Annotated in this window: 49 protein-coding genes, 1 tRNA gene and 1 riboswitch (2 of these 51 cut by a window edge); of the genes, 37 read left to right on the forward strand and 13 right to left on the reverse strand. The window is 47.8% G+C overall.

Going from position 1 to position 57,671, the window contains the following annotated elements:
- A protein-coding gene (locus HC352_RS03920; RefSeq protein WP_168917674.1) for an adenine phosphoribosyltransferase crosses the window boundary here: on the forward strand, window positions 1-465 show its 3' portion. 84 nt of this gene lie to the left of the window's left edge; the window shows 465 of its 549 coding nt (coding positions 85-549); its start codon lies beyond the left edge, outside the window; it ends in the stop codon at window positions 463-465.
- 126 nt (window positions 466-591) lie between these two features.
- Window positions 592-2,910 carry a RelA/SpoT family protein gene (locus HC352_RS03925; protein WP_168918600.1) on the forward strand — a complete coding sequence of 773 codons (2,319 nt, stop codon included), beginning with the start codon at window positions 592-594 and terminating at the stop codon, window positions 2,908-2,910.
- Here HC352_RS03925 and HC352_RS03930 read toward each other — a convergent pair.
- Together HC352_RS03930 and HC352_RS03935 are read right to left on the reverse strand one after the other, a co-directional pair.
- Window positions 2,885-3,412, reverse strand: coding sequence for a hypothetical protein (locus tag HC352_RS03930; protein WP_211080713.1), 528 nt, complete (start codon window positions 3,410-3,412; stop codon window positions 2,885-2,887). The genes HC352_RS03925 and HC352_RS03930 overlap by 26 nt on opposite strands.
- A 130-nt stretch (window positions 3,413-3,542) precedes the next feature.
- Window positions 3,543-4,871: a DUF349 domain-containing protein gene (locus HC352_RS03935; RefSeq protein WP_168917676.1), complete on the reverse strand. Its 1,329-nt coding sequence runs from the start codon at window positions 4,869-4,871 to the stop codon at window positions 3,543-3,545.
- Between the two features lie 101 nt (window positions 4,872-4,972).
- On the opposite strand from HC352_RS03935, the gene HC352_RS03940 reads away from it, so the two are divergent.
- The 4 genes from HC352_RS03940 to HC352_RS03955 all read left to right on the forward strand — a co-directional run bounded on the left by HC352_RS03940 (window position 4,973) and on the right by HC352_RS03955 (window position 10,412).
- Complete coding sequence (locus tag HC352_RS03940) at window positions 4,973-5,698, forward strand: MBL fold metallo-hydrolase (RefSeq protein ID WP_168917677.1); 726 nt, start codon at window positions 4,973-4,975, stop codon at window positions 5,696-5,698.
- A 66-nt stretch (window positions 5,699-5,764) separates the two neighbouring features.
- A complete protein-coding gene (gene hisS / locus HC352_RS03945; protein ID WP_168917678.1) occupies window positions 5,765-7,096 on the forward strand; it encodes a histidine--tRNA ligase in 1,332 nt (443 codons plus the stop codon).
- Entirely contained in the window at window positions 7,096-8,805 is a 1,710-nt protein-coding gene (locus HC352_RS03950; protein WP_168917679.1) for a GTPase domain-containing protein, read from the forward strand. Before hisS ends, HC352_RS03950 begins: the two co-directional genes overlap by 1 nt.
- Window positions 8,802-10,412: a dynamin family protein gene (locus tag HC352_RS03955; protein WP_168917680.1), complete on the forward strand. Its 1,611-nt coding sequence runs from the start codon at window positions 8,802-8,804 to the stop codon at window positions 10,410-10,412. The genes HC352_RS03950 and HC352_RS03955 overlap by 4 nt, the downstream gene beginning before the upstream one ends.
- 68 nt (window positions 10,413-10,480) lie before the next feature.
- Here the strand turns inward: HC352_RS03955 and HC352_RS03960 are convergent, their stop codons facing one another.
- Window positions 10,481-12,376 (reverse strand): DEAD/DEAH box helicase, encoded by a 1,896-nt coding sequence (locus tag HC352_RS03960; protein ID WP_168917681.1) that lies wholly within the window; start codon window positions 12,374-12,376, stop codon window positions 10,481-10,483.
- A gap of 151 nt (window positions 12,377-12,527) precedes the next feature.
- Window positions 12,528-13,901, reverse strand: a complete 1,374-nt coding sequence (locus HC352_RS03965) for an MFS transporter (protein WP_211080714.1) — start codon at window positions 13,899-13,901, stop codon at window positions 12,528-12,530.
- A gap of 230 nt (window positions 13,902-14,131) precedes the next feature.
- Here HC352_RS03965 and aspS point away from each other — a divergent pair, with 230 nt between their 5' ends.
- The 3 genes from aspS (at window position 14,132) to HC352_RS03980 (ending at window position 18,230) form a co-directional block, all read left to right on the forward strand.
- Window positions 14,132-15,955, forward strand: a complete 1,824-nt coding sequence (gene aspS, locus HC352_RS03970; RefSeq protein WP_168917683.1) for an aspartate--tRNA ligase — start codon at window positions 14,132-14,134, stop codon at window positions 15,953-15,955.
- 80 nt (window positions 15,956-16,035) lie between these two features.
- Window positions 16,036-17,460 carry a L,D-transpeptidase gene (locus HC352_RS03975; RefSeq protein ID WP_168917684.1) on the forward strand — a complete coding sequence of 475 codons (1,425 nt, stop codon included), beginning with the start codon at window positions 16,036-16,038 and terminating at the stop codon, window positions 17,458-17,460.
- Between the two features lie 29 nt (window positions 17,461-17,489).
- Window positions 17,490-18,230 (forward strand): GNAT family N-acetyltransferase, encoded by a 741-nt coding sequence (locus HC352_RS03980; protein WP_168917685.1) that lies wholly within the window; start codon window positions 17,490-17,492, stop codon window positions 18,228-18,230.
- Here the strand turns inward: HC352_RS03980 and HC352_RS03985 are convergent.
- Entirely contained in the window at window positions 18,227-20,656 is a 2,430-nt protein-coding gene (locus HC352_RS03985; RefSeq protein ID WP_168917686.1) for an MMPL family transporter, read from the reverse strand. The two genes, HC352_RS03980 and HC352_RS03985, sit on opposite strands and share 4 nt — an antisense overlap.
- 94 nt (window positions 20,657-20,750) lie before the next feature.
- On the opposite strand from HC352_RS03985, the gene HC352_RS03990 reads away from it, so the two are divergent.
- The 23 genes from HC352_RS03990 (at window position 20,751) to HC352_RS04100 (ending at window position 44,127) form a co-directional block, all read left to right on the forward strand.
- Window positions 20,751-22,079: a replication-associated recombination protein A gene (locus HC352_RS03990; RefSeq protein ID WP_211080715.1), complete on the forward strand. Its 1,329-nt coding sequence runs from the start codon at window positions 20,751-20,753 to the stop codon at window positions 22,077-22,079.
- 111 nt (window positions 22,080-22,190) lie between these two features.
- Window positions 22,191-22,811 (forward strand): 30S ribosomal protein S4, encoded by a 621-nt coding sequence (rpsD, locus tag HC352_RS03995; RefSeq protein WP_168917687.1) that lies wholly within the window; start codon window positions 22,191-22,193, stop codon window positions 22,809-22,811.
- 161 nt (window positions 22,812-22,972) lie between these two features.
- Window positions 22,973-25,642, forward strand: a complete 2,670-nt coding sequence (alaS, locus tag HC352_RS04000; RefSeq protein WP_168917688.1) for an alanine--tRNA ligase — start codon at window positions 22,973-22,975, stop codon at window positions 25,640-25,642.
- A 13-nt stretch (window positions 25,643-25,655) separates the two neighbouring features.
- The gene (gene ruvX / locus HC352_RS04005) at window positions 25,656-26,117 is read left to right on the forward strand and encodes a Holliday junction resolvase RuvX (RefSeq protein WP_168917689.1); all 462 of its coding nucleotides are present in this window, start codon (window positions 25,656-25,658) and stop codon (window positions 26,115-26,117) included.
- Window positions 26,118-27,239, forward strand: coding sequence for an endolytic transglycosylase MltG (mltG, locus tag HC352_RS04010; RefSeq protein WP_168917690.1), 1,122 nt, complete (start codon window positions 26,118-26,120; stop codon window positions 27,237-27,239).
- Complete coding sequence (locus HC352_RS04015) at window positions 27,239-27,961, forward strand: hypothetical protein (RefSeq protein WP_168917691.1); 723 nt, start codon at window positions 27,239-27,241, stop codon at window positions 27,959-27,961. Before mltG ends, HC352_RS04015 begins: the two co-directional genes overlap by 1 nt.
- A gap of 40 nt (window positions 27,962-28,001) precedes the next feature.
- Complete coding sequence (locus HC352_RS04020) at window positions 28,002-28,544, forward strand: A24 family peptidase (protein ID WP_168917692.1); 543 nt, start codon at window positions 28,002-28,004, stop codon at window positions 28,542-28,544.
- Complete coding sequence (aroC, locus tag HC352_RS04025) at window positions 28,541-29,737, forward strand: chorismate synthase (protein WP_168917693.1); 1,197 nt, start codon at window positions 28,541-28,543, stop codon at window positions 29,735-29,737. Before HC352_RS04020 ends, aroC begins: the two co-directional genes overlap by 4 nt.
- Window positions 29,734-31,281 (forward strand): 3-dehydroquinate synthase, encoded by a 1,548-nt coding sequence (gene aroB, locus HC352_RS04030; RefSeq protein ID WP_168917694.1) that lies wholly within the window; start codon window positions 29,734-29,736, stop codon window positions 31,279-31,281. The genes aroC and aroB overlap by 4 nt, the downstream gene beginning before the upstream one ends.
- Window positions 31,281-31,832, forward strand: coding sequence for an AAA family ATPase (locus tag HC352_RS04035; RefSeq protein ID WP_168917695.1), 552 nt, complete (start codon window positions 31,281-31,283; stop codon window positions 31,830-31,832). The genes aroB and HC352_RS04035 overlap by 1 nt, the downstream gene beginning before the upstream one ends.
- Window positions 31,833-31,897: 65 nt before the next feature.
- Window positions 31,898-32,455: an elongation factor P gene (gene efp / locus HC352_RS04040; RefSeq protein ID WP_168917696.1), complete on the forward strand. Its 558-nt coding sequence runs from the start codon at window positions 31,898-31,900 to the stop codon at window positions 32,453-32,455.
- Window positions 32,455-32,922, forward strand: a complete 468-nt coding sequence (gene nusB / locus HC352_RS04045) for a transcription antitermination factor NusB (protein ID WP_168917697.1) — start codon at window positions 32,455-32,457, stop codon at window positions 32,920-32,922. Before efp ends, nusB begins: the two co-directional genes overlap by 1 nt.
- A 145-nt stretch (window positions 32,923-33,067) precedes the next feature.
- Window positions 33,068-33,379 carry an integration host factor, actinobacterial type gene (gene mihF, locus HC352_RS04050; RefSeq protein ID WP_168917698.1) on the forward strand — a complete coding sequence of 104 codons (312 nt, stop codon included), beginning with the start codon at window positions 33,068-33,070 and terminating at the stop codon, window positions 33,377-33,379.
- A 60-nt stretch (window positions 33,380-33,439) separates the two neighbouring features.
- On the forward strand, window positions 33,440-34,012 hold the full coding sequence (gene gmk, locus HC352_RS04055; RefSeq protein ID WP_168917699.1) for a guanylate kinase: 573 nt from the start codon (window positions 33,440-33,442) through the stop codon (window positions 34,010-34,012).
- A gap of 44 nt (window positions 34,013-34,056) precedes the next feature.
- Entirely contained in the window at window positions 34,057-34,320 is a 264-nt protein-coding gene (rpoZ, locus tag HC352_RS04060; protein ID WP_168917700.1) for a DNA-directed RNA polymerase subunit omega, read from the forward strand.
- Window positions 34,320-35,597: a bifunctional phosphopantothenoylcysteine decarboxylase/phosphopantothenate--cysteine ligase CoaBC gene (coaBC, locus tag HC352_RS04065; RefSeq protein ID WP_168917701.1), complete on the forward strand. Its 1,278-nt coding sequence runs from the start codon at window positions 34,320-34,322 to the stop codon at window positions 35,595-35,597. The genes rpoZ and coaBC overlap by 1 nt, the downstream gene beginning before the upstream one ends.
- Window positions 35,598-35,660: 63 nt before the next feature.
- Entirely contained in the window at window positions 35,661-36,857 is a 1,197-nt protein-coding gene (metK, locus tag HC352_RS04070; RefSeq protein ID WP_168917702.1) for a methionine adenosyltransferase, read from the forward strand.
- 88 nt (window positions 36,858-36,945) lie between these two features.
- Complete coding sequence (locus tag HC352_RS04075; protein WP_168917703.1) at window positions 36,946-39,024, forward strand: primosomal protein N' family DNA-binding protein; 2,079 nt, start codon at window positions 36,946-36,948, stop codon at window positions 39,022-39,024.
- Between the two features lie 40 nt (window positions 39,025-39,064).
- On the forward strand, window positions 39,065-39,991 hold the full coding sequence (gene fmt, locus HC352_RS04080) for a methionyl-tRNA formyltransferase (protein ID WP_168917704.1): 927 nt from the start codon (window positions 39,065-39,067) through the stop codon (window positions 39,989-39,991).
- Entirely contained in the window at window positions 39,988-41,442 is a 1,455-nt protein-coding gene (locus HC352_RS04085) for a transcription antitermination factor NusB (protein ID WP_168917705.1), read from the forward strand. The genes fmt and HC352_RS04085 overlap by 4 nt, the downstream gene beginning before the upstream one ends.
- A gap of 22 nt (window positions 41,443-41,464) precedes the next feature.
- A complete protein-coding gene (gene rpe, locus HC352_RS04090; RefSeq protein ID WP_168917706.1) occupies window positions 41,465-42,133 on the forward strand; it encodes a ribulose-phosphate 3-epimerase in 669 nt (222 codons plus the stop codon).
- Between the two features lie 38 nt (window positions 42,134-42,171).
- A riboswitch (FMN riboswitch) is annotated at window positions 42,172-42,290 on the forward strand.
- A 57-nt stretch (window positions 42,291-42,347) separates the two neighbouring features.
- Window positions 42,348-43,100, forward strand: a complete 753-nt coding sequence (locus tag HC352_RS04095; protein WP_168917707.1) for an ABC transporter permease — start codon at window positions 42,348-42,350, stop codon at window positions 43,098-43,100.
- A gap of 10 nt (window positions 43,101-43,110) precedes the next feature.
- Window positions 43,111-44,127 (forward strand): ABC transporter substrate-binding protein, encoded by a 1,017-nt coding sequence (locus HC352_RS04100; protein WP_168917708.1) that lies wholly within the window; start codon window positions 43,111-43,113, stop codon window positions 44,125-44,127.
- A 5-nt stretch (window positions 44,128-44,132) separates the two neighbouring features.
- Here the strand turns inward: HC352_RS04100 and HC352_RS04105 are convergent, their stop codons facing one another.
- Window positions 44,133-45,242, reverse strand: coding sequence for a DUF3866 family protein (locus HC352_RS04105; RefSeq protein WP_168917709.1), 1,110 nt, complete (start codon window positions 45,240-45,242; stop codon window positions 44,133-44,135).
- A gap of 37 nt (window positions 45,243-45,279) precedes the next feature.
- Between HC352_RS04105 and HC352_RS04110 the strand changes: the two genes are divergently transcribed.
- The 4 genes from HC352_RS04110 (at window position 45,280) to lnt (ending at window position 51,441) form a co-directional block, all read left to right on the forward strand.
- Window positions 45,280-46,179: a helix-turn-helix transcriptional regulator gene (locus HC352_RS04110; RefSeq protein ID WP_168917710.1), complete on the forward strand. Its 900-nt coding sequence runs from the start codon at window positions 45,280-45,282 to the stop codon at window positions 46,177-46,179.
- Window positions 46,166-47,071: a helix-turn-helix transcriptional regulator gene (locus HC352_RS04115; RefSeq protein ID WP_168917711.1), complete on the forward strand. Its 906-nt coding sequence runs from the start codon at window positions 46,166-46,168 to the stop codon at window positions 47,069-47,071. The genes HC352_RS04110 and HC352_RS04115 overlap by 14 nt, the downstream gene beginning before the upstream one ends.
- Before the next feature lie 11 nt (window positions 47,072-47,082).
- Window positions 47,083-49,686 carry a DEAD/DEAH box helicase gene (locus HC352_RS04120; protein ID WP_247645229.1) on the forward strand — a complete coding sequence of 868 codons (2,604 nt, stop codon included), beginning with the start codon at window positions 47,083-47,085 and terminating at the stop codon, window positions 49,684-49,686.
- A gap of 225 nt (window positions 49,687-49,911) precedes the next feature.
- Window positions 49,912-51,441 carry an apolipoprotein N-acyltransferase gene (lnt, locus tag HC352_RS04125; RefSeq protein ID WP_168917712.1) on the forward strand — a complete coding sequence of 510 codons (1,530 nt, stop codon included), beginning with the start codon at window positions 49,912-49,914 and terminating at the stop codon, window positions 51,439-51,441.
- Window positions 51,442-51,469: 28 nt separating this feature from the next.
- On the opposite strand, the gene HC352_RS04130 is transcribed toward lnt, so the two are convergent.
- The 5 genes from HC352_RS04130 to pepN form a co-directional block, all read right to left on the reverse strand.
- A complete protein-coding gene (locus HC352_RS04130; protein ID WP_168918603.1) occupies window positions 51,470-51,823 on the reverse strand; it encodes an RNA polymerase-binding protein RbpA in 354 nt (117 codons plus the stop codon).
- Window positions 51,824-52,056: 233 nt separating this feature from the next.
- Window positions 52,057-52,572 (reverse strand): MerR family transcriptional regulator, encoded by a 516-nt coding sequence (locus HC352_RS04135; RefSeq protein WP_168918604.1) that lies wholly within the window; start codon window positions 52,570-52,572, stop codon window positions 52,057-52,059.
- Window positions 52,573-52,746: 174 nt separating this feature from the next.
- On the reverse strand, window positions 52,747-53,502 hold the full coding sequence (ftsR, locus tag HC352_RS04140) for a transcriptional regulator FtsR (RefSeq protein ID WP_168917713.1): 756 nt from the start codon (window positions 53,500-53,502) through the stop codon (window positions 52,747-52,749).
- Window positions 53,499-53,951, reverse strand: a complete 453-nt coding sequence (locus tag HC352_RS04145; RefSeq protein ID WP_168917714.1) for an FHA domain-containing protein — start codon at window positions 53,949-53,951, stop codon at window positions 53,499-53,501. Before HC352_RS04145 ends, ftsR begins: the two co-directional genes overlap by 4 nt.
- Window positions 53,952-54,028: 77 nt before the next feature.
- Window positions 54,029-56,560, reverse strand: a complete 2,532-nt coding sequence (gene pepN / locus HC352_RS04150) for an aminopeptidase N (protein WP_168917715.1) — start codon at window positions 56,558-56,560, stop codon at window positions 54,029-54,031.
- A 128-nt stretch (window positions 56,561-56,688) separates the two neighbouring features.
- Here pepN and HC352_RS04155 point away from each other — a divergent pair.
- Window positions 56,689-56,762 (forward strand) — tRNA-Pro (locus HC352_RS04155).
- A 90-nt stretch (window positions 56,763-56,852) separates the two neighbouring features.
- Here HC352_RS04155 and HC352_RS04160 read toward each other — a convergent pair.
- The gene (locus HC352_RS04160; RefSeq protein WP_168917716.1) at window positions 56,853-57,452 is read right to left on the reverse strand and encodes a hypothetical protein; all 600 of its coding nucleotides are present in this window, start codon (window positions 57,450-57,452) and stop codon (window positions 56,853-56,855) included.
- 145 nt (window positions 57,453-57,597) lie between these two features.
- Window positions 57,598-57,671, reverse strand: the end of a protein-coding gene (gene der, locus HC352_RS04165) for a ribosome biogenesis GTPase Der (RefSeq protein WP_168917717.1). It continues 1,441 nt past the right edge of the window; 74 of the gene's 1,515 nt are visible here — the last part of the coding sequence; its start codon lies beyond the right edge, outside the window; its stop codon occupies window positions 57,598-57,600.

The raw sequence follows: 57,671 nt of genomic DNA on the forward strand, positions 1-57,671 counted from the left end.
GGAGTATTATTCCGGGATATCACACCGTTAATTGCAGATCCGGAAGGTTTTGCTGCACTCATTAATATGCTTGCGGAAAAGTACCGTGGCAAAGTTGATGCTGTAGCGGGACTCGAATCGCGTGGTTTCATCCTCGCCGCACCTTTGGCTGTGGCATTAGGCGTGGGTATGCTGACAGTTCGCAAAGCTGGCCGTTTGCCTGGTCCAGTTGTTGGAATTGACTATGATCTGGAATATGGCTCCGCACGAATGGAGCTTCAACCATTTACAGTTGAAGACGGTCAGCGAGTCTTAGTTCTTGATGATGTGTTAGCTACTGGTGGTACCGCTGGAGCTGCCTGTGATTTAATTCGACAAGCAGGTGGCAACCCGATTGGTCTCTGTGTACTTATCGAGCTGACTGAATTTAATGGCCGAAACTATTTAGGCGAAGGTGTTGCAGTAGATTCAGTCTTGCAATACTGAATCTTGCGAGACTTAATATCACGATGATGACAAGGAGGAGAAAAGCTGTTAGCTTTTCTCCTCCTTGTCATTTTTACTATGAAATGCGCTAAAATAGGGTATCGCTGAGGCTGAGGAGGTATGAATATGACATCTCATTCGAATGTGCCACGAGTGCGCTCTCGTTTATCGTGGCTAGGCAAGAAGGTTTCTGTTCCTACCATTCTTGAACCGATGATGAGTATAGAGTCGACTAAGTCGATGAACCTTGATCGTCTGATTCACGCATACGAAGTGGCGGAAAAACTTCACCGTGGAGTGGTACGAAAGTCCGGAGAGCCGTATATTACTCATCCAGTAGCAGTAGCGACGATTTTAGCTGAACTCGGCCTTGATGAAGATACGCTAGTTGCTGCCCTTTTGCATGATACTGTGGAGGACACGCCTTATACTCTTGAAGAGCTTAGTAGCGAATTTGGCTCTACTGTGGCTCTACTAGTCGATGGGGTTACCAAGCTCGACAAGGTAAACTATGGCGATGCCGCTGCAGCTGAGACTGTGCGTAAAATGATCATCGCGATGGCTAAAGATATCCGTGTTTTATTAATCAAACTCGGCGATCGGCTACATAATGCGCGAACATGGCGCTTTGTTTCTCAATCGTCAGCTCAGCGAAAGGCTCGTGAAACATTAGAGATTTTTGCTCCTCTTGCACATCGTCTTGGAATGAATTCGATTAAGTGGGAATTGGAAGATTTATCTTTTCGTATCCTTTACCCTGCTGTCTATTCCGAAATTGAACGAATGGTACGGGAGCGTGCCCCTCAGCGTGAACGTTTTATCGAAGAAGTTAAAGAAACCCTTCAGCGAGAATTAGCTAAAGCGAATGTTAAATGCACGATCTCTGGTCGCCCCAAGCACTATTATTCGATTTATCAAAAGATGATTTTGCGTGGTCGCGATTTTGAAGATATCTATGATCTTGTTGGTGTGCGTGTTCTCGTAGAAGAAGTTCAAGATTGTTACACCGCGCTCGGGGTAGCTAATTCTGCATATACACCAATTCAAGGTCGTATTAAAGATTACATTGCATCCCCTAAATTCAACCTTTACCAATCTATCCATACAACCGTTATGGGATCAGGCGGACGTACGGTAGAAATCCAAATTCGCACCTATGAGATGCATCGGCGTGCTGAATACGGCGTGGCTGCTCATTGGCGTTATAAAGAAAATCCAAATGCTAAAGAAAGCCAACAAGCTGCTAGCCGAGAAGACACTCAGCTAGAGTGGCTTCGTCAATTAGTTGATTGGCAACGAGACACTGCTGATCCTTCTGAGTTTCTTGATTCGTTGCGTTATGAAATGTCGCGTAACAAAGTGTATGTCTTTACCCCAGCAGGTGAAGTTAAAGAACTTCCAGCAGGCTCCACGCCAGTTGATTTTGCCTTTGCAGTACATACCGAAGTTGGTTATCGCACTGTAGGAGCGAAAGTTAATGATCGGCTAGTTACCCTGGATCATGAACTGCAATCAGGCGATACGGTTGAGATCATCACATCGAAATCAGAAGATGCTGCGCCGTCCCAAGGCTGGAGTGAATTTGTTGCCACAGCTCGTGCTCGATCAAAAATTAAGCAGTGGTACTCACGTTCGCGTAAAGAAGAAAACGCCGATATTGGTAAAGAAAAACTCGCACGCGCGATCCGTCGTCGAAACGAACCAGTTCAACGTTTGATGAGCCACGAAACCTTGAAGGCAATCGCGCAGGACTTGAATCGCTCTGATGTTAACGATCTTTACACGGCAATCGGTGAAGGTGTTATTTCTGCAGAGTCAGTTGTCCGGCGGCTTATTGCTTCACAAGGAGGTAACGCTGGGGCTGAAGAGACGATGGCAGAAGCTGTCACGCCTACGCGTATCCAGCATCGTTCAGATGGTAATAGTTCATCGGCTGTTACCGTTACCTCGATTGAAGATACTGATGTTCTTGTCAAATTAGCTAAGTGTTGTACTCCTGTTCCGCCAGATGAAATTGTTGGTTTTATTACTCGTGGTAAGGGGATTTCAGTTCATCGGGCAGATTGCCCGAATGTTGATTCGTTACGTCGAGAGCCTGATCGTTTTATCGATATTGCGTGGGATCGTGACGCTGATGCGGTTTACCTTGTCCAGGTACAAATTGAGGCACTTGATCGACGCGGGTTATTGGCAGATATTTCCCGTGCATTGGCTGAACACGACGTCAATATGATTTCTGGAACAATCAACACCTCTTCCCAGAGAGTAGCTAAATCAAGCTTCACTTTTGAGATGGCAGATCCGCACCATCTAGAACGTGTATTACGTGAGTTGCGCAAGATTGAAGGCGTCTACGATGCCTATCGGATCACGGGTAACAAGAAAGACGATGCTCGCCTACTTCGGGCTGCTCAAACCCCTATTCCGCGACGTAATGCGAACTAGCTTGAGCGATCACAGCATCGGGTAGTTGGTAGAGTAGATCTCGTACTCCACGCATTCGAGGATGATATCTGAGCCGGTTGGCCCGCTCAACTATCTGATCAAATGATGCGCCATGCCGTAATAGATTGAGTAATGCTTCAACACCGGTAGCTAAGTCGCTTCGAAGTAAATCAATGGCAGTTCTCTCTTTTGTTGTCAGTGTCGTTGAGCCAAGCATAACTAAGTCAGTAACTGGATAAATTTGGCGTGGATATTTTGTTGTGGCCATATCTGGATGGCTCATAAGATGGATAGAACGAGTTAATTCAATACTCGTTTTCCCGGTGTATATCCAGTAAGCACCCACATGAGAGACAATAACTTTAGAACCATGTATTGCTCCGATAAGTCCAGCACGTTGAGTTTCGGTCAAGACATAATTCCGCGCAATCCACCCGATACCTCCGAGTTCAACGAGAAGTCCAGAAGTAGTTAACAATTCGAATTGATTGCGTTCGTACAAAGAATGTGGTCTAAGAATAAGTGGATGCATACAATAAGTAAAACATAGGTATAAACAACACGATGGGGGTAATCCACAGCAGTGGATTACCCCCATCGACAGTTAGCGCATATAGGCTAGACTATGATGTTCACTCAGCTAGGACTGCAGCAAGCCAAGTCTTACGAGCTTCAAGGGCTGCATTAAGTTCCTTCAGCTTCTTATCGTTGCCAGCACTCTTTGCCTTTTCGATATCTGCTTCAAGCTCGACGATAAGAGCTCGAAGTTGAGCGACCATACCGTCAGTACGTTCTTTCTTATCTGGGTCAGACTTACGCCATTGCTCTGATTCTGCATCGCGAATCGCACGCTCGATATCACGCAAACGACCCTCGGTGCGAGAAACTTCTGCACGCGGTACGCGGCCAATCGCATCCCAGCGTTCACCGATGGATCGAATCTGCTCTTTCGCATAATCAACATCAGTGACTGGAACAAGCTTTTCAGCTTCCTCTAGCAGGGCAAGTTTAGCAGTCAGGTTCGCACCGAATTCCTCGTCCAGAGCCGAATTATGAGCGGATCGGGCATCGAAGAAAGATTGCTGAGCCAAGCGGAAACGCTCCCACAAGCGGTCGTCTTCCTTCTTGATCGAGCGGCCCGCGGCCTTCCACTCTTCCATGAGATCACGGAAACGGGCGGCTGTAGGGCCCCATTCGGTGGATGATGCGAGGGACTCTGCTTCAGCAATAAGTTCCTCTTTGCGTGCCACGGTAATCTTCAGAGCCGCATCACGTTCGGAGAAGTATTGACGACGGTGACGGTCAAACTTTGTACGAGCAGAAGAAAAACGCTTCCACAAGCTTTCTTCAGTTGGTCTATCGATACGTGCACCAGTACGCTGAGAAGTTTTCCAAGCCTCAAGTAAATCGGTTAGTTCCTGACGGGAGTTCTTCCAATGTGTCCGGGCTGGATCTTGGTTGGCGAGAGCTTCCGCCTTTTCCACGATCTCAGTGCGTTCAGCTAACGCTTGCTCTTTAGCAGCAGCGCGCTCGGCAGCTACTTGTTCCCGGCGCTCTTCGGCCAGTTCATCTAGCTTAGCGGTACGTTCTTTCAATGAAGCAATATCGCCAACAACAGCTGGTTCGACAAGTTGCTCATGCAAAGTTTTTAATGACTGGCGTGCTTCTTCAGGGGAAATGTTAGAAATGCGCGTCTCAAGGAGGGCGACTTGTGCTTGCAAATCTAAGAAACGACGAACGTAAAGTTCGAGCGCCTCTTCTAGGGTGCCGCCAGCAGCGTACTGACCGACGACGCGTTCAGTGCCATCGGCTTCTTTAAGCCAAACATTTCCCTCGCTATCAACACGACCAAAAGTAGCCGCGAGTTTTGCCTGCGCATCGTCAACAGGCGGAATTGGCGCAGTTGCCGGCTTAGGATGTGCGATTGCGCGCGGGGTTGGGGTGGGATTCTTATCAGTCATGAGACCCTCCTTCAGACGGGGTAGACCGTTCTCGTTGTCATACGTAATTCTAGTTTACGCCTAATTGGAGTGTTTTGTTGATCTTCCGGTACGGTTAAGACATGTTATTTTTGCGATACGACCAAACATTCTTGCAGGCAAACACGTATATTTTGGCTGACGACGACGAACGGTCCGCTCTCGTCGTCGATCCGGGAGCCGGAAGCCGCGCTTGGATTCAGCAAACATTGGCTGAAACAAACCTTACATTAGGCGCAGTGCTCCTTACTCACGGTCATCCGGATCACGTCTGGGATAGTGCGAGTGTCGCTGGTGACAAACCCGTCTACATTGCTCAACCTGACGCATATCGAATGGATGATCCCAATGCCTTTTTACCCGCCGATAGTGGACGTGAATTAGCGTTACGACGTTTAGGCGGAAGTGATTGGAAGAAACCGAGCAATCTTGAATTATTACCGGCTGATATTTTTTCTACCTCAGTTGAACTTGTCCCTGGTATCGCGATGCGCGCAGTGCCAGCACCTGGGCATACCGAAGGCTCTACAGTTTTCTTAATTGAGGGACAGGTTACTAATGTTCCGTATTCCATCATGTTGCCTACCGGACGTCGCGAGAAGTTTTTACTTGGCGGAGATGTGATCTTTAATGGTGGAATTGGCCGTACGGATTTCCCAGGCGGTGATGAACATCAAATGGTAGCCACCTTGCGCTTGCTTGTTAATGTGATTCGACCAGAGACCTATATTTTGCCCGGTCATGGTCCGCTTACTACCATGTTTCATGAGACGCGACATTCTCCGTTCCTGCATGCGGCAATGAGCTAAGAATTTAGCTCACAAACCCTGCTTTAGATTCCCTTTTCTTTGGTATTTCATGGAAGAATAATATTTATGGCTAAAATCGCACCGTTATCCGGATTTCCTGAGTGGCTTCCTGCTGGGCGCCTTGTAGAACAAGAAGTATTAGACGCACTTCGGCGTACTTTTGAGTTACATGCCTTTTCGTCGATTGAAACGCGAGCAGTTGAGCCAGTCGAACGGTTATTATCTAAAGGTGAAACGTCGAAGGAAATCTACCTTCTGCGGCGTTTACAGGCTGGGGAAAACCAGGAAAAAGATGAACTAGGTTTGCACTTTGATCTGACTGTGCCATTGGCGCGTTATGTACTGGAAAATGCTGGACATCTAGATTTCCCATTCCGGCGATACCAGATTCAGAAAGTTTGGCGAGGTGAGCGACCACAAGATGGGCGATTCCGAGAGTTTATCCAAGCAGATGTGGATGTTGTTGGTCAAGATACTCTCGCATTCCATCACGAAATTGAGTTGCCCTTAGTTATGGTCGATGCGCTATCAACCTTGCCTATTCCACGAGTCCGTATTCACGCGTCAAACCGTAAAGTCGCACAGGGATTCTACGAAGCAATTGGTATCGAGGATGTTGAGCAAACCCTACGCATTGTCGATAAGCTCGATAAAGTCGGCCCAGAGGTGGTTAAGGAATTGCTCGCCCGAGATGTGAACGCAACTCCTGATCAAGCACGGCTAACTCTAGAACTTGCTCAAATTTGTACTGAAGATGCCTCATTCGCAGATAAGATTTCATCCTTTGGATTGAAATCGGATCTGTTAGACGAAGGCCTCCATGAGCTTGTTGCTTTAATTGAAGGTGCTAATGACCTTATACCAGGTTCAGTTATCGCAGATCTCAAGATCGCCCGCGGTCTTGATTATTACACTGGTTCAGTCTATGAATCAGTGATGGAAGGGCATGAAGACCTCGGCTCGGTATGTTCCGGAGGTCGCTATGACTCCCTCGTTTCAGATGGTAAACGAACCTTCCCAGGAGTGGGTCTTTCAATCGGTGTTTCACGTATTTTGGCCCGTATCATTGGGCAAGATGTTGTGCGAGCTAGCCGGAAAGTGCCAACTGCTGTGCTTGTCGCCGTTAATGATGAATCCGAACGCTCCCACGCCCAAAAGACGGCTTTTGAATTACGTCGCCGCGGTATCCCAACTGAGGTATCTCCGTCGTCAGCAAAATTCGGAAAGCAAATCCGGTATGCCGATCGCCGTGGAATCCCATACGTTTGGTTCTCCACAGAAGAAGGCGAACAAGTCAAAGATATCCGTAGTGGTGAGCAAACTGACGCTGATATGCATACGTGGCAACCACCAGAAGTTGATTTGCGCCCGCACTTATACAACGGAGACCAAGAATAATGGTTAACGTAACCCGCTATTGCGATGTTGAAAGCGCCTTGGGTGACGTGCGCGAGGTGTTATCAACGATTCACTTCGCCTTGCCAACTATGCACGCTGAACTCGGTGGGGAAATGCTTAATGACGTTATCCACCAACTCGATGATTATTTGTTACCACGCTACCAGAATATGGATGCGCCAATTCTCGGTGTTATTGGCGGCTCAACAGGTTCTGGAAAATCGTCATTGATTAATTCTCTTGTACGCGAACACGTTGCTCTTACTTCACCAGTACGTCCAACAACTCGCCAACCGATGCTGATATTTAACCCAGCTGATGAACAGTGGTTTACAGATAACCGCATTCTTCCGGGTCTGACCCGCATATCTGGAACAGCTGCGCAAGAAGATGGGCATCAATTTTTATCCTTGCACGCCTCGGAAGCTGTTGGGCCAGGGATTGCTCTTATTGATTCACCAGATATTGATTCGATAGCGCAAGATAACCGTGAGCTTGCTGCTCAATTATTATCGGCTGCTGATTTATGGATTTTTGTGACAACAGCTGCGCGCTATGCTGATGCAATTCCGTGGGCATTACTCGACGAAGCAGCTGAACGCAATATCGTTATCGCAGTGGTTCTTAACCGGGTGCCGCGTGGACAAGGTGCGCAAATACGCCCTGATCTTGTTCGTCGTCTAAACGAACGAGGCTTGGGCAGTGCGCCATTGTTTGTTATTTCGGAACAAGATTTCGATGATCTTGGTTTCATTCGCAAACCCGATATTGCATCGTTACGTGACTGGCTTCTTGCGCTCACCCGAGATACCGCAGCTCGTTCGGCAGTCGTGCGTCAAACATTGTCAGGGGCTGTAGGTATGCTCCTAGAATCGCTTGGCACTATTCACGATTCCTATCAAGAGCAGGTTGATTCGGTTCACTCGCTTCGTTGGGATATTGATCATGCTAGTGATACCGCATGGGATAATATCGACAAAGCTCTTGAAGATGGTTCATTATTGCGTGGCGAAGTACTTGCCAGGTGGCAAGATATCGTTGGCGCCGGAACCTGGACGCGGGCCTTAGAAGATGGAGTTAGTAAAGTACGCGATCGAGTATCTGCGTGGTTGACTGGCAAAACAACAGCTGAACGTGATGCAGTCGCAGCTATTGAAGAAGGCATTCACACTTTGTTTGTTTCACAAAGTGAGGCATGCATATTGAGTGTTCAACAGGCCTGGCAACGAAGTGGTTTAATAGATCCGCCCGCGACACTGCGTTCCCCAGAAGAACGACGAATTGATGCTCATGACATTGTTCGCCAATGGCAAGAAGATCTTTACGATATGGTTACTAACGAAAGCGGCCATAAAAAAGCAACTGCACGGGCTCTGGCATTGGGAGTTAATGCCATAGGCCTAGCCTTGATGATAGCGGTATTTTCGGCAACTGCGGGGCTTGCTGGTGGTGAAGTTGCGGTTGCTGGTGGAACGGCTGTTATTGCGCAACGCGTTCTCGAAGCTGTTTTTGGCGACGACGCTGTTCGACGCATGACGAAAAAAGCAACTGTCTCGTTACACCAACTAGCGCAGTCGTTTATAAACACAGACCTTGACATTTACCGCGCCGCGCTTGATGAGCTTTCCATCGATCCGGCAAGTGGACATGCCCTAGCTAAAACAAGCACCCAACTGCGGTATGCATATAATGCAGAAAGAGCATCATGAGTACATCACTTAATGCCGGTATTGAACTTTTAGATGAGGTGATGACAGACGCCGGCCAGTATTTATCTGCTAACGTATACGATCAGGCTAATGCTACACGGCAGCGATTGCAGGAGCGGCGTGGGTATGATCCCGAAGTAACAGTAGTGGCGGTTTCGGGACCAACTGGAGCTGGAAAATCTTCTGTTATCAATGCGCTCATTGGTAATGACCTTTTGACCGTTGCACCAACACGACCAACCACCGCCCATCCCACGGCATTATCTTCACTGCCGCAAAGTGAACAAAAAAATATTATGCAGTGGCTGGATGTTACGCATAGTTACGAGTGCAGTGAGCTCAGTCAAATATTTGGAACGTCGGCGCCCTTTATTCTCATCGATTTACCAGATATCGATTCCACCTCGGTATCTAATCGGCAAACCGCTGCCTCAATTATTACCCGTGCAGATGTCATCGTTTGGGTTGTTGATCCGCAAAAATATGCCGATAGTATCGTACATGACGAATATCTTAAGGGTATGGCTGAGCATTCTTCAGTGATGATAACTGTGCTTAATCAAGCTGATAGGCTCTCTCCGGATGATCTGGATCGGGTAGTCGGATCGCTTCGTGGCATTCTCACATCTCACAACGTGAGCTCCGATCTTCTTGTCACTTCAGCAGTAACCGGGGCAGGAATCGACAACCTTCGTTCTCGTATTAGCCTTCTGATTGATGCGAAAAAAGCAATGCTGGACAAGCTGGCAGCCGACCTGCGTACAGTTGGCACGGCTATTGGTGAAGATCTGGAAGTCACCGGCGCAAAACAGCGTAAAGCACAGGCACCTAATCCACAACATTTTGTTGATTCTGTGTTAAATGCGGCTGGTGCTCCAGTGGTAGCCCGGTTAGCTAGCCAATCCTATGAATATCGCGCTAAAAAAGCGACGCGATGGCCGGTAACGCGATGGATAACAGCCTTAAAGATTGATCCCCTGCAACGTTTTCGACTTGCCGGGGGACCAGCAGAGCCAGAAAATAATCCCGTTACAGGTATTGCACTTTCAGAGGTTGCATTGCAACAAGCAGATAACGAATATCAGCGCTATGTAACGCAAGCTACCAGTCATCTGCCACGACGTTGGGCACAAGAAATTATCAGTGATACCCACCATTCAGTTGAAACATTAGTGCGGCGCGTTGATTATGTTTCCTCACACGCTGAATTAGAGACAAGACGCCATCCATTATGGTGGCGGCTTGTTAATGTTATGCAGTGGTTGTTAATGATAACTGTGTTTGGCGGCGTGCTATGGTTAGTTGCACATGCTTTAGCCGTCAATCTTGGTATCTGGCTTGACCGTCCACCGATGGTGGGAATTTTTCCACTGCCGTTAGTAATGGTCATTGGTGGGGTGATGCTTGGATGGTTAATCTCGTTTATATCTCGCATCGTTATTCGCCGCGGCCGGAATAGAACATATCATCGTGTTCACCGGCGTTTACTGGCGGCTTTTCGTGAAGATCTGATAGAGCATTTGCTTGAACCGTTGGAAAAACACATTGCGGTATATAACCGCGTTGCACAGGCATGTATCGAACTAGCGAAGGTTCAACAACCATAATAATGCGGTTTTAGGGGGCATAACGATTAATCGTTATGCCCCCTAAAACTGACTTACCAAACTAAATCTTAGTAAGAGTCTTGATAGGAACGACGGTCAGAAGTCCAGCTACCTTTGCGGTGTAACTTTTTGAAAGATCCACGGCGATCAGGTTGCGAATGACGACGCTGGGAACGTTCCTCGCCAAATTTACGATCTGCACGGTACTTACGTAATCCGGCTTCGTCACTGTTGTCATCAAATGAACGGTGACCACCCCGTGGACCAGAATCTTTTGTGATATCTAATGTGCGTCCTGAAACTCGAGCTTTAGCAATTCGACGTAGTGTTGCTGTATCGAGTTCGTTGCTGACATGAACGAGAGAGAAGGACGGGAAGATGTCGATTTTACCGAGCTGAGAACCTCGTAAGCCACCCTCGTTAGTCATCGCTCCAACGATAGCTCCAGGAGCTACACCGTCACGCCGGCCAACTTCAACTCGGTAAGTAGTTCCAGGTTCGTCAAATCCTCCGCGATCGGATCGGCGGCCACGATCTTCGCGACCCCCGCGATCGTCACGCCGGCCACGACGTTCGCGTCGATCGTCGTCGTTACTAAAACCGACTGTTAATTTATCTGGTTCGTCACCAGACTGTGGTCCCGGATCTCGAACACCCAACGCAAGTAGCGCAGCAACGAGATCGGCAAGACTGAGTAATTCCATGCCGTCGCTTTGAGCATCTTCTTGTGCGGCAACAAATTCAGAAATAATCTCGTCATAAACATGTAGGCGACCAACACTGTGGCGTTCTACCGCTTGGGCAAGGAGTTTACGGGCACGTAGTCCAGAAACTTCAGCAGGTGTTGGTAATTCCACCTGTTTCATGTGCGTATGCGTAACCTTTTCAATTCGGCGTAACCGTTGCTTTTCCTTCGGTGTGACGAATGAAAGTGCGGTACCTTCTCGGCCAGCGCGCCCGGTACGTCCAATACGATGAACGTATGTTTCGACTTCACGAGGAATATCGAAATTAACGACCAATCCAATACGCTCGACGTCTAGTCCACGAGCAGCCACGTCAGTAGCCACGAGAACATCGATAGATCCATGGCGAAGTCGATCAACGAGTTTTTCACGATCTTTTTGCGCGACATCGCCAGACAAAGCTGCAGCTTGTACGCCACGGGTGGTCAGCTCAATGGCAAGGTCTTCTGCGGTAGCGCGAGTGCGCACGAAAACTAACGCAGCATCTGCTTCGGTTGTGGCGAGCACGCGAGCTAATGCGCCAATCTTATGACGGGTTGGGACAACCGCATAGGTTTGAGTAATTGTATCGACGGTGGAACTCGGTGAAGAAACCTGAACTTCCACTGGATTCTTTAAGTGCTTTTCAGCGACGAACCGAATTTGCTTCGGCATAGTAGCGGAGAAAAGAGCTGAGATGCGTTCTTGTGGCAAACCGGAAGCGATTTTCTCAACATCTTCAGCGAAGCCCATGCGTAGCATTTCATCAGCTTCGTCTAAAACAAAGTAACGGATTGTTGAGAGGTCTAACGCACCACGATCAATCATATCCATTACACGGCCAGGGGTACCGACGACAACTTGAGCGCCGTCGCGAAGTGCTCCCAGCTGTGGGCCGTAAGCCGAACCGCCATAAACAGCGACGACGTCGAGACCGCCAGTTTGAGCAGCGAAAGTTTCAATTGCGTCGGCGCCTTGCAAGGCTAGTTCGCGGGTAGGTGCTAGAACAAGAGCTTGCACCTGTCGGTTATGCGCATCGACGTGTGCCAACATTGGAAGTGCGAAAGCAGCAGTTTTGCCGGTTCCGGTCTGGGCGACGCCTAAGACGTCACGTCCTTCTAAAAGCAACGGAATTGCTTGCTCTTGGATAGCAGTTGGTGTTGTAAAACCTAGATCAGTAACTGCATTGAGAAGTTCTTCTGGTAGGTTCAGGTTAGCAAAAGTAGTGGCATCAGCCATGTAGATATTCCAAACGTAGATCGAATAAGCCCGCGGAAAATCCCCATGCAAACACTAGCGGGCCTGGCGCAAGACTTGCGCACCTACAACTGTAATAGTTTTCGCGTAAAAAGTTAGTAAGGACAACGGTGAGATGGATTACCGTGTGCCATCACACGTTGGCGGGCTGGATTCGGTTTGTTAATGCCATGGCACCAATAAGAATTATTAGCATGATTAAGATCGGGATTCCGTAAGCAAATGCTCCCAGTCCATGAGATATCGCGTAGGCGATACCTGCAATGCCAATGAGGAAAGCTGCTCCCAAGGTATCTGCAATTTGTAATGCGGCAGAAACTTCACCGTGACGTTGGAGTGGAGTGAGTGCAAGAGCATGGACAGTTAAAGCAGGGTAGAGGTAGCCCAATCCAAAACCAGCAATAAACCATCCGATGAGTACTACGATTCCAGTCACTGAAGGCAATACTGCAGGGAAAACAATGAGAGTGCCAGTCAGCTGCATAGCGATGCCGATGTACGGGATACGTGCGCGACGTTTTTCTGAGGTAATTCTGCCTTGAAGTTGGGAAGCCAGTGCCCAAGAGATAGCAGACATCGTCAGAACGAAACCAGCACGGGTGGCGGACCAGCCGTGAAGCTCTTTCAAAATAAGTGGCAAATATATTTCTACTGCCATCAGGCAACCATTTGCTGTCCCGCGTAAAAGAACAGTTGAGGGTACGCCTCGTCGAGCTTTAAATGTTCCCTCAGGTAAAAGTAAAGGAGCAAAGGCGATCACGAGAATCATGCCGATAACTAAGAGCGCAAGAGTTTTTAGATCCGGATGACCATTGTTAGATGAAGCAACGAGCAGTGCTCCGATGCCGATGCTTGCTCCGCTTGCAAGGTAGAAGGTATTTAACGCACGCAACGGTTGGCGATTGTCATGTGCTGGTAAGGCTTTGAACTGTGACCAGGCCAAGGGAACAGTAAGGAGGAAAATTATTGGTGTGAACCCAAAAACCCAGCGCCATGACAAGTATTCAACCAATACACCGGCGAGGAATGGGCCAACAAGCGAAGGAATTACCCACGCAGTTGCGAAGGCTGCAAAATAACGAGGTTGGCGTTCTTTAGCTATAAAGTTGCCTACTAAAACGTATAGCGGTACAACAAGGAGGCCAGAACCAAGGCCCTGCAAGGCGCGACCGATGACGATGGTTTCAATATTTGGTGCGAGAGCAGCGATCGTTAGCCCCACCATTGCGAGTGCAGCTCCGGTGAAAAATGAAGGTTTGGGACCGCGCGCATCTACCCACGGGCCAGATAGGGCAGTAGTCATCAGCTGCGCAGCGAAAACAATACCGGCTGCCAAGGCGTATAAATGCTTGCCGCCAAGAATCTCTACGATATATGGCATTGCCGTTGTTGCTGCCATAGTCTGAAAGGCAGCAAGCGAAATGAAGACAATAGCCAGAATGAGGATCCAGCGCTCAAGATTACGTGAAACGCGAACTTCGGAAGTATTGGTTGATGCACTCGTCATAGAAATCATCTTTACATACCTTGGGGAGATTTAGGGAGACCAGTGCCGATAGGAAACGTGATTTATGCCAACAATGGCAGGATGAAATCGTGATGTATACCCCGTCGGCTATCCCCGTGCGTATGTAGCGGGGAGGCGTAGACTGAGAGATGTGTACGTCACCCGTCTCGTGGCGTACTGTAGTCCGCTCGTCTCGCGGATGAACATCGCAAGAGAGAAATGAGGATTGCGTGTTACGCACTCGTATGGCAGGATCCCTGCGCAAAGAAGATATTGGTTCCATCGTCACTTTGACTGGTTGGGTAGATCGTCGCCGTGATCACGGTGGTATTGCTTTCATTGATTTACGTGATGCTTCTGGAATCGCTCAAGTAACAATTCGTGCTGAAGTAGCGCATGAGCTACGCTCTGAATATGTTGTCAAAGTAACTGGCACTGTTATTGAACGTCCGGAAGGAAATGCGAATACGGCAATCCCGACCGGTGAGATTGAAGTTGAAGCAACTGAGGTTGAAGTTCTTAATCCGTCTGCTCCACTTCCGTTCCAAGTTTCTGATGCAGCTGAAGATGCTGGCTCGGTAAACGAGGAAACTCGGTTAAAGTACCGTTATCTAGATTTGCGGCGTTCCTATGAGCAACATGCAATTCGCTTGCGTGCTAAGGTTTCACAGGCTGCCCGTCGAGTGCTTGATGGTCATGACTTTGTGGAAATTGAAACGCCAACACTGATTCGTTCGACGCCGGAAGGCGCACGTGATTTTATTGTGCCAGCTCGCTTGGCTCCAGGATCGTGGTATGCGTTGCCTCAGTCTCCTCAGCTATTTAAGCAATTATTGATGGTCGCTGGTATGGAGCGTTACTATCAGATTGCACGTTGCTACCGTGATGAAGATTTCCGCGCGGATCGGCAACCTGAGTTCACTCAGCTTGATGTGGAAATGAGCTTTGTGGAACAAGAAGACGTGATGGCTGTTGCGGAAGACGTATTGCGTGAGATCTGGGGTTTAATCGGTTACAAACTTAATACGCCAATCCCACATATGACGTACAAAGATGCCATGGAAAACTATGGTTCGGATAAGCCTGATCTGCGTTTTGAGCAAAAGCTGGTTGATCTAACCGAGTATTTCAAAGACACTCCGTTCCGTGTGTTCCAAAACGAATACGTTGGTGCTGTTGTCATGCCTGGTGGTGCTTCACAGCCACGCCGTACATTTGATAAGTGGCAAGAATGGGCCAGGGCACGAGGCGCTAAGGGGCTAGCTTACGTCACCATAGCTGAAGACGGAACAATCGGTGGTCCTGTTGCGAAGAATATTTCAGATGCCGAGCGCGAAGGCCTGATGGCTATCACCGGAGCTAACAAGGGCGATTGTATTTTCTTTGCTGCGGGTGAACCAGGTGCATCGCGTGAGCTTCTCGGGGCAGCACGCTTGGAGATTGGTAAGCGTTGTGGCTTGATCAATGAAGATGACTGGGCGTTCGTGTGGGTTGTTGATGCTCCACTCTTTAAGAGCACAAAGGCAGCCGAAGCTGAAGGAGATGTTGCAGTTGCTGATGGTGCATGGACTGCGGTGCACCACGCATTTACATCGCCAAAGCCAGAGTGTCTCGATAAGTTTGATCAAGATCCTGGCAATGCGCTAGCTTATGCTTACGATATCGTCTGTAACGGTAACGAAATTGGTGGCGGCTCTATTCGTATTCACCGTCGTGACGTACAAGAACGCGTTTTCAAAGTCATGGGGTTGAATGCTGAGCAGGCTCAAGAGAAGTTTGGTTTCCTATTAGATGCGTTCAAGTTCGGAGCACCGCCGCATGGTGGAATTGCTTTTGGCTGGGACCGTATCGTTGCCTTGCTAACGAAAGCACCATCGATCCGTGACGTTATTGCATTCCCGAAGATTGGCAATGGTTGGGACCCGATGACTGACGCTCCAGCGCCTATTACGCCACAACAGCGTAAAGAGGCTGGCGTGGATGCTAAGCCAAAGAAGAAGGAAGAAGTAAACACGCCCAACGATGGTCGCGTAGAAAAGGCCGAAACAAAGTAGTAACATTTTCAATTACTGGTGTTTGGCGCGCGTCACCTGCGCGCCAAACACCATAGTAAACGATTATGTTGAGGACAAAGATGACGAAAAAACGGTTAGCGATTTTTGGATCTATCGGCGTGTTGGGTGTGTTTATTATTGCAACACTCACATTCGTTGGGTATTTCGCGATCTCCGGTAGGGCACTGCCTCACACCCACGTTGGTGAACTCAATGTTGGCGGAATGAGTAAAGCAGAGATAGAAGCGAAGCTGAAGTCTAATGCAACAACAATAACAGCCGACATTAGTGGAGACGGAGTCAATCAAGTAACCGCTAACCTTGCTTCAATGGGAGCCGAAATTAATACCTCTAAAACAGCTCAACAGGCTGTTGACGAGCGTCGTTCTGCGTTCGGCTATCTTTCGTCAATCTTTTCTTCGTCGAGAATCGATCCCGTTCTTACCTTCGCTGATGAGAGTACGCTGGCTGATTTCGCGTACTCGTTAACGGAAGGTCAGAATTCTCAAGCAATCCCAACGGAACCGAAAATTGAAGCCCAGGATGGCGTTTTTTCGGTAATTCCTGGCACCGATGGTCATGGAGTTTCTGTTGATGAAATTAAACGAGTAGCAAAAGCTCTTGCAACGGCGCAAAAAAGTTTGCCTATCACGGTCACAACAACCGAGCTAAAAGCTTTGGCATCTACTGAGCAGTTAGAAAAAGTTGCAGATCGTGCAAATCAACTAATCGATGACGAAGTATCCATCACAGTAGGTGATGATGTTATCACCGCTGATGCGCCCACAAAAGCTTCATGGGTTACTTTCGATGACGATGATTTGCAACTCAATAAAGAGACTGTGACTGCTTGGGTCACTGAAAATACGAAGGAAGCTGAAGGCGAAGAAGTAGTCGGAGTCCGGTATAAGAACTCAGCAGGTGACGTCATTCGTGTTGCCACTGAGCCGGTTGGGAAGCGGACAGTCAGTAATCTTGATGATGTTGTTTCAATAATTATTGATGGGATGAATGCGCAAACGCCCGTTTCTGCATCAATTACTATCACCGAAGGTGAAAAGCAGTGGGAAGACCGTCTAATTGCACCGGGCGCTGAGGAGCTTGCCTATCCTGCAGCCGAGGGTGAAAAGTGGATTGATGTTAACCTTTCAAACTTTACCGTCGTAGGATATGAGGGCGCTAAAGCTGTTGTCGGGCCAATTTTGCTCGTTCCTGGAGCTACTGATACACCGACGGTTACTGGAACATTCAAAGTGTGGCACAAGATGGAAAAGCAAACTATGCGGGGAACTAATCTTGATGGTACGCCATACGAGACCAAAGACGTTCCATGGATTATGTATTTCCACGGTGACTACGCCATACACGGAGCGCCTTGGTTCAAGACATTTGGCTATCACGCTGGAGCCTATGGCTCACACGGCTGTGTTAATATCGCTGTTGATGACGCTCACACGTTGTATGACTGGGCCCCAATGGGAACAGTTGTGGTATCACACTACTAAAATAGGCAGATGGATTAGGCTTCATCTTCATGTTCTGTAGTCCGTTTTGGACGCTCAGCGTAGTTAACGAATGGCGTGACATCACCCCGGTGTATCATGTAGAAGATAGTAATGTTGGTGTTATTTTAGGGCTAAAGGATAATGTACTAACGCTTACTATTGCTGGTGATATCGAACCTGCGATAAAACATATTAGTTATATTCAGCGGACATTTGCTCGCCCATCATTAACGCTAATGACTCAACAAATCGCAGACGCATTACCCACTGATATCAAAGAATATCTAGGTCCTTCATTTGGCTGGGCATGGGATTTTTATTATGTTAATAAACCTTTAAACCCAGTTCACAGTTCCCACGATGTGGTTGAGGTAGCCCTAGGAAGTTCCAGAATAGCATCCTATCGGGACGAGATTTTTCAGGTCTTGGAAATGTCAAATCCCATTTCCGATGCTCTAGATTTCTTCGACTCGCTTTCGTGGTTTACTATTTTTTCCGATGACCGAATCGTAGCTGTTTTAGGATATGAAGAGCGTGAAGGGTGTGCTTATCTTCACGGATTAGGTACCCATCCGGACTATCGTCAGCACGGATATGGCGGAGCTGTGATGGTGGGCGCGGTTAACCAGCTCCTTAAGCGTAATACAAGTGTTCAGTTTGGTATGTGGGCATGGAATAATAATGCACGACGTCTTTATCGAAGGCTAGGCATCACTCACGGGGGTGCTCTCATCCATGCCCAACGGCAAGCTTTCAAAGAACTTGGTTAGTGACGTATCCCGAATCGGTTATAGAGTTTGCGTAGTGGAGCAGGCGACCACCAATTCCACTTTCCTAAGATAGTCATGGTTGCCGGAACTAGTAAGAGCCTGACAAATGTAGCATCAACGATCACAATCAGCGCCAGTACAACACCAATCTGTTTTACTGCTATGAGATCTCCGAATACAAAGCCGATAAATACCGCAATAATAATGGCGGCGGCTGAAGTAATTATTCGCCCAGATCTTTGTAGTCCATGTTCTACAGCAAGATCGTTAGGCTCACCGGCGTCCCAGTACTCTTTTATCCGAGCCAATAAAAATACTTCGTAGTCCATAGCAAGCCCAAAACCGAATGCAACAGCGGAAGCTACAACGAAAGTTTCAAGGCCTTGTGTTTGCGGCAGACCAAACCAGCCATGTTGGAAAATGAAAGCGCCTCCGCCAAGACCAGCCAGCAAGGACAAGCTGTTAATGAATAGCGCAGTAAATGGAGCTATGACTGAGCCTGTCATAAAGAACAGCAAAATAATCACTGCCAACGCGACTATTCCTAGCGCCAACGGAGCATCGACCCTATTTGAAGAGTTGAAGTCCATCTGTAACGCTGCTGCGCCTCCAACATAGTACGGATAATCGAGCTGGAGCTCTCGTATTTCTTTGACAACGTTAGTGACCTTCGGTCCTACTGGATCGGCGGAATCGACGTCGAACCCGATAAGTATGCCATCGTTTATTTCGATTGGGGTTCGAACATTGGTCACATCGGGGAATGACTCAATCCATTCTGTCAGGGCAGAGGCATTGCGTTCATCAGTTTTTGCAAAGACGGTGCCTTCCGGTGTTGAGAATGCAGGGAATTCTTGCTCAACAACCTCGAACACCTCTTTTTCGCGAGAGTCGCTTGGCAAGTATTCGATGAAATTCGAGCGCAATGTCATCGTAAATACTGGTGCTGCGATAATTGCAAGGAGCGCGAACACCGAGACCATGACAGGCCATGGTCGGCGGTGTACCCATCGGGCCAAGGAAGAAAAAGCGCCGCTATCAGAAGTGGCGTCACCAAAGTGGGTAAAGAGAGTCCGTAAAATCGGTAGCTTTGATAATTTCGTAGGACCAACGATCTTGGTACCGGCTAGTACTATAAGTGCTGGGACAAGGGTAATTGCGCTGGCTACAGCCAAAATAGTAACGATAACCCCGCCTACTGCAATCATTCGTAGCATAGGGGCATTCATAACTAATAAACCACTAATCGCGAAGGCGATTGTTAGTGCAGAAAACGCGACAGTTCGTCCAGCTGTTTCGATGGTGGTTTGAACGGCGCCAACGATCTTATCTCCAAGGTTCGGAGATGAAAGATCAGTAATTCGATGTCCGATTTCTTCACGATAGCGAGAGACGATCAGTAAGCCATAATCAATTGATAATGCGAGTCCGATGAGGGTGACGATATTGAGTATGAAATTGTCTACGTTCGTGAGGAATGTGATGGTCCAAACCGCGCCCAGTCCGATGGCTATCGAAACCACTGCAGAACCTAGTGGCAAACCTGCTGCAATGATTCCACCAAATACGATGACCAGTAAAATAAGGGCTATCGGCAGTCCAACAATTTCACCAGTAATAAGGTCTTTTTCTGTCTGCTCTAAAATAGCATTTTTTGCTAGGGTAGTGGATAGGGCTCCAGCTTTGATATTGGAGTTATGGACTGATAATTTATCGCTGAATGTGGTAACAGCGTTGTTTATTTCCGCTACTGTATCGGAGTAGTGACCGGGCTCGAGAGTAATAGCGATGACGAAGTTCTGTGCTGAGGTAAATGACAGCGCGGGATTTTCAATACCTTTTGTTTGCTCGCTAGCAATATCGCGAGCTTGCTGGACGATAGTGCTTTTAACAGTTTCAGTGGTTTGCGCAATAATAGCTTGTCGGGTGCTTTCTTCGGCTACGGGACCGCCAAGAGCTCGAGCGTTTGCAAGAACGTCGGCAGAGCTTTGGAGAGCTTGCTCAATAGCAGCGTCAATAGTTGGTTGGTTATCAACTAATGCTTGGTTAACGGCGTCATCGATATTTTTTGTTATTTGTTCCCGGAATTGGGTATCGACGCTGATCGGATCATTGATCTGTGCTACGTGGGGTAAATGTTCGATATTTCCACGAAATTGCGTTAACTCGTCCAGAGCGGCTTCAGGGGAAATGTTTTCTACAAGAACAACGATGGTTTCGCCCTGACCGCCTGCTCCAGCAACTTCAAGAACTTTATCTGATTCCGATCCGGGAATCATAGATTCCGACGAATACATACGATCAAATAAGTTACCGTAGCCAAAACCGGAAAAAGCTCCAGCTGCACTGATAATAGCAATAAGAAGCCAGATGACAACAACAGTCTTTGGCTTACTTGTTACACGTTTACCTAACCACTCAAACATATTTTAATTGTGTCATAGATTACGTTACAGTGGTGAGGGCTAGGGCATTTCTGCTCAGGACGAATGTTGATACGCCGTAACGTAAACTAAAGGTGTGGATCTTTTTGAATCGTCTGAAACAGGAAATAGTCACCAGGCGCGTGCACCATTAGCTGTTCGTATGCGGCCGACGTCGTTATCTGAAGTTGTCGGTCAAAACCACTTGCTTGGTGAAGGGCAGCCGTTACGCCGATTGATTGAGCCAGGGGCGAGAGGTACTCTGAGTTCAGTTATTCTCTGGGGGCCACCAGGGATTGGTAAAACCACTCTTGCTTATTTAGTTGCCCGTGCTGGAAAGCGGAATTTTGTGGAACTATCTGCCGTTTCAGCCGGTGTTGCACAGGTTCGTGCGGTTATTGAAGAGGCGAAGAACCTACTCCGAACTCGCGATGAGGAAACGGTATTATTCGTCGATGAGGTGCATCGTTTTTCTAAGTCGCAGCAAGATGCATTGTTGCCAGCAGTTGAAAATCGATGGGTTATTTTAGTTGCTGCAACAACAGAAAACCCTAGTTTTTCGGTTATTTCACCTCTACTTTCTCGTTCGCTTTTACTGACGTTGCATCCATTGAATTCGGACGATATTGGCGTGTTGCTAGATCGAGCGATGAGCGATGAGCGAGGGTACGACGGACACGTTAAGCTTGACGGCGATGCACGTCAACATATTATTCGGCTTGCTGGCACAGATGGACGGCGTGCATTAACGATTTTAGAAGCAGCTGGCTCGGCCGGTAATCGAAAAATAACGTTACGTGATGTCGAGCAGGCGGTTGACGTCTATGCGGTGCGTTACGATAAAAATGGCGATCAACATTACGATGTTATTTCTGCGTTTATCAAATCCATTCGAGGATCGGATGCTAACGCGGCATTGCATTATCTTGCGCGCATGATAGAAGCTGGAGAAGACCCTCGTTTTATTGCTCGCCGGCTGATCATTAGTGCAGCTGAAGATGTTGGCATGGCCGATCCATCAGCGTTGCAAACTGCCACGGCAGCTGCCCAGGCTGTTGCTTTAGTGGGAATGCCTGAGGGGCGTATTATTTTAGCAGAAGCAGTTGTACATCTTGCCACTGCACCAAAATCAAATCGGGCTTATAGTGCAATAAACGCGGCACTAGCAGATGTTCGTGCTGGCAATATTGGATCTGTTCCGGTTCATTTACGTGACCAGAGTGTGACTGCTTCACAGATCGCTGCCCGGAGCATAGATAAGGACGCTACATATCGTTACCCGCACGATGATCCAGTAGGTGTTATTGCACAACAGTATCTGCCTGATGAACTAGACGGCATCCGGTATTATGAGCCAACAAATCGTGGTTTCGAGTCTCAAATCACGTCCCGACTTGAACGGATAAACAAGATTTTAGATTCGTAAGCGTGCTATTCTAGACGGGTTGTGTTCGCATGACACCTGGGGTCTTAGCCGTCAATGGTGGCCCCGCTTAGCAAAACGCTAAGCGCTATGTTATCGACAGGAGAAAATATTATGGCAACTAATCGTGCCCGTAAGCTAGTGCGTAAGTCTCGTGCACTTGGCCTTGCTCTTACCCCTAAGGCAGAGCGTTACATGCAGCGCCGCCCATACCGTCCAGGTGAGCACGGTCGTGGCCGCGTTAAGGAATCCGATTACTCGGTTCGTTTGAAGGAAAAGCAGCGTCTGCGTGCACAGTACGGCATCCGCGAAGCTCAGCTCCGTAAGGTTTGGGATGAAGCTCGCCGTATTGATGGTATGTCTGGTGAGAACCTCGTTGAGCTTCTTGAGATGCGCCTTGATGCGCTAGTATTGCGTGCGGGTTTTGCTCGCACAATTGCTCAGGCTCGCCAGGTAGTTGTTCACCGTCATATCTTGGTTGACGGTAAGCTCGTTGACCGTCCATCTTTCCGTGTAAAGCCAGGTCAGGTTGTTCAGGTTAAGCCACGTTCGCAAGCTTCGGCTCAGTTCCTCGCAGCGGCACAGGGTCAACATGCAAGCGTTTTGCCTGCTGTTCCTGAGTACCTCAAGGTTGAACTAGAGAAGCTCCGCTTTGAGCTTATCCGCCGGCCAAAGCGTGCTGAAGTTCCGATCACCTGTAATGTCCAGATGGTCGTCGAATTCTACTCTCGCTGATCTTAGATTTAGTAAAACGCGCCGCAGTGAATGCTGTGGCGCGTTTTTATATCGTGTAGACCACCACACTTTAAGGTGTGTCACAGCTGGCTTAAGCCCGGTAAACTACTAGCTAGTATTGTCGTAATCCCACGGCAAAGTTTTCATAAGGAATATTCATAATGCGCACTGCTGAGATTCGTCAACGTTGGTTGGATTACTTCGCGAAGCATGACCACCATATTGCAGAATCTGTTTCGTTGATTTCACCGGATCCTTCGATCCTCTTCACCATTGCTGGTATGGTTCCCTTCACGCCGTATATCATCGGCACTGAGAAATCCCCGTATCCGCGTATTGCCTCGGTACAAAAGTGTATTCGTACCAACGATATCGATAACGTTGGACGCACCACCCGTCATGGAACTTTCTTCCAGATGTGTGGAAATTTTTCTTTTGGCGATTACTTTAAAGAAGGTGCGCTCGATCTCGCTTTTGGACTGCTAACATCATCTGTTGGTGAAGGCGGTTATGGTCTTGAAAAGGATCGTTTATGGGTGACGATTTGGGAAAAGGATGATGTTTCTTTCGCTCATTTGACGCAAGTCATCGGTTTAGATCCTCACCATATCGTGAAACTGAAGCGCGAAGAAATTTTCTGGTCTACTGGACAACCTGGGCCTGCAGGGCCATGTGCAGAAATCCACTATGACCGTGGTCCAGAATTTGGTCCCGAAGCAGTAGGTGGCACAGTGGATCCCGGTGGTGATCGCTACCTAGAAATTTGGAACATCGTTTTTGATCAGTATTTGCGAGGAGAAGGCGAAGGAAAGAACTTCCCTCTTCTTGGTGAGCTAGATCAAACCGCTATTGATACTGGCGCGGGGCTTGAACGTATTGCTTACCTGTTACAGGGTAAGAAGAATATGTATGAAATTGATGAGGTTTATCCGGTCATTCAGGCAGTGGAGCGTATCACGGGGAAAACCTATAGCAATAATGAAGATGCTGATATTTTAATGCGAGTTGTTGCTGATCACGTGCGGTCTTCGCTTATGCTCATTGCTGATGGAGTCCGGCCGGGTAATGACGGACGAGGATATGTTCTGCGTCGTCTGATTCGCCGTGCAGTTCGATCCGTTCGGCTCTTGGGTTACTCCGATGTTGCTTATCCGGAATTGTTGCCGGTTGCTAAGGATGCGATGAAAGACTCTTATTCTGTCCTCGAAAGTAATTTTGAACAAATTTCTCAGATCGCTTATAGCGAAGAGCAAGCTTTCCGTCGTACTTTAACGTCTGGCACTCAGATTTTTGAGCAGGCAGCCAAGAAAGCAAAGAAAGCTGGAATGCAACTTCCAGGAGATGCTGCTTTCACTTTGCACGATACTTACGGTTTCCCCATTGATCTTACGCTGGAAATGGCGTCCGAAAAAGGTATTTCTGTTGACGAAGCTGGCTTCCGGCGTTTGATGCAAGAACAAAAGGATCGTGCACGCGCAGATGCGCAAGCAAAGAAGACTGGCCATGTCGACGCGACGGTCTATCATGAGATTCAAAGCCAAGGTGGAGACACCCACTTCCTCGGTTATACGGACTATTCGGCAGACGGTAAAGTTGTTGGAATTTTACGAGATGGTGTTTCGGTTCCAGTAGCACAAGCTCCTGCCGAAATTGACATTGTTCTTGACCAGACTCCATTTTGGGCAGAGCAAGGTGGGCAACTTGCTGATCATGGCACAATCACTGTCGCTGGCGGCGGGATTGTTGATATTACTGATGTTCAAATGCCAGTTAAAGGGTTATTTGTCCATCGCGGCACACTTACCGAAGGAACGATTGCATTAAATGATGCTGTTCATTCGGCTATCGATGTTACCCGCCGCGAACAGATTGCCCGGGCGCATACTGCAACCCACATGGTTCACAAGGCATTACACGAGTATCTGGGAGAACAAGCAACCCAGGCTGGTTCGGAAAATTCTCCATCACGGCTCCGTTTTGACTTCCGTCATGGGGAACAAGTGCCAGCAACGATTTTGCACGATATTGAATCACGCGTCAATGAACGACTGCAAGATAATCTTGACGTTACCGACCAGATTATGTCACTTGACGAAGCGAAGTCTTTGGGAGCGATGGCGTTATTCGGAGAGAAATATGGCTCTAACGTGCGCGTTGTATCCATCGGTGGTGACTGGTCTCGCGAACTGTGTGCCGGTACCCATGTGAAGGCTTCTGGTGCTCTCGGTTTGGTCAGTGTTCTTGGCGAATCTTCTATTGGCTCTGGAGTTCGTCGTATTGAAGCTTTAGTTGGGCAGGGCGCATATGCTGCTGAAGCGCGTGAACGCGCTCTTCTCTCGCAGCTGTCAACACTCACTCATGTTCGCCCAGAAGAACTGCCCGAACATATTGACACGTTACTCAATCGCTTGAAAAATGCTGATAAGGAGCTTGCTGAGTTGCGCAAAGAAAAAGTTCTTTCGCAACTAACAGCTGTTCTTAATAAGCGTCGTGATCTCGGTGGAGTTTCACTTATTGCTCATGATCTTGGAGCGGTTGCTTCTGCCGATGACATTCGAGTAGCAGTCACCAATCTGCGGGAACGTTTAGGAGATGGTCCTGCCGTGGTAGCTTTGACCGGTGTCATTAAGGAACGCCCAACCATTGTTATCGCTACGAATGATGGAGCTCGTAGCGTGGCACTTAAGGCAGGCGCGTTAGTCTCGTTGGCCGCCAAAATACTTGGTGGTGGTGGCGGTGGAAAGCCAGATATGGCCCAAGGAGGCGGCACAGACAGCAGTAAGATTTCTGCTGCTTTTGATGCAATTTCTGCGGCCATTCAGCAACGCTAACGGCAAGGAATATATGCGTACAGGTGCTCGAATAGCTGTTGATGTAGGCGAGGTTCGGGTCGGTGTTGCTCGCAGCGACTCGGCCGGAATCCTCGCCACGCCTGTGGGTACTTTCCAGCGACACAAAGATGATTTTTCTGCAGTTATTTCTCTTGTGCATGAGCTTGATGCGCTTGAAGTAATTGTTGGGTTACCATTAAATATGGATGGTAGTGAAGGAAAGTCCGCAAAAAATGCTCGACGTTGGGCACGTCGAGTTGCCCGACGTATCTATCCAGTTTCGGTAAGATTAGTTGACGAACGGTTGAGTACGGTGAGTGCTCACAGCCTCCTTCACCAAGCTGGTCGCAAAGAAATCACTCATCGAAGTGTTATTGATCAGGTTGCAGCAGTTATCATTTTAGAAAGCGCATTAGCGCAAGAGCGTTCGACACTGGCTCCTCCTGGGGAGCTTGTAGAGATTCAGGAGAATTGAGTGTCTGAAGTATTCACACGTCTGGAATCGCAGCGCAGGCAGTCTGCCAGAGCTCGTCGCGCGCTTCGTCGTAAAAAGCGGATTCGATCCGCTTTAGTGCTCTTCGTAACCTGTGTACTAGTTGTTGCTGCGGGCGTCGTTGCTGTGCCGCATGTGAAGAGTGTACTGAGCTCTTCGTCGGTCACTGACTATGCTGGCCCTGGCTCTGGGGAAGTCATTGTCCAGATTCCAGAAGGTGCAACAGGTTCGACGATGGCTGAAATTCTCGCTCAGAAAGATGTTGTCGCTTCCTCACGAGCATTTATTGACGCATTCAATTCCGATCCGCGCTCGGCTTCGATCCAACCTGGTTCCTATCGGTTAAAGTCTAAAATGTCTGGCCAAGGAGCGGTGTCAGCTCTTCTTGATCCAGCAAGCCGGGCGGAGCTAAAGATTACGATTCCAGAAGGATTTGCAAAAAAACAAATCGTAGAACGAATCGCTAACGTTATGAATACACCTATTGAGGATGTTCAACGAATTGCTGATGATCCAGCGGCTATCGGTTTGCCCGCTGAAGCTAATGGTAATTCTGAAGGTTGGTTCGCGCCCGCTACCTATACGGTTGCTACAAATGCGACTGCCAAAGATATTTTGTCGGACATGGTACAAAATCGTATTCGCGATCTGGAAGATCTGAAGTTACCACGAGAATCATGGCAACGTACGCTTATCGTTGCCTCTATTGTGGAACGTGAAGTGAATTGGCCAGAATACTACGGCCAAGTCGCGCGGGTGATTGAGAACCGGCTGGTCGATACTACGCAGGTCAATGGCAAACTTCAGATGGACTCAACCACCATGTATGGTGTGGGTAAGTTTGGTGGTATTCCAACAGAGGATGAACTCCAAAATGACAATCCATACAACACGTATTTGCATGCCGGTTTACCGCCTTACCCGATTTCCAATCCGAGCCGTGATGTGATCGAAGCGAGTATCAATCCTCCTGCTGGAGATTGGCTATTCTTCGTTACGACAAACCTAGATACCGGCGAGACGCTCTTCGCAAACAATATCGATGATCATTCTAAGAATGTCGAAGTTTTGCGTAAGTGGTATTCCGAACATCAAAAGAACTAATGACGCACGCAATTATTGGTGAGTCGTGGTGGCGTGATATCGCTACCGAACTCGACATAGATTGCGCGGTGTACCATCAAGACGATATCGACGCGCTGGTTGCAGATTCACATGTGCAGTCACTGTGGTGCGTTAGTACGCCTGTTTTCTCTCATCGGATAGATCTACGTGACGGGATGGCTAAACTCATAGGCGCATGTGATGTGGTCGTCCGTCAGCCAACTGGTGCAACCTCGCTGTTAGTCGGTTTTGCAGTCGCTTCGCGCGCTCTAGCTCCCGTTATCCGCAGACACGTGTCTTCGATTTCTCGGCTCGTTATTCTTGGGGGTCATTATTTAGCGGCGAGTGCAATTGCCGCTGGTGTTGAATTGGGTGCGTCGGAGATCGTCGTCGTCACTGATCCGTTAGGTGGACCCGGAAGCGCAGTTGCCGCAGCACATAAAATAGGCAGTGATATTCGTGTTATCCGCGCAGAAGATGTACTTTTTAAGCAGACCGACGTAGTTATTGATACATCCGAGTCTATTCGTGAACGCGTCTTATGCCAGGAAGAGCCAGCTGCTCTCATAAGAACCTATCGTGGGCAAAGGACACCCGATAAACAGGAGTTTTTCGACGATTTTATTTGCCGTTACATGCGTGAACTGGTTGTCGTGACAACTGGCCAAGATCTTACGCTGTTAACTATTAAGCAGGCTGTGGATAACATTCTTCATCACTAATTCATTATTCGTACAATTCATTGTTATGAATAGGTCGATAGTGAAACGAGCACACGCTGTAAGTGGTGCGGTAGCCCTGATGACAATTACCTTAGCCACGATTGTCCACGGTAATTTTTTCTGTTTATTACCGGCAGTTTTCTATGCACTATTGTTTTGGAATGCGGTGATTGATTGCTACACTCACCAACTTTTCATCTGGCTATCAAATTGTGCGCTGGGCATCGCTTTGGCTTTTCATTTATGGCATCATTGGGCAGATATTAACTGGTGGATAGATGCAGGATTGTTGGCTTTATGTATTGGCGGTCCGCTGTGGTTGGCTTCCGCTGCCAGTAACGGACAACTGATTGGCATGGGGGATGTGCGGTTGTTTATGGCCATTATTGCGTGGCATGGCCTTGGTGGACTAGCTGTTTTAGTCTTGTCTATTGCCGCTGCCGGAGTGATGAGTATTGGTGGTTTGGCGATCAAGCGGATGGATTTTTCCTCTGTAATTCCGTTTGGGCCATTTATCACAGGAGCTTCCTGGGTGATTTGGGTGAGCACAACTTCCTTTTCTTTGGCACAATCGGTTATATGATGCGATGGAGTACAGCAGGCGAGTCACATGGGCGGCAACTAGTGGCGTTAGTTGAAGGGCTGCCGGCAGGAATCGTTGTATCAACTGCCGGCTTGCGAGCAGAATTAGCACGACGCCGAACTGGTTACGGCCGGGGTGCTCGTCAAAAGTTTGAGCAAGACCAATGCCGATTTATTGCTGGTGTACGGCATGGAAAAACTCTTGGCAGTCCGATTGCTATTGAAATTCTTAATAGTGAATGGCCACGGTGGGAAGTGGTCATGGATCCGGATCAAGTAGATCCTATGCTCCTTCGTCAGGCAGATGGTCAGGGCGATAGTCGTGAACTCGCTCGTCATAAGAGACTTACTAAACCGCGTCCAGGGCATGCAGATTTAACTGGCATACTCAAATTTGGTTTTGATGATACGCGTAATGTTTTGGAGCGGGCCTCAGCACGCGAAACAGTTGCTCGGGTAGCGGCAGGATATGTTGCCAAGGCCTTTTTGGAACAAGTAGCGGGGATTAAAATTATTGGGCATGTCGTTGGCGTGGGGGAGCGGAGTGCCCCGTCAGCCGTTATTACGCCTGAGGATTGTCCTGTGATTGAAAGGTCTTTGATGCGAACTGCTCATAGCAGCTTAGAAGTAGAATTCATGGCCGAAATTGATCGAGCTCACCGTCAAGGGGATACAGTTGGCGGGGTAGCTGAAATAGTGGCATGGAATGTGCCCCCGGCCTTAGGATCCTATACGACGTGGAAAGATCGACTAGATGGACAGTTAGCTCAGTCCCTTATGTCGATTCCTGCTGTTAAAGGTGTGGAAATCGGTGATGGTTTCGCACAATCTCGTGTCTACGGTTCACAGGCGCATGATGAGATTATTTACGGTAACGGTAAATATACACGGGTAACGAATCGTGCTGGCGGCATTGAAGGCGGGATGAGTAATGGTGAGCCTGTGGTAGCGCGTATCGCAGTTAAACCTATTCCGACTGTGCCGCATGCCTTGCGTACAGTTGATATTGACACGAAGGAACTAACCACCGCTAACCATCAACGCTCAGATACGACAGCTATTGTTCCAGCGGCTGTTATTGGTGAGTCAATGATGGCATTGACATTAGCTGCTGCCTTACTGGAGCGATCTTCGGGGGACACGCTTGATGATATTCAGCGGCATATGGTTGATCTTGGAAAGATGGGATCATGACTCTTAGTGCGGTTATTGTTGGCATGCCAGGTGCCGGTAAAACAACCGTTGGGCGGATTGTTGCGCATCGATTACGATTACCATTTGCTGATTCCGATCGGCTCATTACGCAGAAAACTGGGATGGCTGTTGCTGATATTTTTGCGCAGTTTGGCCAGCATCATTTCCGCGACGTTGAGCACGATGTTATTCGGGAAGCTTGTGAGCATCGGGATGGCATTTTGTCCGTTGGAGGCGGAGCGTTATTAGATCCACGCACACGGAAATTATTGGCACAAGAGCGGGTTATTTTTATCGACGTCGACGACGATGTTCTTATTGCTCGGTTGCGTAGATCGCGTACTGTTCGTCCAGTTTTAGGCGACGATATTGCTGGTTCGGTAGCGCGATTACGTTCCGAACGTAGCGCTTTTTACTATGAAGTTGCCTCTGAAATTGTTATGTCTGATGACCGGGGGCTCAATGTGGTTGTGGGACAAGTACTAGATAGACTGAGCAGGCCACAGACGATAGTTAAAGTTGATGGAGATGATCCTTATCAGGTTGTTGTTGGTAGTGATTTGGTGCCACAAATTGTGCGTGCTTTACGCCCAGCAAGCAAAGTCTTTTTGATTCATAGTCCAAACTTAACGAGTTTTGTTGGCCGGATTGATGAGCACTTATCTCATGCTGGCCTGCGTTCACTTGCTTTTGAGCTTCCTGATGGGGAGGCTGCTAAGTCTCGTACTGTCGTGGATCAGTTGTGGGATATTGCGGGTCAGGCACATCTTGGCCGGGATTGTGTCGTTCTTGCAGTTGGTGGGGGAGCAACGACCGATGTAGCTGGGTTTTTTGCTTCAACATGGATGCGCGGTGTGCGTCTGGTTTGTGTTCCAACGACTTTATTAGCGATGGTTGATGCTGCAGTGGGTGGAAAAACTGCTATCAATACTGGGCAGGGGAAAAACCTTGTAGGAACTTTTTGGCCGCCTTCTCAGGTTTTTTGTGATACCGATGTGCTTTCGTCATTATCTGAAGTTGAACGAATCAGTGGACTTGCTGAAGTTGCCAAATGTGGTTTTATCGCTGATCACCAGATCATTACTATGCTTGAATCCGCCAACTATTCGTTGCAAGATCTTATAGCGCGCTCGATTCGGGTCAAGGCTGAGGTGGTTAGCCAAGATTTGCGCGAAACGGGACTGCGTGAGGTTCTTAATTATGGGCATACGCTGGGGCATGCTATTGAACGGGTCGAAAATTATTCATGGAAACATGGATATGCAGTTGCAGTAGGCTGTGTTTTCGCTGCCGCATTGGCTGTTCATGCAGGTTTTGCGCCAATTGAGTTGATTGACCAGCAGCGTCAAATATTGAAAAAAATAGGTTTGCCGACGACGTATGCGATCGGTAAGCGAGACCAGGTTGAAGAAGCGATGCGTGTCGATAAAAAAGTACGCGATGGACAGCTACGGTTCGTTGTCGTTGATCAGGATCGTGCCATGCATATTGTCCAAGATCCAGACATTCAGGCGTTAGATTTTGCTTGGGAGCAGATTCAATAATGCAATCAGTTATTATTATCGGGCCGGATGGAGCAGGAAAAACGACGCTAGTACGTGCGTTGGCTCAAGCAGGCTTCACCGCTGGCGATGTTGATCTGATGGTTGCTGATACTCTTGAGGTGAGTTTGGCGGATATGTACACCGTGGTTGATTCGCATCTGCGGTATCAGGTTATGGCTTCGATAGTACGAGCGTTGTTCGACGATATCGCGAGCGAATCAGATAGTGTATTTGCATTAGCGCTACCGGCAGATTTTTTCGAATATCGAGATCTTTCAGAAGAATTAGAAAAATTGCGGTGCTTAGACGTTGTCTTAGTTGTCGGGTTAGAAGCTGGTATTGACCAACTAATGAAACGTCTTGGTTTATCTGGCCCGCGGGTAACAACAATAGTTTTGCCGCGTAAAGAGCTGTCCGTACAGTTAGCTCGGCGGATGCCAGTTTATCGCGAACATGCTGATGAAATGATCGATACATCACGTTATGATGCTCAAGAAGCCGGTGAGCTTGTGGCTCAACGCGTAATTATGCTCATAAATAACGCGTCTTAAGCGAGTTTGCGATAAAAAACAGTTAAAATCCAAGAGGAATCATTGACGTTATAGATTGGAACAACGTGGCAACCACAAACGATCTCAAAAATGGCATGGTGCTAAAGATTGACAACCAGCTTTGGCAAGTTGTCGAATTTCAGCATGTTAAGCCTGGCAAAGGACCAGCATTCGTACGTACGAAATTAAAGAATGTTCTTTCCGGAAAGAATGTTGATAAGACATTCAATGCAGGAGTTAAAGTCGAGACGGCAACGGTTGATCGCCGAGATATGCAGTACTTGTACAATGATGGATCTGACTTCATTTTTATGGATCTTGATAACTACGAGCAGCTTCCGGTTAGTGCTGACATCGTTGGCGATGCGAAGAACTACATGTTAGAAAACTCTAACGCCATTGTTGCTATGCATGACGGGGCAGTGCTCTTCATTGAACTGCCTGCTTCAGTTGTTTTGGAAGTTACATACACCGAGCCTGGTCTTCAAGGAGATCGCTCAAATTCTGGCACAAAACCAGCAACTGTTGAAACTGGTTATGAGCTTCAAGTCCCACTTTTCTTGGAGCAAGGAACCAAGATCAAGGTTGATACCCGTACCGGCGAGTACATTAACCGCGCCTGATGAGTACTGAACAGCAAAAGCATGAGCGTCGGAATAATCGTCGTAAAGGACGCTCGTTACAACGCCAGCGTGCTCTCGATGTTCTTTACGAAGCTGATGTACGTGGTACTGGTGAAGATCTGCCACAGCTTTTAGCTGAGCGTATTCAGATATCTCCAGCCCAGCAACCTATTCAGGAGTACGGTCAGCTTATCGTTTCGACCTATAGTGAATGGGCTGACGATGTTGATTCGATGATTGAGGCAGCTTCGCCGCAATGGGCACTATCTCGAATGAGTGTCGTTGATCGTAGCTTGTTACGAATCGGCGCAACTGAGTTGATGTACCTTGACGTCCCAGTAGCTATTGTGGTTAAAGAAATTACGTCACTTGTACGCGATTTCTCTACTGATAAAGCTGTTGGATTCACGATGGGTGTACTCAATCGAATCGCAGAAATCAGGTCTGCTGAGACAGCGGGGCTTTAGCCAATATCGCTAAGATTCTTGGCCGGGATGACTTTGATAGTCTTCCCGGCCTTTGCTGTGTTCTTCTGGATATAGAAATAATATTCTACCCGAAATTAGTTTTTGTGAGGTAAAATACAACTGTCTGTATGCTCAAAGGAGAGTAATGGTGATCCCACATTTGACTAACGAACAGCGCCGAGCTGCTCTAGCAAAGGCCGGACTGGCACGTCAGCGTCGCGCGGAAATCAAACAAGCTATTAAAGAAGGCAGTTGCCAATTGATAGATGTTTTTAGTGCAGCAGGTGAAGATGAAGCCATCGCTAGGATGAAGATACTAGATCTTCTTCTCGCTTTTCCAAAAATAGGAGAAGTTAAAGCACAATCTATTATGGAAGAGATCGGGATCGCTGCCTCGCGCCGTATTGGTGGATTAGGCTACCGCCAGCGCGCATCTCTTATAGAGTTGCTTGGGTAACGGCTCACACCGACGAGCGTATGTTTTACACGCTATCTTTACTCTGGCACCATAATAATTATGACTATTTTAGAAGGGCATGCTTTTGTTGTTTGTGGCCCTACTGCCGTTGGCAAGGGGACAATTCTACAAGAAGTGTTAGCGCAAGATCCGAATTTGTGGTACTCAGTTTCTGCAACTACGAGGGCTCCGCGTCCTGGAGAGATTGACGGAGTTCATTATCTTTTTGTTTCTGCTGAGGAATTTGATGATTTAGTTGCGCACGACGGAATGCTTGAATGGGCTGTGGTTCATAAAATTCATCGGTATGGAACGCCCCGAAAACCTGTTGAAGAAGCAATGGCCCAAGGGAAGAATGTTATTTTAGAGCTTGATTTAGACGGCGCCCGTCAAGTCCGCCAATCAATGCCTCAGGTGCGTCAGATATTTATTGCGCCGCCATCATGGGAAGAGCTTGAAGCGCGGTTACGTGGACGAGGAACCGAAAGCGAAGAAGAACAAGAACGGCGATTAGCTACAGCGCGCACGGAATTGGCTGCTCAAGACGAGTTCGATGATGTTATCGTTAACGATACAGTGGCTAATGCCACCGCTAAGTTACTGCAAATTTTTTCGCAATCCACGGTAAACTGAAGTTCTGTATAAGAACCGGCCAACCCACTTGTAAAGAGGTACATATGTCTGGAACAACCGCTAATCCGGAGGGCATTACGTCTCCGGCAATCGACAACCTGCTAGAAAAGGTCGATTCTAAGTACACACTAGCTGTTTTTGGTGCCGCTCGTGCGCGTCAAATCAATTCCTATCGCCAAGAACTCAAGTCTGGTGATGGTAATATCACCAGCATTGGTCCACTTGTGTCGTCAAGCCCTGAAGATAAGCCACTTTCAGTTGCTCTTCAAGAAGTTGCTGACGATAAGCTGAAGTTTACCCGCGAGTAATGAACAGCAAAAACGTGAGCCAACGAGCCTCCCAATCGGGGGGCTTGTCTCATGCCGCCCCTAGGATTCTGTTCGGTGTGACCGGAGGTATCGCTGCTTATAAGGCTGTAACAGCGATCCGACGACTACGTCAATGGGGGGCAGATGTCGTCGTCGTCCCAACGCACGCCGCGTTAGACATGGTAGGTAAAACTACATGGGAAGCAATTTCAGGGAATCGTGTACACGTCGATGTTTCAGAAAATGCCAACGATGTTGTTCACGTTAATACCGGAGCTCAAGCAGATCTTTTAGTGATAGCTCCGGCAACGGCAAATACTATTGCGAAACTTGCTCACGGTTTGGCAGATAATCTTTTAACGGCTTCCGCCCTTGTTGCCACGTGTCCTCGGCTTATTGCTCCGGCAATGCATACCCAAATGTGGATGCATCCTGCTACCAAGGACAACATTGCAACAATGCGGCGCCATGGATGGGAACTAATCGGACCTGAAACTGGACAGCTCACGGGATCTGATATTGGACCGGGCCGGATGAGCGAGCCGGAGGACATCGCCCAGCGAGCGATTGATATCCTCACTGAACGCGGCTTTGGGACACCGGCTCAGCCGGCTGAAACAGGTCAAAATTGGGTGATCTCTGCCGGAGGGACGCATGAAGCTATTGATCCTGTCCGGTATATTGCCAATCATTCAACCGGCATTATGGGCGTCGAATTAGCAAATGCCGCGCGGGCTCGAGGGCACCACGTTACCCTTGTTGCTGCTAACCTCAGTGCTGATGTTCTTGCTAGATGTGCTCCAGATATTGATGTCATCCCAGTTGTCTCAGCGCTCGATGTTCACGATGCTATGCTTCGTCAAACTCCGCGAGCCGATGTCGTCATTATGGCAGCAGCAATTGGAGATTTCCGCGTTGATCAATCCACTACAAAGATAAAACGTGGAGAGTCTTTAACTATTGAACTAAAAGCTAATCCCGATATTTTACACGAAATTGCTATCAATCGTGCGAAACAAGATCAATGTGTAATCGGATTTGCCGCCGAAACTGGCGATGAAAAAAAGACATATATTGACTACGGGATCGCAAAGGCTAAACGCAAAGGAGCAGACCTGCTTGTTATTAACCAAGTAGGTGATGGTATTGGATTTGGGAATGTTGATACAAATGTGACGATTGTGAGTGGGAAAGGTCAAATCGTTGCGAATGCAACTGGCTCTAAACCCGATGTCGCCGAGCAAATCATCGAAACGATCTCGCACTACCTGCCCTAAACTTTATCTATCATCGTCGATAGGATGAATTGACCATACTACTAAGGAAGAAGAGAACGTTTTATGACGCTTCAGCCATTTACATCAGAATCGGTGACCGAAGGCCATCCAGACAAGGTCTGTGATAAAATCGCTGACTCCATTTTAGATGCGTTACTCGCTCAAGATCGAAACTCCCGTGTAGCTGTAGAAACGATGGTAACTACCGGATTAGTGCATGTCGCTGGTGAAGTAACGACTGATGGTTATGTGGAAATTTCTGATATTGTGCGTTCGGTTGTTAAAGATATTGGCTACACGTCCTCGAATATTGGCTTTGATGGAGCATCATGCGGAGTCTCGGTCTCAATTGATCAACAATCTGCGGATATTGCCTCCTCAGTTGACACTTCTTTAGAAGCTCGACTTGGCGAAGAAATAGATGTTCTCGACCACCAAGGAGCTGGAGATCAAGGATTAATGTTCGGTTATGCCTCTAATGAGACACCTGAACTGATGCCGCTACCAGTATTTTTATCGCACCGCTTAGCTGAGCGATTAACCGAAGTTAGGAAAGAGAATATTGTTCCTGGTTTGCGTCCAGACGGTAAAACTCAAGTAACTGTTAATTATGACGGGGGCATTCCAGTTAGCGTGGAAACTGTTGTGGTTTCGACTCAGCATGAACCGGGTATTAACATGTCTGATTTAGCTACTTCTATTATTGATCATGTTATCCGCCCAATCTTAAACCAGTATGCTACCTCAGTATCTATTTTGGATGCTGTTTTCCTCGTTAATCCTTCTGGCCGCTTCGAAATAGGTGGTCCAATGGGAGATGCTGGAGTTACTGGACGGAAAATTATTGTCGATACATACGGTGGTATGGCACGTCATGGCGGTGGTGCTTTCTCTGGTAAGGATCCATCGAAAGTTGATCGTTCGGCATCTTACGCCGCTCGGTGGGTGGCTAAGAATGTCGTTGCTGCCCAACTAGCTGACAGGTGTGAGGTGCAAGTTGCCTATGCGATTGGTAAAGCGCGGCCGGTATCTGTCCGAGTCGATACGTTTGGCACAAACAAAGTTGATGAGGCAGTCATTAGCTCAGCGGTGAAAGAAGTCTTTGATCTGCGCCCAGCGGCTATTATCCGTGACCTAGATTTATTGCGTCCGATTTATTCGCTAACCTCGAACTATGGACATTTTGGCCGTGAATTAGCGGAATTTACCTGGGAGAAGACAGATCGAGTTGCGCAACTTCGCATCGCAGCGGGTCTCTAGTATGCCTCGATGAGGGTAATATACTGCTCACTAGAAAACCTCAGGTGTGCACTAAAATGTGGTGGAAGCTCGTGATTGACTAGTAAGTATGAATGATCTTTTTTCATTGCCAGAGTATTCGGCGCAAGAAGAATTATTGCGTCTAGAGCGCATAGCTCAGAAAGTAACATCGTCTTTTCCTAATCCGGTGGCTCACGTCGCTGTCGATGTCCCGCATGTTCACATGAATACGCTATTTGACTACCGTATTCCGGAAAAATATGCCCAGGTCCCGGTAGGCGCGCGAGTAATGGTGGAATTTGGCTCCGGCAAAGCGCAAGGGTTTATTGTGGGGCGGTCGGACAGTAGTAAGTTTAGTTCTACTTTGCGTCCATTGAAGAAAGTAGTATCACCAGTACCAGTACTTGATGCAGATATTTATCGTCTTGCTCAAGCGGTATCTCAACGGCAAAGTTCGACACTTAGTCATTGTTTACGTTTAGCTATTCCACAACGTCATGCTCGAGCAGAAAAGGAGTTCCTCGAAACTGATCATATAAAAGAAACTTATCGGTTCAACACGGACACGCAAGCATGGCATAACTACTCTGGCGGTAAAGAGCTTCTTGAGAAACTTCGTGATGGAAACGTCATTCAGGCTATCACCCAAGTGCGGAGCGTTGATTCAGTTATCGCCCTTGCACAAACAGTGGTAGCTATTGTAGCCGAGAGTCACAAGAGCGTTATTTTTGTCGTGCCTACTGCGCAACAAGCTCATATTTATGCCGAACAGTTACAACGCAATCTCGGAATTAGAGTAGCGACGATGATTTCTGACAACACGCCAGAAGTCCGATATCGACAATTTCTTGATGTTAAATCTGGAGATATTCGCGTTGTTGTTGGCACCCGTTCAGCCGCATGGGCACCGGCACAAAACCTCGGTCTCGTTATCCTTCTTGATGATCACCATCGGGCGCATGAAGAACCGCATAATCCGTATATTCATACACGTGAATTACTGATGGAACGTAGCCGCCTGACCCCGTGTAGTTTTTTGTCCTTTAATTATGGGCCTTCAGTAGAACTGGCATGGTACGTAAAAAATTCAGCGAGTGCACAGATCCTATTGCCCGCCCAACGGCGAGATCCGCACGCGCTCGCTCAAGTATTGGCTGCGTCGTCCCTTGCTTATGAAGGAGAGCGGTGGTCACGGATGCCTTCGGCGGTATTTACCGTGGTACGCGAAGGATTAACTCGTGGGGACGTTGTAGTGATAGTACCACGAACTGGATATATACCAATTGTTGCCTGTGCTCGTTGCCGTGAAGTTGCAACCTGCCATATTTGCGATGGGAAGCTTGGTATAGCTGGACCTGATCAGCCCGCGCGTTGTCAACGTTGCGGTGTAACCATAATGAGCTTTACTTGTCGTCATTGCCGAGGTACACAACTCAAGCCGGTGCGTATTGGCTCTCATCGAACAGCACAGGAAATAGGGCGTGCTTTTCGTAACGTTCCAATACATTTAGCAGGTGTCGGCCAAGAAATATCGCCAGCAGACGATGAACATCGGATAGTTGTTTCTACTGCAGGGCAACTTCCACGAATCAAATCAGGATTCGCTGCTGGCGTCATTCTCGATGCTGGCTACATGCTACGTTCAGAAAACCTCGATGCTGAAGTGTATTTTCTGCGGGCACTTGCACATATAACTACTATTATTCAACCGCGTTCCCAAGGTGGGCAGCTGCTTATCGTAGGAGATGTTCCAGCACAGTTGATTTTGACAATAAAAAACTGGGATATGTATGGTTGGGCTGCAAAAGCATTGCTTGAACGAGAGGAATTATTGTTACCACCAGCGTATGTGTGGGTACAGGTAACCGGTACTATGAAAGTATTACGGCACTTTCTATCGATTTTGCAATCTCTTGCACATGATGCAGGGTTAAGCTCTGAAGATTCTTCTCTAGCAGCTCTCCTAGGTGCAGGAGCTGATGAGTTGATACCTGGGGTGCGTGTTATCGGTCCGTATCCGGGAGGGCAAGACTCCGATCTCCATGTGTATTTAGCATTTCCACAACATGAGCGAGAGAAGATTACTCTACTTATCTCACAGGCGCATCGAATTATTTCAGTTCAAAAACTTGGCCGAATCACGATTAAAATGGACACTTCAGTGTGATTGTCAACGATTAATAACTAAAGGAAGATAGACTACAACTGTGCGTATTATATTTGCTGGTACTCCTGCCACTGCTTTGCCGGCTCTTGAACGACTCCGGCAAGATCATGAGATTATTGCTGTTCTAACCCGTGCCCCAGCACCCGTAGGTCGGAAGAAAGTTCTTACCCCATCACCAGTACATCACGTTGCTGAAAAATTAGGTATTGAAGTATTGACACCGCAGTCATTACGCGGTGATGAGATAACCCAAAAACTTTTATCACTTGCACCGGATGCAGTAGCCGTTGTGGCTTATGGATTGCTGATTCCTGAAGCTCTACTTACTATCCCAACCCATGGTTGGATTAATCTACATTACTCGCTATTGCCACGGTGGCGCGGAGCAGCTCCAGTTCAATATGCGATCGCTGCTGGGGATGAGATGACTGGTACATCAGTGTTTCAGATCGAAAAAGGATTGGATACTGGTCCGGTCTTTGATATGGAAAAACAAGAAATAGCTGGAAGAACTGCTGGCGAGATGCTCGACCTTCTTTCGCTGACGGGGGCGGAACAATTGGCACGTGTTTTTGCTGGACTAGAAAAAGGCGAAGTGCACAGTCAGCCACAAGAAGGTGACGTTACCATCGCCCCACAAATGTCGACTAGAGATTCATATATCGATTTTTCTTGCCCAGCTAATGTTGTTGATGCGCGAATTAGGGGTTATAGCCCGGAGCCTGGTCCGTGGACGATGTTTCATGGGCAGCGGATTAAGCTCGGTACTGTCCAGGTCACTTCTGTCAGTGGTATTCCTGCCGGCATGATAGTTCCAGGAAATATCGTTCGCGTTGGTACCGGAACTACCGCTGTTGAACTTTCTGATGTTACGCCTGCAGGTAAGAAAACCATGTCTGCAGCCGCGTGGGCGCGTGGTTTAACAGCAGAAAAGCTGGCATTCACCATCAAGGAAGATAACTCATGAGTTCACAACGACCAACTAACTGGAAACCCGGACGCGGCACATCCGACCGGGCTCGGCTTGCTGTTTTTGATGTGTTAGTAACGGTTGAAGATGATGGAGCTTACGCGAATCTTGCTTTGCCGAAAGAAATTCGCAGAGCACGGCTCAATAAACAAGACGCCGCATATGCCACCAGCTTATGTTACGGAACACTACGTTTGCAGGGACGTTGGGATGCGATTCTGGGGCATTGCACAAACGGTCGTCCGGTTACGGAACTTGATAGTGCAGTGCGGGTACTACTGAGAATGGGTACTCATCAGCTTTTAGAGTTACACACGCCAGCTCACGCGGCCATTAATGAAACTGTTGTGATTGCGCGCAATGAATTGTCTCAGGGAATTGCTGGTTTCATTAATGCTGTTTTGCGCCGAGTTAGTGAACGGTCATTGGCACAATGGCAAGCTCAGCTGAAAATGGATGCGGGTGGGAAGGTCAACTCGGTGGCTTTTCTTTCTACTTGGTATTCTCACCCACAGTGGATCGTGCGTGCCTTAGATAAGGCCCTGATACATCATGGACGTACACATAAGGACATTCTCAGCGTTCTCAAAGCCGATAATACCCCGGCATCAGTAGCTCTTGTTGCTCGTGGTATTAGTGTTGAAGCCTTAGCAGAAGATATTTCTCGTGGTCATATGGGATCAGCACCTGGTCACCTTGTAGACAGTGCGCTTTTGTTGCACGGCGGCGATCCGTATCGCGTTTTTGCGGTTAAAGATCGCCTAGCAGGGGTCCAAGATGAGGGCTCTCAGTTGGTAGCAAAAACATTAGCGAGTGCAGAACTTGAAACTGATGATGACTTATGGCTGGACATGTGTGCTGGGCCCGGTGGTAAAACTGCGACATTGGCAGCGATTGCGCAGGAGCGAGGAAGTCGGATCCACGCTAATGAACTACATCCACACCGCCTAGAACTTGTTCTCGATTCGATATCCCCGTGGAGTGATATAATCGATGTCCGTGAAGGTGATGGTCGAGATTTTGGTTCTCCAGACCATCAAGATATTGTGCCTAGTGAGCGCTATTCGCGTATCCTCATTGATGCTCCATGCACAGGAATCGGTGCATTGCGTAGGCGTCCGGAAGCCCGTTGGCGAAAACAAGCTGGTGATGGACTTGACTTAGCAAAATTGCAATTGGAGCTTGTAGAAGCCGGATGGAAAGCTCTCCGGCCTGGTGGTGTTCTTGCATATTCGACATGCTCACCCTATTTGACTGAAACCTCGGATATTGTTGCTAGTTTCATGGAACGCAATCCTGAGGCGATTAAACTGGACACTCCCGCTATTGCATCAACCCAGGCGCGTCAAGAGCTCAGTGGTGTTAATGGTGAATTGCAGTTATGGCCGGATTTACATAATTCGGACGCTATGTTTTTAGTGTTGATTGCCAAACCTGCAAGTGAATAATACGGTACTGACTGGAGGAAATATGGAAGTTCGAATCAATCCATCGATCTTGAATTCTGACTTTTCGCAGCTAGGTGTTGAACTCGATAAAATTTCGAATGCCGATTGGGCGCATGTTGACGTTATGGACAATCATTTTGTTCCAAACTTGACGATGGGTGTACCGGTTGTGGAATCGATTTGCCGTGTAAGCCCTATTCCGATAGATACTCATTTGATGATTGCAGACCCGGATAGGTGGGCACCTAGCTACGTAGAGGCTGGTGCGCAATCTGTTACATTTCATGCTGAAGCAGCCCAAGCTCCGCTTCGGTTAGCTCGTGAATTACGTGCCATGGGTGCGCGTGCTGGGCTAGCTGTTAAACCGGCAACGTCGATCGAACCTTATTTGGATATCCTTGATGAATTCGACATGATTTTGCTGATGACAGTTGAACCAGGTTTCGGGGGTCAAGCGTTTATTGAGTCGATGATGGCGAAAGTTGCTCGCACTCGTGAAGCTGTTAATAAAACTGGACTAGATGTGTGGATACAGGTTGATGGTGGTATATCTAGTGCAACTATTGAGAAGGCCGCACAAGCTGGAGCTGATACATTCGTTGCTGGATCAGCGGTATATCGTTCGCCTGATACACATGCAGAGATTGAGAAACTTCGTTCTCTGGCTAGTAAACACATCCATAGTGCATGACAATATTTGTAGTCCGTTGCTAGACATGGAATAATAGCTATGTGCTCCGGGGTCAGTGTAAGTCTGAACCGGCGGTGATAGTCCGCGACCCACGTCAGTGGTTGACTAGGTGGAATTCCTAGACCGACGGTTATAGTCCGGATGGTAGGAGCAGCATGAGTTCGCTGACCTAGCGTACCCATGTTTCCCCGGTGCCTACGGGGAAGGATCATATATGCGAAACAGCAGAATCATGGCACCGTTGCTAGTGGCGGTGATTCTTTTTCTGTTGTGGGCATGTGTTTCTTATGGGGGTCTCATTAGTGAATTTGCTTTGCCGAACCCGGTGTCTGTTGCCTTACGGCTGTGGCACGGAGTGAGCGAAGGCTACCTGCTTACTTCAGCTTGGCAAACGCTTCTTGTTGCCATTATAGGATCACTTATTGCCGCGTGTATTGGCATCCCAGTAGGCTTTGGCATTACCCATTTTGCGCTGTTTAGTGCAGCATTAGAGCCATATTTGGCAGCTTCGCAAGCAATACCGGCAGTTGCATTTGCCCCTTTACTTGTTTTATGGGTGGGGTATGGAACAACGCCGATTATTCTGCTTTGTGTTCTGATGGTTATTTTCCCGATTATTATTAATACCGCAGTAGGCGTTCGCGACGTCGATTCCGACGTGGTTGACGCTGCTCGACTTGACGGTGCTCACGGCCTTAGATTGTTGTATTCGATTGAGTTCCCCTTGGCGTTGCCAAGCATTTTAGCTGGTATTCGCACGGGTTTTACTCTTTCGGTTACCGGATCTGTTGTTGGAGAGCTTGTTATTGGCGGGCAACGTGGTTTGGGTATCGAATTATCAACAGCACAACATTTAACTGACGCTCCGGGAATGTTTGCGACGATTGCTATTTTGGCTGTGCTGGCTATCGCCATATACCTCGTATTACGGGTAATAGAGACCCGTATGCTTGCCATAGTTTCGTGAAGGAAGCACCATGAAAAAAATTATTACGTTCATTAGCGCGGCGCTCATCGCTGTGGGACTAACTGCGTGTAGCTCGGCAGTGCAAACAGTCTCACCAACGCCGGAAAAAACTGGGCCAGATAAGGTCACTATCGGATTGACTTATATTCCAGATGTGCAATTTGGCCCGTTGTATGTTGCACTTGATAAAGGTTATTTTGCCGATGCTGGATTAGACGTCAAATTGCGCCATCATGGTGCTCAAGAAGCACTTTTTGGTGCACTGGAAGCACAAGAAGAAGACGTCGTTTTTGCTGGTGCAACTGAGATGATGCAGGCGCGCACTCAGGGATTAGACATTATTAATTGGGCAACTCTCTACCAACAATATCCAGTGACACTGATAACAACAAAGGACTCTGGCATTACGACACCAGCTGATCTTGCCGGCAAGAAAGTTGGTCTACCGGGACCTTATGGAGAAAACTATTATTCACTTTTGGCTATGGAAGATAGCTATGGTCTTAAAGACAAAATGGACGTGGAGTATATTGGGTACACTCAAGCCGCAGCAATGGTCAGCAAACAAGTTGATGCCATTATCGGTTTTACGAATAATGATTCCATCGCGATGGCAAATGCCGGACTTGACGTTGTTGAAATCCCCATGGTTGAAGGGGATTTGCCACTTGTTGGTGTGGGATTAGGATCATTGAAGCCGAAGCTCAATCCGAAAGTGTATGCACGAGTTTTAGGTGCTATTGAGCGTGGAGTTCAAGAAGCACAGCAAGATCCGGAAGGTGCGATGGATATTATCGCTAAACATGTGCCTTCTTTATCAGATCCAGAACAGCGAGCGTTAGGCCGGAAAGTATTTGATGCGACGTTGAAACTGTACGCCTCAGCTGAGGAATTTGGCCATCAAGATACCCAGTTATGGGAAAAGATGAGCGTCTTCCTTGCAAAATCGGGCATTGTGGATAATGCGGTTCCACCGTTAAGTTCCTTTACTGCTGAGGTAGTGAAACTCAACAGTATGGCAAAGTGAATCAGTTAATTAGCTGATAACAAACTGGCACTATATCGACCAGCGACCGCAGCTGAGAGGAAAGACATAACGTCTTCTTCTAGGTTGCGGCCCATGGTTCTTAACGGGACAGGGCAGTGCAACAAAGCGTCGTACAGCCCGGTGCAATCGATGTCTAAACAGTGAAGATGAGGTAGTTGCGCCAAACCTGCGTACTGTTCTTTGACAATATCGAACCACGCTTCGTCAATGAATTCTCGTGGACAATGTGTTAATTCTGGTAATGGAACTCTACATTCCACTTTGGTCACATCGCGAAGAATTCGTAAAGTGTGGTGCGAGATACCATAGTGTCGATCGCGTCTATCTGCATTCGACATGCGGACACAGGCAATGGGCACTCCATCTAATGTGCCGGCAGCATTTAAGGCTTCGCCACATGAGACTCCCGAAAATCCCCAGCGTGTTCCAGTTCCGAGATTCCCTGGTCCTTGAGCGATAATAGTAATGTCTGCTTTCCATACATGGCGAGCTGCGAGCAGGCCACTATGAATAGTGACGGCCTCAAGCTCCCCACCGAATGCTTGGCCACACGTTATCGTACCGAGAATATGGCCTTTTTCTTTAAGAGTGTGTGTTGCCATGGAAAACCATGCTGGTAGTGCTCCGCCGTCGGTCATAAGATAGGCAATGCGAGCATCTGGAAGAGTAGTACGAATTCCTGTTGTGATTGCTGGAAGCGCTGAATGTAGATCAGCAACAATCACCGGCATGCCGTCAACGGAATCCGCTTCCTCAAGCAACTCGTGATATGGCGATTCTTGTTCATCGACCCCTTGAACCATAAATTGTTGGGGAGTATAGCGAGCTTTTATTAAATGACCCGGTTGTGGTGGCGTGTCAGCAGGTAATCGGTCTGGCGCCAATACTATGAGCATGTACCCGCCTGTTCCTAGCCCTCGTTCATAGGCTGAGGCAGACAGTACGACTGCATCCCCAGGAGCTAGCAAGCCTATCAAAGGAACATATCCTAAAGCTCGTACTTCACGTTTATCATCAAGCCGGACAAGGTATTCGCAAGCTGGCCCCCAGCTACGTCGAATAGTGAGAATAACGCCGTGTCTGTACATCATCATGTAATCAAGAATAGTGCACTAGAGTAGGAGTATGCCTATGTCTGCCGAAGAACGCCGTTTTACGCTGCTCACGTTGCTGTCACGTGCTCCAGCTTCTGCTATCGAAATAGCGCAATTACCTGCGTATGCGGGTAAGTCAGGTAAAGCATTGCAACGGATGATTGAACGTGACATTCAAACTCTTCGCGATTCAGGCAATACGATTACTGTTGATGAGAACTACCGTTATCGTGTAGATGAATCTCGGCAGATCGTCATTGATGTCAGTGGCCTAGATGTTAGTATTTTACGGCGTATTTTGGGGACAAAGCGCCGTAATAATGTGGAAGCATTTGCGCAGTTTGGCGCCGCAAAAGTCTTAGGAAGCGGCACGATTTCCGATAAAATAACTCCGTATCGGCTTAACGTGCCAAATGGTGAGAGCGTTATTGATGTAGCACGCGCAATGAGCGAACACCGGCGCATGCGTTTTCGTTATCACCGCTCTACTTCTGTGACACAGTACATTTTAGAGCCCTGGCAAGTTACTGTTCATTTTGGTGCGTTTTATGTGCACGGGGCGGTTGTTGAACGTGATGGTATTCAGGTAGACGGGCAGATTCGCACTTTCAAGCTTTCTCGTATAGAAAGCAAAGTAGAGGTTTTAGATCAAGCATGTACGTTGCCAGTAACTGATCAGGTTGATTCTGAGCTTGCACCGGTTGATATTGTGCTTTTTGTATCTGATCCTCAGGCGCCACTGGCACGTCGCGGGAAGATCATTGATCAACGTGACGGGGGAGTTGTTGTAGAGTTTCCGGCAAGCGACCGTTGGGCTATCGTCGACGATATTGTTTTCCATGGGGATTTAGTTCAAGTTATTTCTCCTGCCTGGTTGCGTGCGGATGTGGCCGAACGTATTGCCTATGCACAGGAGGTTATCGATGGGGTTTGGTGACTTGTCCCTGGTGCGTAAACGAGCTATCGCTGATTATTTACTGGGAAAAGCAGACGTTACCTTAGCAGAACTGGCAACTCGTTTTGATGTTTCTTGGCAGGTAATGCGCGAGGAAATTGCTCAGTTATCAACAATTGAGTTGGTTAGTGGCGCTTTTTTCGAATCGCCTTTCGACATATGGATTGACGACGACGAACCCACTCCTGACTCACTAGTACGAGTTGGCAATGTGGAAAGTAGTGGTATTCCAGCATTATCGTTACCTGAGGTTGTTGCTTTACTGGCAGCAACCGATATAGCAATGCTAACGGTGGATCAACACGATATTCATGCATTATCTGCCCTGCGCGAGCGGATCGTCGCAGCTACTGCGGAGCATGGATATCGTTCTGTTCTTTGGCCCGCTCCGCAGCTTCAAGCGCCACGCGAGGTACTTGATATTCTTGGCCAAGCTTTGGCCGATCAACGCGCTGTTGATATTGACTACTGGAAAGGCGGAGTAGATCGTCCGCATCGTATATCAGCAACTGTTTTTCCAGTTAATGTTGTCTACACCCCGCATCCATTGCTTATTGCAGCTAATGCTGAAGGTGATGTGCGACGATACCGGTTTGATCGGATAACTGATGCTCGGTTAGGACAGCGATCCGTTTCGCGCAGGCTGGCGCGTAAAGTGCATTCGCATGTTATTCGCGAGCACGAAGTTACTGGTGAACGGGTGCGCTTATGGTGTCATCCTGGAGCACAGTGGGTTGCAGAAGAGATACCAGGTGCGAATCTTCAGTCGAGCGGTAACTATGACATTATTGAGTTACCAGTTCGCGATAAGGCATGGCTTTTTTCGTTACTTGTACGGTTAGGTAAGACGGTCGTTCGTCTTGAGAAAGTTTAGGGTGAGCGTGCGTGTTTGATCGTGTTATCGACCATATAATTGACGAGTATTCGGCGCGTGGAATCACGCTTGACGACTTTCAGATTGAGGCAATGACAGCTCTCGGTAAAGGGCATGATGTATTGGTCAGCGCCCCAACAGGTGCTGGGAAAACTGTTGTTGCTGAATGTGCCGTGGAGTTTGCGTTGGCGTCGTCCTCGCGATGTATTTATACCGCTCCGATTAAAGCGTTATCGAATCAAAAATTTAAAGATTTACAACAACGCTACGGTGAGGAATATGTTGGGCTGATTACTGGCGATGTTGTGATTAATCGAGAAGCTAATATCCTTGTTGTGACTACCGAAGTTGTGCGAAACATGTTGTTATCGCGTGATAGTGAGGTGTCAGATATTGGTTATGTGGTTCTTGACGAGGTGCACTTCTTAGGCGATCCTTTCCGTGGGCCGGTATGGGAAGAAGTTATTTTGCAATTGCCACGTAACACACGGTTGGTTTCCCTATCGGCAACAGTGGCTAACGTGGATGAATTTAGCTCGTGGTTACGGGGGGTACGTGGACCTACCGAGGTTATTTCAACGAGTGTACGTCCGGTTCCACTTGAGCAGTTTGTTGCTACAAAGCGTTCTTTTGTTCCATTATTTAACGACGACGGTGAGGTGGGTTATGTTCCGTCTGAAGAGCATAGTGGCGATAAACCGGTACGCAGACGTCGAAGAGATGTGCCTGCGCGCCGTCGCCGGGTCTTAATGATAGCTAAGTCGAAAGATATGCTACCAGCCATCCATTTTGTCTTTTCGCGCAAAGGTTGTGATACCGCGGTTAGTGATCTTCTGGATGCTGATATAGAACTGACGACGGTACATGAGGCGAGACTGATTCGTCGTCGTCTAGCAGAACTGAAAAAGACAATGTCTCCAGCTGACGCACGTACAATTCGTTTCGATTTTTGGGCGAAAGCCTTTTCACGCGGATACGGGGCACACCACGCCGGGATGTTTCCGGCGCTTAAAGAACTTTCAGAACAGCTCATGGATCAAGGTCTTCTTAAATTGGTTTACGCTACTGGAACGCTTGCGTTGGGTATCGATATGCCCGTGCGGACGGTCATTATCGAGGATTTGATTAAGTGGAACGGTGAAGATTTTGTATCACTGACTGCTACGGAATATACTCAGCTGATTGGACGGGCTGGTCGGCGTGGTAAAGATACCCATGGCAATGCAGTAGTGATTGGTAGTCCAGAACTTGATGTAGACTATCTTGCCCACATTGGTTCAGGGCATGTTGATCCACTTATGTCAGCGTTTTTTCCGTCTTATAATACCGTTGTTAATCTACTGAGTTACCATACTCTTGATGAAGCACGAAAGATTATGGGGCAGTCTTTTGCACAATATCAAAAGAATGCGGATTTAGGAGAAATTGAAGCGAAACTGGCTCGATTAGATCGGCGTTTGTCACGGGTGACTGATCAGTTAGCTGAGGTTTGCGAGAGAGGTTCAGTTACGGAATATATTGACATCGTTAAGGCTACTGGCCGGGCTTCTAAAGCGCAACGACGACGCGCAAAAGAAGCCTATAGACGCGATATTGAGATGTCATGGAACAACGCCGTAACGGGTATGTTATATGCCTTTGCTATCAATGGCGAGGTAGATTATGGTATTGCATTGTCTGTTTCGGATCGACGTATTCGCATAGTTGACGTTTATGGTGATATTTTTTGGTTGCATCCAATGGAGTTATCCTCTCCGTTGCGGGAGCTCGGTTTCCTTGATCTGCCTTTCGGACGTTCTATCAAAGATCCGAGTGTGCGTGATGATGTTGCCGCTATTATCGATCAGGAGATAAGCGATCGTGTCGATTTAGGGCTCGATGAGGATCTGACTCGCTCATGGGCTCGTTATGCTGTCAATGAGACCCCATTAGTTGATGCCCATCCAGTCCACTCCTGTCCAGATCGTGCTTTGCATCTTAAACAAGGTGATGAGTATTCCACCTTGGTAGATCGCCGTCGTGAGCTTAGCCAGCTGCGTGATGCTTATGAAGGTTCGGTAGCTCGTGAATTCGATGCAACGGTGAGTGTTTTAGAAAACCTTGGATATATTGCAATCACGGATGGGGTAGCACGATTAGGCGTTGGTGGACGGTTGCTGCGTGGCATTCATAGCGAGGCAGATGCATTGACTGTGATGAGTATGTCGGAACCGATATTCGAACAGCTCTCTCCAGCTAAGTTTGCTGGGGTGTGCTCAGCCCTTTTATGTGATCGACGTTTTTCTGCCCAGGGACCACGTGATCCCCAATTGCGGGCGGCATGGGCACGCATTGAAGCAAATATGGATGATTTAGTCGGTCGCGAAGCGAAAGCGGGTATTGTTCGTACCGGTGTGCCAACAGCTGGTGCTATCGAAGCGTTTACGATTCTTGCTAGCGGAGGGGGACTTGAATCGGCTGTTAGTGTTTCAAAGCTTGCGGTAGGCGATCTTATTAACGCTAACCGGAGACTAATTGACGTTCTTGGGCAGCTAGTAGATATTGGCTCGGATAGCTGGCTGGGGGAGAAGGCGTATCAAGCGCGAGAGTTGTTGCGTAAATGGGACTGGAATTAAAGCCTATGTCATATATCACACAATGCTGTCAAGTGGGGAAATGGTTGTCTCATTGATTTGACAGGTAGTTAGGCTTGAGGTTGTTTTTCCAGCTAACTATGGTGTTTTATATACCCACATGATGTGAGTCAGGTTCTCATTCGCGTTCGATAGAAAACGATCTTTTGATCGGTCCGAGGTTCGCGAGTGGGGGCCTTTGTCTATACTCAAAGGGTGGAGTTTAACGTGAGTTTTCTGAGCCGCCTCGCAATATCTGTACTCGGCGGGTGCGCGATGTGGGCTGCCCATGCGCCTTTGTCATTGTGGCCGTTAGTTTTTCTTTCCCTTGCATCCTTATGGTTAAGCATTTACCACACAACGGTCATGCGCGCCTTTTTACTTGGGGCAGTATGGGGTATGAGCTTTTTTACGCCACACTTATTCTGGGCGTCAATTGCCGCGGATAGCTTGCTTGCGTTAACTGCATTAGTTGTGAGCCAATCATTGTTTATTGCCATCGTGGCGTTACTGTGGAGTCAGATATCACGAATGCCAAGTATTTATTCATGGATATTTGCTGCACTAGTGTGGGCGGGTTTAGAGCATGTTCGTGGTTCGTTACCTTTTGGCGGGATGCCGTGGGGGAAAATTGCTTTTGCGCTTAACGACAGTCCACTTATTAGCCTTGCACCATGGGGTTCTACGTTACTGGTTGGATGTGCGGGTTCGGCTATTTCAATTTTGATTTCCCAAGCCCTTCTTGCTTTTCCGTCGTGTCCGTATCGTGGCATTGCCAGTATTGGTATTGCATGCATGGGGCTTATCTGCCCACTTTTGTTGCCAATAGGCGGTAAGCCAGATGGCAACATAACTATAGGTATAATTCAGGGAAATTCGCCAACAAAAGAGGAAGTTCCCGATGGGTGGCTACGCGCCTTGGAGGTTACCCGAAATCATGCAAACCTCGCGAATAAGGTATCAGGCGCAGATCTTGTCGTCTTCCCAGAATCAACCTCAGATCACGATATCCGTGAAGATAGTCAAGCATATGACCTCATAGACGGGATAATTAAGGATGTTCGCGTACCGATTTTACTCGGGACACAAGAGTACGTCGAAAATGGCCGGTATAACGATTATTTAGCGATAGATGAAACTGGTGAGATCGTTGCTAGATATTCTAAACAGCATCCTGTGCCTTTTGGTGAATACATACCGTTGCGCAGTTATATTGCGCAAATTTCGGATACGGTAGCACATATTATTGACCAAGTTCGGATTGATATGTTGCCTGGTAAAGGTCCTGCACGACTTGATATTCATACAGCAAGGGGAGATGTAGGTGTTGCCACTCCCATTTGTTTCGAAGTTGCTTATGATGATTTAGTTGCCGAAGCGATAGTAGGTGTACAGAATCAGAATCCAGCTTCCCTTATTGTTGTGCCAACAAATAATGCATCCTTTGGCAAATCCGGCGAACCTTATCAACAGTTCGAAATGACGCGTTTTAGGGCAGTTGAGCATGGGCGCAGTGCAATTCAAGTTTCGACGACGGGTGTTAGTGGACTAATCGAACCTAACGGGGTAGTCCGCTATGTCTCAGAGTTGCTAGATTCTGACGCGAGGGTGGTCGATGTGACACTGCGGAAAGATCTCAAATTTGCAACGGTTACAGCAGTTTATCGGGAATATCTCGGATATGTGTTCGTATTGATTGGTACTTGTGTAGCGATACTAGCGCGTCGGCGCTATGGAAAATACCATAACGCCGACTAACTATGTATAAAATGGCAGATTTTGCTACTCAGTGCCGCCGAGCGTAAAGACGGCCGGTGCGAAGTAGCTCTAGGCGTTCGTCGAGAAGAACTTGCAGTTCTTCTTTAGAACGGCGTTCTAGGAGCATATCCCAATGAGTGCGGGCCGGTTTAATAATTTTTTCTTCGCCTTCTTCGCCATGATCGCCAATAAGTTTAGCTTCAGCGCCACATTTGCATTCCCATGTAGCTGGCACATCTGCATCGTGTGCGAAAGTGACAGTAAAGCGATGGCCACGTGAACATAAATATGTTTCATCGTGGCGTTCAACGAGTGCAACACCAATATCTGTCTCTAGTGAATTCGCGCCGATTTTCATTCCACGCAACGAGCGTTCTACCATCGTCATCCTCTCGATATGTCTTTAACGTTTATTCTACACAGTCTTTAAATGAACCTGACTTTGCGGCTTATTTACGGGAAGTACTTATACTACTACGATCCGATAATGTACATTATGTCAAATTAGATTCTTTGGACAAGCAAATCAAGCTGGTCCTATTCCCTATTACTTTCCAAGCCGCCAGTGCGAAAAAATTCCTCAGTGTAAACCACTGAGGAATAATCCTGGAGAAATTAATTAGCCGAAGCTAACCGAGCTTTACGCCGCGCAGCTAACTCATCAACAATTTCGTCCTGAACACGCATAGTTGGAATCTCGCTTAACGAACCTTCAACTTCACGCCATACTTTGCCAAGGGCAATTCCAAATACTCCTTGGCCACCATTGATAAGATCGATAACTTCATCGTTCGAGGCGCATAAATAGACCGAAGCGCCGTCGGACATAAGCGTTACTGAAGCAAGGTCATCAACGCCGTATTCGGCAAGTTGCGTAATGGCAACTCGAATCTGCTGAAGAGAAACACCAGTATCTAAAAGCCGCTTAACAATTTTCAGAACCAAAACATCGCGGAAGGAATAAAGACGTTGTGAGCCAGATCCAAGAGCGTTCTGTATTGATGGCTCAACTACCCCGGTACGCGCCCAGTGATCAAGTTGACGATACGTGATACCTATGGCACGACAAACTGCCGGGCCACGGTAGCCAGTTTCAGTATCGAGATCTGGCAACGTATCCCCAAAAAGCATTTGCTGTGCACGCTGTGGGTGTGCATTGTGTGCAGTTCCGTCAGTCACGGATCCTCCTCATGGAATGTTACTTCCTATAGCCTATTCCTCCACGAAGGATTTGCCAACGACATCCTTGAAGGAAGTTCGGCGTGTCGTTGTGCCGTGTCTCAAGTTCTACTTGAAGTTTTTCATTCATCGAAGCTCAACATCAATACTTTCAAGCAATAAAGCTCGGTAAAGATTCGTCAATAGTGCTGCAAATTCGCCGGTTTCAGCGATTACTCGCTCTTTGGCAAGTGGGGTATTCTTCGCCCGTTCGGTGGCAAGCATGGCAACAACGTGGGCAGCATGTGAATGAGCTGAGTGGCGCACGGCACGCAGTTGGCGGGTATCTAGACCTTTTTCTTCAAGCATCATCACGTAACGCACAATGTCGACTGCTTGAGCGGTAAGTCGGCCACGAGCATCTGGCGTTAAAATCTTTACTTGAATGAGTCTTTCAATATCGGCATAGGACGCACCAACGAGTGCCGCTAACTCACGCACCTGCAACCGTGTTCCAGGGCTTGGTTTGGTAACTTCAGAATCTTCAACTGCACGCATCCGGCCAGGGTGATCAGCTACGTTCTCCCCCGCGTCTAATTGTCGCAACATTTCTTTTATCTGAGGTAAAGCGACATATCGATCGCGTTGCTCTATCAGAATAAAACGCAATCGTTCAACGTCAGCCAAAGAAAATAGCCTCTGATTAGATGCTGTACGTTGCGGGTCTATGAGATTTTGTGACTCAAAATAACGTATTTTAGACGCGGCAAGAAAGGGAAATTCTCGAGATAGCAAATCGATAACTTCGCCTATCTTGAGCGTGCCTTCATGTGAGACATCCTGGGGCCAAGAAAGACCAGAAGCTTTGTGTGGATTCGAACACTTTGCTATTTCAGCACTCATTTAGCCACCTTCGGTGAGCCATAAAATGTTAGCTGAAATTTGCCGATACGAACTTCATCCCCATCGGACAATGCCGCTTCATCAACTTGGTTCATGTTGACATAAGTGCCATTAAGCGAATTTTGATCCCGTACGACAAAACCTTGATCTGTCCGTTCGAAAACTGCATGCTTACGAGAAACTGTAACGTCATCGAGGAAAATATCTGCACGTGTATGGCGACCAACTAATACACGATCGGAGTTAAGTAAGAAACGTGCACCTACGTTAGGTCCATTAAGCGCAATAAGAAGTGCCGACGCCTCAGGTAGCGCATTAATAGTAGCAATATCTTCCGCATCAAGACCACGTCCGGGGGTAGGAGAATCAGGCTGCTGCGAGATCGCACTAAACCGTGATGTAGCAGTGGGATCTTGCCATTGATCTGGGGTAGTGAACTCGTTATTCATCTTTTTCTCCTTGGGTCACATTTATGTAACATATCTTAGCTTAGGAATGATATGTTATTCATTCCCAAACTCGTTCTTCATCGAGCTTGGTTACGTAACGCACGAACATGGAAATCACGTTTATCTAAAATAATCTTGCGAAGTGCTGCAGGTGCATGCGTTGCATCTGCTAACCATTGAGTTGCTGCGCGTACATCGGCGTTGTCTTCAGGAACAGTTCCAGGTTCAAGATCTGACATAGGATACAGGCCATAAATGAGGCGTTCGGCTAATTCTTGCGAATGGGAAGTCCAGATGTCTTCAATGATTCCAAAGTAATCAGGCAGTGCTTGACGAGCTTCTGCACTATGAAGGTATTGGGTGAAACCTTCAATTAATGCCGATAAGTGATCGTTGGACATATCAGCTTTCATCAGCTTAATGACTGTTGCTTCCCGGTTCCCTGGCATCGATGCGACAGCACGTAGATGCGCAACAACATCGGAAGCTGTTCCCCCTCGTGCCAATTCCGCATCGATATCATCGACAGTAATTGTTCCGCAGGCAGCCCGGGCAGTTAATAGCATCCAACGCAGATCTTTATCTGTTGTTTGTTGGAGGATTTCTGCTACCTCTTCGTCGCGTTTTGGCAATACTGCAGCAACGGTAGCTAAGGCTCGAGTCCAAATTGTGTATGGATCAGAATGTGGTTCAGCTAAGTCGCGGGCTTTAAGAGCAATATCGAAAAAAGCGTTGAAAGATTCACTGCGCTTACGTCCTGCTAGGAAGAACCGAATTGCTTGAATAGCAGAATCGGTGCGTTGCGAAAGCAAGGAAGCTGATGGGAGAAGTGGCTCGCGCGCTACAAAGGAAGCATAAGAACCCGGCTGTATCAGACCGTCGTAGGCCATTTGCCATAATTGTCCTGAAATAACTGAACGTGATAAGTCTTCACGTATCCGATTGTGCAAAGCGCTATCGAGTGACCGCCCATCAAATGCAATTTTCAGATAAGACAGGGCGTCGTCGTTCGGCAAAATGAGATCGACGTCTTCTCCCCCAATTTTTTCCCATGGAACTGTGACGTTATCTCGCAAATCGACGTCGTAAGAAGCAACGCGCTTTAAAACTCCGTCGTTAGCAACAAAACCTGATACTCGAATTCTGTGTGGCCGGCGAATAGGCTGACCAGAGATACTGTCAGTGCCAATTTGGGATAGGCGTGCACCTTCCGCGGTACGTTCAACCATCACAGTTGATACGCCGGTAGTGTGCAACCATTCGTTAGCCCAATCATGTAAATCTCGGCCAGAAGACATCTCTAAAGCCGTGAGAAGGTCATCGAGTGTAGCGTTCGCAAACGCATGTTGAGCAAAATACTGACGTACTCCAGCAAAGAATTTATCTTCACCGACAAAAGCAACAAGCTGACGGAGAACTGCAGCGCCTTTGGCATACGTAATGCCATCAAATGCTTGGTCGGCAGCTTCTAAATCAGGAATATCGGCAACTATCGGATGAGTTGTTGGCAATTGGTCAGTCCGCAAGGCCCAATCTAGGCGTGCCCCAGCAAAATCAACCCAGGCTTCAGTGTATTGGGTAGCAGTGGCACTCGCCCAAGCTCCCATAAATTCTGCGAAAGACTCTTTAAGCCATAAATCGTCCCACCATACGGGCGTAGTGTAGTCACCAAACCACATGTGGGACATTTCGTGCAAAATTGTATTAGCGCGAGAAGCCCGTTGTGCACGCGTTGCTAGCCCGCGGAAAATATAATGGTCTTCGGAGAACGTGACGCACCCAGGGTTTTCCATAGCGCCGAGATTGTACTCAGGAACGAATACTGAATCGTATTTGCCCCAGGGGTAGTCACAGCCAAATGCGGATGGGAAAGTATTAAGGCCTTGTTTAGTAACCGTAGAGATGTCGTCAAGATCGAAATGTTCTGCTAAGGTTGCCCGGCAGTAGAATCCAAGAGCAATTGGCCCTTGGGCCGTTTGAGCAGTGTCGTTAAAACCAACATAAGGTCCAGCGATAAAAGCTGTGAGATAGGTTGACTGGCGTTGGGTAGGAACGAAGCTGACCTCAACGCATTCAGTACCTAGCGAGTTAGGGCTAATATTTACCCGATGGTTTTCTGCGCCGTTAGAAAGGATCGTCCACGAAGCTGGCGCAGCTATGGAAATATGGAAGTGTGTTTTTAGATCAGGTTGCTCAAAGTTCGGGAATACTCGACGGGCGTCTGCTGGCTCGAACTGGGTGTAGAGATATGTTTGGTTATCTTGCGGATCGCGGAAACGGTGTAGTCCTTCACCGGTTGTTGAATACCGTCCCACGCCATCTATACTAAGTCGGTAGGAACCTGGCAGCAACTCAGGGAGGTAGAGACGTGCACCGTCGAATCGCGCATCCACAGCTACCCCATCGATGCTTAAATGTGCTTGATTACCGATAAAGTCAATGAATGTTTCAATCGGTTTGCGCACAGTGACATCGATACGAGAAGTGACGGTAAACGTATCGGTATCTGCGGGAGCTTCCGTTATATTGAGATCGATAATATGTTTGGTGACCTCGAGAGCTTCAGAACGTGCGCGAGCTTCGGAACGGGTAAGATTTTCGGTATTCATATTCTCATTCTGCCACTCTCATAGCTGAGAGCCTAATTATTAACGACGACGATGTGACGATCATACTCGGCGTGTGATTGGCATACGGTCAGTTCGTGTTGTAATCTTGAGACGTTGCTTTGAGTAACCGGGCTATAGCGCAGTTTGGTAGCGCACTTGACTGGGGGTCAAGGGGTCGTGGGTTCAAATCCCGCTAGCCCGACGCAGAGAAAACGGCTCCACCACAACGAAAAGTGGTGGAGCTGTTTTGTTTTGAATCTGCGTATTACCGTGAATGGAGGCGTTCACGTAGTTAGTATCTGTGTGAAAAGAAATCAAGGATCGGAACACCTTGAGAGATTAAGTAATTGCCGATGCCTGTTTCGATATTTGCTCGCTTTAGGCCTTTGGGAATATTTATCAATGGGAAAGCAAGCACGAAAGTGCGGTCCCACTGCTTGTGAAGTGATTTCACAATGATTCCAGGGGTGTTTCGAGTGCATAGATGTGCCTCAAGTGATGGCGGTATATCGAAGTTAATATCGTTGCTGACTGCGACTACGCCAAGATAGCCATCTTGCGTAAACTTCATCCAGACTAAGTCTTCACAATTGCCATATGCATCATGAATCGGTGCATATAACGTACGGTTAAGAACTTCTTGAATTTCGGCATCAGTTAATTCGGAGGCAAACGATATTTGAGGGTTATCTGAGGCTAACATTCCGAGACTTGTTAGAAACTCATTAACGTAGGCGATGATGTCTTCAATTGGTGTTGGTTCTTTCAGTGATTGTTCTTTTGCTATACGAATTCTGAAAGGGGCAGACCCAAAGCGTACAGAGGACGCTCTGCCGTGAGGACGGTGTCGATCTTGAATAAATAGGATGGCTTGCGCTTTCGTCAAGGACATTGATAACTCCACATTGCCGAGTTTAAGGATAATGAAATCATACCAATATACGGCGAAACTGAATTAATACGCGCAATAAGATAAAAGACATGGGTGTCATGATATTCGACAACATCATGACACCCAGCCAAAAAGTTCAGAAAGATTACTTCTTTCGTGCCCGCTTTTGACGAGGACGAACCGATATTTCTACCGGCGAGCCAACGAACCCGAACTCGC

It is taken from the genome of Arcanobacterium buesumense, from assembly GCF_012563545.1.
GTDB lineage: Bacteria > Actinomycetota > Actinomycetes > Actinomycetales > Actinomycetaceae > Arcanobacterium > Arcanobacterium buesumense.

What these genes read in the sequence shown, in the direction of transcription:
- metK (WP_168917702.1), top strand. Translation starts at nt 35,661, where the DNA reads ATGACGCTTCAGCCATTTACATCAGAATCGGTGACCGAAGGCCATCCA.
- HC352_RS03955 (WP_168917680.1), top strand. Translation starts at nt 8,802, where the DNA reads ATGAGTACATCACTTAATGCCGGTATTGAACTTTTAGATGAGGTGATG.
- HC352_RS04115 (WP_168917711.1), top strand. Translation starts at nt 46,166, where the DNA reads ATGGGGTTTGGTGACTTGTCCCTGGTGCGTAAACGAGCTATCGCTGAT.
- HC352_RS04145 (WP_168917714.1), bottom strand. Translation starts at nt 53,951, where the DNA reads ATGAATAACGAGTTCACTACCCCAGATCAATGGCAAGATCCCACTGCT.
- ftsR (WP_168917713.1), bottom strand. Translation starts at nt 53,502, where the DNA reads ATGAGTGCTGAAATAGCAAAGTGTTCGAATCCACACAAAGCTTCTGGT.
- alaS (WP_168917688.1), top strand. Translation starts at nt 22,973, where the DNA reads ATGCGCACTGCTGAGATTCGTCAACGTTGGTTGGATTACTTCGCGAAG.
- aroC (WP_168917693.1), top strand. Translation starts at nt 28,541, where the DNA reads ATGATGCGATGGAGTACAGCAGGCGAGTCACATGGGCGGCAACTAGTG.
- hisS (WP_168917678.1), top strand. Translation starts at nt 5,765, where the DNA reads ATGGCTAAAATCGCACCGTTATCCGGATTTCCTGAGTGGCTTCCTGCT.
- coaBC (WP_168917701.1), top strand. Translation starts at nt 34,320, where the DNA reads ATGAACAGCAAAAACGTGAGCCAACGAGCCTCCCAATCGGGGGGCTTG.
- HC352_RS04160 (WP_168917716.1), bottom strand. Translation starts at nt 57,452, where the DNA reads ATGTCCTTGACGAAAGCGCAAGCCATCCTATTTATTCAAGATCGACAC.
- HC352_RS03925 (WP_168918600.1), top strand. Translation starts at nt 592, where the DNA reads ATGACATCTCATTCGAATGTGCCACGAGTGCGCTCTCGTTTATCGTGG.
- HC352_RS04075 (WP_168917703.1), top strand. Translation starts at nt 36,946, where the DNA reads ATGAATGATCTTTTTTCATTGCCAGAGTATTCGGCGCAAGAAGAATTA.
- rpsD (WP_168917687.1), top strand. Translation starts at nt 22,191, where the DNA reads ATGGCAACTAATCGTGCCCGTAAGCTAGTGCGTAAGTCTCGTGCACTT.
- HC352_RS04035 (WP_168917695.1), top strand. Translation starts at nt 31,281, where the DNA reads ATGCAATCAGTTATTATTATCGGGCCGGATGGAGCAGGAAAAACGACG.
- HC352_RS04135 (WP_168918604.1), bottom strand. Translation starts at nt 52,572, where the DNA reads ATGCTTTTTGGGGATACGTTGCCAGATCTCGATACTGAAACTGGCTAC.
- HC352_RS03980 (WP_168917685.1), top strand. Translation starts at nt 17,490, where the DNA reads ATGTTCTGTAGTCCGTTTTGGACGCTCAGCGTAGTTAACGAATGGCGT.
- aroB (WP_168917694.1), top strand. Translation starts at nt 29,734, where the DNA reads ATGACTCTTAGTGCGGTTATTGTTGGCATGCCAGGTGCCGGTAAAACA.
- nusB (WP_168917697.1), top strand. Translation starts at nt 32,455, where the DNA reads ATGAGTACTGAACAGCAAAAGCATGAGCGTCGGAATAATCGTCGTAAA.
- HC352_RS04085 (WP_168917705.1), top strand. Translation starts at nt 39,988, where the DNA reads ATGAGTTCACAACGACCAACTAACTGGAAACCCGGACGCGGCACATCC.
- HC352_RS04100 (WP_168917708.1), top strand. Translation starts at nt 43,111, where the DNA reads ATGAAAAAAATTATTACGTTCATTAGCGCGGCGCTCATCGCTGTGGGA.
- rpe (WP_168917706.1), top strand. Translation starts at nt 41,465, where the DNA reads ATGGAAGTTCGAATCAATCCATCGATCTTGAATTCTGACTTTTCGCAG.
- HC352_RS03935 (WP_168917676.1), bottom strand. Translation starts at nt 4,871, where the DNA reads ATGACTGATAAGAATCCCACCCCAACCCCGCGCGCAATCGCACATCCT.
- HC352_RS04110 (WP_168917710.1), top strand. Translation starts at nt 45,280, where the DNA reads ATGTCTGCCGAAGAACGCCGTTTTACGCTGCTCACGTTGCTGTCACGT.
- HC352_RS03975 (WP_168917684.1), top strand. Translation starts at nt 16,036, where the DNA reads ATGACGAAAAAACGGTTAGCGATTTTTGGATCTATCGGCGTGTTGGGT.
- mihF (WP_168917698.1), top strand. Translation starts at nt 33,068, where the DNA reads ATGGTGATCCCACATTTGACTAACGAACAGCGCCGAGCTGCTCTAGCA.
- gmk (WP_168917699.1), top strand. Translation starts at nt 33,440, where the DNA reads ATGACTATTTTAGAAGGGCATGCTTTTGTTGTTTGTGGCCCTACTGCC.
- HC352_RS04130 (WP_168918603.1), bottom strand. Translation starts at nt 51,823, where the DNA reads ATGGTAGAACGCTCGTTGCGTGGAATGAAAATCGGCGCGAATTCACTA.
- HC352_RS03985 (WP_168917686.1), bottom strand. Translation starts at nt 20,656, where the DNA reads ATGTTTGAGTGGTTAGGTAAACGTGTAACAAGTAAGCCAAAGACTGTT.
- HC352_RS03960 (WP_168917681.1), bottom strand. Translation starts at nt 12,376, where the DNA reads ATGGCTGATGCCACTACTTTTGCTAACCTGAACCTACCAGAAGAACTT.
- HC352_RS04015 (WP_168917691.1), top strand. Translation starts at nt 27,239, where the DNA reads ATGACGCACGCAATTATTGGTGAGTCGTGGTGGCGTGATATCGCTACC.
- HC352_RS04095 (WP_168917707.1), top strand. Translation starts at nt 42,348, where the DNA reads ATGCGAAACAGCAGAATCATGGCACCGTTGCTAGTGGCGGTGATTCTT.
- HC352_RS03940 (WP_168917677.1), top strand. Translation starts at nt 4,973, where the DNA reads ATGTTATTTTTGCGATACGACCAAACATTCTTGCAGGCAAACACGTAT.
- ruvX (WP_168917689.1), top strand. Translation starts at nt 25,656, where the DNA reads ATGCGTACAGGTGCTCGAATAGCTGTTGATGTAGGCGAGGTTCGGGTC.
- HC352_RS03965 (WP_211080714.1), bottom strand. Translation starts at nt 13,901, where the DNA reads ATGACGAGTGCATCAACCAATACTTCCGAAGTTCGCGTTTCACGTAAT.
- HC352_RS03950 (WP_168917679.1), top strand. Translation starts at nt 7,096, where the DNA reads ATGGTTAACGTAACCCGCTATTGCGATGTTGAAAGCGCCTTGGGTGAC.
- HC352_RS04105 (WP_168917709.1), bottom strand. Translation starts at nt 45,242, where the DNA reads ATGATGATGTACAGACACGGCGTTATTCTCACTATTCGACGTAGCTGG.
- pepN (WP_168917715.1), bottom strand. Translation starts at nt 56,560, where the DNA reads ATGAATACCGAAAATCTTACCCGTTCCGAAGCTCGCGCACGTTCTGAA.
- rpoZ (WP_168917700.1), top strand. Translation starts at nt 34,057, where the DNA reads ATGTCTGGAACAACCGCTAATCCGGAGGGCATTACGTCTCCGGCAATC.